A 56,823-nucleotide genomic window follows, 5' to 3' on the forward strand; every position below is an offset into this window, starting at 1 on the left:
GCGTTGACCGAGGAGTGGGGCAAGGAGACCATCCTGATGGGCTCGGGCGCCTCGATCCCGATCGTCACCGACTTCAAGAAGACGCTCGGTCTCGATTCACTGCTGGTCGGCTTCGGTCTCGACGACGACAACATCCATTCGCCGAATGAGAAATACGACCTCAAGAGCTACCACAAGGGCATCCGCTCCTGGGCCCGCATCCTCGCCGCGCTCGCGGAGATGCCACGGTAGTGCAGGCGCTCGTCCGGGCTACGACCGCGACGGCGCTGATTGTTTGCACGAGGCTGAACTCATGCCGCGCTGGCGACCGACTTCGCCGCAAGATCGCCGCCGGCGATCTTGCGCAGCGCTGCGAGATTGGCTTCGGCCGAAGCCAGTCGCCAGCAGGATTTCCCGCTCGACTTGGCTTCATACAATGCGGCGTCCGCCGCGAACAGCAGGGCTTCCGGATCGGTGCCGTGCTCGGGCGCGACGGCGATGCCGATGCTGATGCCGATCTGGACATGCGCGCCGCCCGGCAGGGCCATCGGCGAGGTCATCACCTCGATGATGCGCTCGCCGAGCGCCAGCGCGTGGTCGAGCGCAGGATCGCCGGCGAGCACCACGAACTCGTCGCCGCCGATCCGGGCGATGACGTCGCCGCGAGAGGCGGTCTGCCGCAGCGTCCGGCCGACGATCTTCAGCAACTCGTCGCCTGCGGCGTGACCGAAGGTGTCGTTGACCGGCTTGAAGCCATCGAGATCGAGATACAGGACGGCGAAGCTGCGATCGCCGCCGGCGTCGAGCCTGCTCTGCAGCGCATCGATCAGGCCGGCGCGGTTGGACAGGCCCGTGAGTGGATCGAGCCGCGCCCGCTCGTCGCTCTCGCGCTTGGCCTGCATGACCGCCACCAGCATCTTGTTGAGCCGGAACGCCGCGCCGGTCATGGCGAGGAAGTAGACCGGCATCTGCAGATACATCGCGAACAACAACGGCTCATGCGACGTCGCGACGCCGGGGATGACGGGGCCGATGCTGAACAGGATCATCGTGCCGACCAGGCGCGGCGCGCTGAAATTGCGAAAGCAGATGCCGCCCACCATGGCGGCCGAGGAGATGCAGGTCAGTGACGCGGCCACCCAGTCGCCGGACGCGAGGCTGATGCCGACGCCGAAGCCGACGCTGGCGCTCCAGGTCACCGACAGCAGGATGTGGATGTCGGTCGGCGTCGCCAGCCGCTCGCGCGCGCGGCGGTAGGCAATCATCATCACGATCAGCCGCGACAGGCAGATCGCGACTTCGAGCACGAACCAGGTGATGAAGAGCGGGCTCGGCGTACGCAGTGCGAGCGCTGCGGCGACAGCAACGGTGTTGATGGCGCCGCCGGCGAACACCGACCAGCAGCCGTAGAGCTCACGCGTCAACGCGCGGCGGATATCTGATGACACCGGATATCCCGGGTCGGCCAGCCAGCGCGTCACGCGCCAGCGTGGCAAACTGAACGCCAAACCATCACCCCGCATTTCAATACCTCCGCGGGGTTGCAATAAGCGCGATAGCACTTAACAGGCGTTTAGAGAGGTATCGGCGTCTCGCTGCATGCTTGATGCGCGGTAAAAATTTACTCCACGTGGTATGCGCAGCTAACAACGAACTGAAGTTGAATTCTCAGCCCGAGGTTCTCGCGCGCGCACGTTCTTCGGTGACCGGTGCGACCTCCACCGTCGCATTGCCGAGCGCGCGGTCGCGCTCGAACACGAGACGGACGCGCTGCCCGACCGGTGTGAGGCCGATCAGGTTACGCACCTGCGTGGCGCTGCGCACCGGCATGTCGTTCGCCTTCACGATGATGTCGCCCTTGCGCAGTCCCGCGCGTTCGGCCGGCGAGCCCACGGTGACGTCGGCGACGCGCGCGCCCTGAATCCGGCCGTCGGCCGGCGCATCCAGGTCGAGCAGGGTCACGCCGATGCGGCCGCGATCGACGCGGCCGTTGGCGACGAGCTGCTCCATCACCCGCCGCGCCATGTTGATCGGGACGGCGAAGCCGATGCCGACATTGCCGCCGCCGGGCGAGATGATCGCGGTGTTGATGCCGACCAACTCACCGCGCAGATTGATCAGCGCGCCGCCGGAATTGCCGGGATTGATCGCAGCGTCGGTCTGGATGAAATCCTCGTAGCCCTGCTTGCCGAGGCCGGTTCGCCCGAGCGCGCTCACGAGACCCGAGGTGACGGTCTGGCCAAGACCGAACGGGTTGCCGACGGCGATCACGAAGTCGCCGACCTCGAGCGCATCACTGTCGCCAAGCGCGATGGCCTTGAGGTCGATGGGGTCCCTGATCTGCAGCAGCGCGATATCAGTGGCGGGATCGCGCCCGACCAGGCGGGCGGCGAATTTGCGGCCATCCTTGGTGCGGATCTGCGCTGTCGTGACGTGCTCGACGACGTGATTGGCGGTCATGACGTAGCCGCGCTGCGCATCGACGATGACGCCCGAGCCGGTGGCGCTGATCTGCTTCTCGACCTGCTTGGGGACGTCGAAAAACTCGCGAAACAGCGGGTCCTGGTAGAGCGGATTGTCCTGGCGGACCTTGCCTTCGACCGAGATGTTGACGACGGCGGGCGTCACTTCCTTGACCAGCGGGGCCAGCGTCGGCACCCGGCCGAGCTTGAGATCGGGAATTTGGGCCAAGGCAGGCCCGGTCATCAGGCAAAGCAGAATGGCAGGCGCCAGGACGGCCCGGAGAAAAGGCGGAAGCTGCATCGTGATCCCCAACAAGCGCGATCAGGATTTTTTGGCGACGACAGAACTGGGAAAGCGGCCGGCCCGGTTCAAGAGCCGCACTGGCAATCGTTCCCCGAGAGTGCCAAAAAATTTACGTGACCCTCTTGAACGAAAAGTTCGGCTTTCCTAGGTCGTTGCTCGCTCGGGGGCCTGATGGGACCCGAGGCTTATGACATCGCTGATCTGTAAAGGAGGATGTGCATGCATTTCCGTCCATTGCACGACCGCGTGCTCGTGCGCCGTATCGATGCCGAGGAGAAGACCAAGGGCGGCATCATCATTCCCGACACCGCCAAGGAGAAGCCGCAGGAGGGCGAGATCGTTGCCGCGGGTCCTGGCGCGCGGAATGAGCAGGGGCAATTGGTGCCGCTCGACGTCAAGCCCGGCGACCGGGTGCTGTTCGGGAAATGGTCGGGCACCGAGGTCAAGATCGACGGCAAGGATCTGCTGATCATGAAGGAGAGCGATCTGCTCGGCATCATCGAAGCTCCCGTGGCGGCGAAGAAGGCCGCTTGATTCCCTCAACTGACAGTCATCGAGAGAAAGGAGACGACGAACATGGCTGCCAAGGACGTGAAGTTTTCGACCGACGCGCGCGATCGCATGCTGCGCGGCGTCGACATCCTCGCCAATGCCGTGAAGGTCACGCTCGGTCCCAAGGGCCGCAACGTCGTGATCGAGAAATCGTTCGGCGCGCCGCGCATCACCAAGGACGGCGTGACGGTCGCCAAGGAGATCGAACTGGAGGACAAGTTCGAGAACATGGGCGCGCAGATGGTGCGCGAGGTGGCCTCGAAGACCGCCGATCTCGCCGGCGACGGCACCACCACCGCCACCGTGCTCGCCCAGGCCATCGTCAAGGAAGGCGCAAAGTCGGTCGCCGCCGGCATGAACCCGATGGATCTGAAGCGCGGCATTGATCTCGCCGTCGACGCGATCGTCAAGGATCTCAAGTCGCACGCCAAGAAGATCACCAGCAATGACGAGATCGCGCAGGTCGGCACCATCTCGGCCAATGGCGACAACGAGATCGGCCGCTTCCTCGCCGAGGCCATGCAGAAGGTCGGCAATGAGGGCGTGATCACGGTCGAGGAGGCCAAGAGCCTCGACACCGAGCTCGAGGTGGTCGAAGGCATGCAGTTCGACCGCGGCTACGTCTCGCCGTACTTCGTCACCAATTCCGAGAAGATGCGGGTCGAGCTCGAGGATCCCTACATCCTGATCCACGAGAAGAAACTGTCGGGTCTGCAGACCATGCTGCCGCTGCTCGAAGCCGTGGTGCAGTCCGGCAAGCCGCTGCTGATCGTCGCCGAGGATGTCGAAGGCGAGGCGCTGGCCACCCTGGTCGTCAACAAGCTGCGCGGCGGCCTGAAGATCGCCGCCGTCAAGGCGCCGGGCTTCGGCGATCGCCGCAAGGCCATGCTGGAGGACATCGCGATCCTCACCGGCGGCACGACCATCTCCGAGGATCTCGGCATCAAGCTGGAGAACGTCACCTTGTCGATGCTCGGCCGCGCCAAGAAGGTCGTGGTCGACAAGGAGAACACCACGATCGTCGACGGCGCCGGCGCCAGGAAGGACATCGAGGCGCGCACCCAGCAGATCAGGCTGCAGATCGAGGAGACCACCTCCGACTACGACCGCGAGAAGCTGCAGGAGCGGCTCGCCAAGCTCGCGGGCGGCGTCGCGGTGATCCGGGTCGGCGGCGCCACCGAGGTCGAGGTCAAGGAGCGCAAGGACCGCGTCGACGATGCGCTGCACGCCACCCGCGCCGCGGTGGAGGAGGGCATCCTGCCCGGCGGCGGCGTCGCGCTGCTGCGCGCCACCAAGGTGCTCGACGGCGTCAAGACTGTTAACGCCGACCAGAAGGCCGGCGTCGACATCGTCCGGCGCGCCATCCAGGTGCCGGTGCGGCAGATCGTGCAGAACGCCGGCGAGGACGGCTCGCTGGTGGTCGGCAAGCTCCTGGAAAAGGATGCCTATGGCTGGGGCTTCAACGCCGCGACCGGCGAGTACCAGGATCTGGTGCAGGCCGGCGTGATCGACCCCGCCAAGGTGGTCCGTACCGCGCTGCAGGATGCGGCCTCGGTCGCCTCGCTGCTGATCACCACCGAGGCGCTGGTGGCCGACAAGCCGAAGAAGGCGGACGCCGCCGCGGCCGCGCCGTCGATGGACTTCTGATCTGATGAAGCCGGGGCTGGCCGCAGCCAGCCCCGGCTGCCTGAAGGAAATATCTACAAACAACTGATCGCTGCCCTGTGCGGTCGTGGATCGGCCACAACGGGCAGCTATCAATCAGGTTGACGATCGCAGTTCGTCCAGAACCGGCCACAATTGCGTTCAGTGAGCCGGCTGTGATCGGACCGACGGTCGACGGGAGGTGTGGTTGAGCGCTGCCGCGCCGCCCGGTCTCATCAGCAGCGCGAGCTCGCAGGCCCGATCATGCCAGCCTGGCAATACGATCATCCGCCGCCCAACCCGACCTCCGTCATGAGCATGGGCGATCCCCGCCGCTTGACGCGGTTCTTGATCGAGAGCGAGCAACGCGTGGTGGCGCACTGCCAGGCCGTGTTGTCACGTGGCGACATCGATCAGCGCGAGCGCGACCGGCTGGTCAGCGTGCTGCGGGAGGCGACGATGCGGCTGCAGCGGCTGTCCGCCGTGGCCGCCTGACGGGTGTTGCGCTGCGAAAAAGGCTGCGAAAAAAATCGATCCGTTCCTCTTGAAATGGATGCCGGCTTTTCTAATTCGTCTGCTGCCGCTTCGGCGGCGCCGGGTGCCATCAGGGCCCGGTCGAAATCTGGGCGCTGACCGGTTGTCTGGTACTCAGAAGTCTCTTGGTACTCGGACATCTCCGGGACTTTGAAGTCCGCATCGGCTCGGCGCTCCTTCGTATCCATCTTGCTCCTAGGAGGACTTGGCTATGAGGACCTACGACTTCTCTCCGCTGTGGCGTTCGACCATCGGCTTCGACCGTCTGTTCGACCTGCTCGACGAGACCCAGCGCGCGGTCGAGGACCACTATCCCCCGTACAACATCGAGCGGATCGGCGACGACCGCTACCAGATTTCGCTGGCGCTGGCGGGCTTCGCTCCGGACGAACTGTCCATCACCGCCGAGCACAACGTGCTCACGGTGGAAGGACGCAAGGGCGACAAGGAGACCCGCGAATACCTCTATCAGGGCATCTCGTCGCGGCCGTTCAAGCGGCAGTTCAATCTCGCCGACTACGTGCAGGTGACCAACGCGGCGTTCGACAACGGCCTGCTGCGGATCGAGCTCGTGCGCGAGATTCCCGAGGCGATGAAGCCGCGCCGCATCGCCATCGGCACGGCGCCGATCGAGAAGATCGCGCAGCAGAAGGCGGCCTGACGCCTTGTTTGAGCTACGGCGCGGGCGACGTGTCGCCCGCGCCGTAGCAGCATCTGTCTCTTGTGAAAGGAGTGGAAGAGGAGAGACGCCATGAGCGAGCACCGTTTTTCGATCACCGCGGGCAGGGCCGGTTTTCATCCGGTCTCGCACTACGAGTCGCCGGCGGACCTGCTGAATGACCGCAAGCTGTCACTGGCCGAGAAGCGGCTGATCCTGTCGTCCTGGGCGTCGGACATGTATGCCGTCGAGTCGCAGCCGGGCCTGCGCAAGATCCCGGGCATCGCCAGGCCGCTTTATCTGGCCGACGTGCTTGGCGCGCTGCGTCAGCTCGACCGCGAGGATCAGCCGCCGCGCCCACGCGGCGGGGCGGCCATGCGCATCGTCCCGCGCGTCGATGTCGAAGCCGATGGCGCCGCGATGGACAGCGCCGCGAGCGGCAGGATGCGGCCCGCCGCCCGCCTGCGGTTCTCGCGCGAGGCCAATGTGCGGCGCTATCGCAAGCTGCTCGCCACCCGCCTTGCCGAGCACGAGCGGCGCTTCGTCGAGCGGCGGCTGGCCGAGGAATTGCAGCAACTGCACGGCCCGTCCGAGCGGCAGGGCATGGCTCGGGCAGGATGCTGCTGACGGGGCACGTCATCGCACGAACAAAAACGCCGCCCGGAATTGGGCGGCGTTTCATTCCGAAAAGCGTAGAGGGTGATGGGTTCAGACTAACCGATCAGCGGGCGACAATCAATTGCGGTAGCCCGGATTGAGGCGATCGAGCCGGCGCAGCAGCGGCGGCCAGACCAGCTGGGTGGAGCGCAGCTCGACGCGATCCTCGTTGTCGAACAGCTTCGCATTCCTGTCGATGACCTCGTCGCGCACGGGATAGGCCGAGGGACCGAGCGTGCGCGTGCGGACCTGGATCGAGCAGGCACGCTCCAGGTGATACATGCGCTCGAAGGCAGAGGCGACCGAGCGGCCGACCGTCAGGGTGCCGTGATTGCGCAAAAGCATGTGGTTCTTGCTGCCGAGGTCGCGCTGCAGCCGCGGCCGCTCGTCATGGTCCAGCGCCACGCCCTCGTAGTCGTGATAGGCGAGGTCGTGGGTCACGTATTGCGCGATCTGGTTCAGCGGCAGCAGGCCGTCGGCGCAGCTCGACACCGCGACGCCATCGAGCGTGTGCAGATGGATCACGCAGCCGGCATCCTCGCGGACCTCATGGATCGCGGAATGGATGGTGAAGCCGGCGGGATTGATGCTGTACTCGCTCTCGGACAGCTGATTGCCGTAGAGGTCGACCTTGATCAGGCTGGAGGCGGTGATCTCCTCGAACAGCAGGCCGTAGGGGTTGATCAGGAAGTGATGCTCGGGGCCGGGGACGCGGGCCGAGATGTGAGTGTCCACCAGGTCGTCCCAGCCGAACAGCGCCACCAGGCGGTAGGCGGCGGCGAGATTGACCCGCTGCGACCATTCGGCCTCGGTCATGTTCGACGGCACTTCCTTGAGGCGCGCTTCGGCTGGCGACATGGCATTCTCCGATTTCCAAGAGTTCATCGGAGCCTAAGCGGCACGCCGCCGCGCGGCAAGGCGCGGGGCAGGGGGAGCAGTCATGTCGTTTGGCTGAGCAGGCCGCTCATGGCGCCGGGATCGACAGCAGGCTGGAGATGCTGCGGCCGCGGATGTCGTAGACCCGGGCGAACACGACGTCGTCGCGCTTGATCTCGACCATGACAGGGGCAGTCAGTCCCTTGCAGTAGAACTCGCCGAGGGTCATGGCGAAGTCGGCCGCGTGGCTGTCCCAGCCGATGGTGAAATCGGGGCCGAGCGCGACCTGGGCCGGCCGCTGCGGACCGCAGACCGCGACCTTCCATTTGTGCCCGATCGGCGGCACCTCCTGGCGCTCGTCGAGCTGCTCCTTCAGCCCGTCGGAGGCCTGCTTCAGCGCCAGCCCCCAATAGTCGAGCATGAACCGGGTGTCGGCCTCGCGCACCGTGCCGGCGATGAAGTTGAAGTGGGTGTACTGATAGGGATGCAGCCGGATCATCTCGGCCAGCGGCAGCAGCAGGCCGAAGCAGAACGCGGCGATCGCCACCGGCTGCCAGCTGCGGCGCTCGTCGGCGTTGAGCCACGACAGCAGCCAGGAGAACGCGATGCCGCCGAGCAGCGCCATCGGCGGGATCACGAACACGAAGTGGCGGATGCCGTTGTAGAGCGCCGGGCGTTTGACGATCGCGATCAGGATCGGCAGCGTCGCCGCCAGGGTCAGCATCAGCAGGATGCTCTTCTGGCGCGCCGGCACGTTGGGCCGCGACAGCGACATGATGGAGGCGACGGTGCCGGCGACGAACAGCGCGATCATCAGTTCGGGCAGCTGCAGCGCGAACAGCGTCGGCAAATACGACCAGGGCATGTCCGGCACCGAGACCAGCGCCCCGTCGAACATCTCCTTCCACGGCTTCTCGAAGAAGTGCGAGAAATAGGTCAGGGCCCGGAACGGGTTGGCCGGTTCGATGATCGACCAGGGCCAGATCAGCCCCATGATCAGGTAGCCCAGGACCAGGCCTGGGATCAGCACATAGAGCACGTGGGCGAAGCGGCGGATCGCCTCGCGCGGCCCTTGCGTGCGGTACTCCTCCAAGAACAGCGGCATGAAGCCGACCATCGCATAGACGACAGCCATGCCGCCCAGGATGCGGGAGCCGATCGAAAAGCCGGCGCCGAGGCCGAGGATCAGGATGGTGCGCGGCGAGGGGTAGGGGTACTCCTCGGCAAGGCGCACGAGACCCATCAGCAGCACCACCATGGCGACCGCGAAGGGGGCGTCCTTCGGGTTCATGAACATGTGGCCGTAGAAGATCGGGCACAGCGCCAGCAGCAGCAGTGCGGCGAGGCCGGCCACCGGACCGCCGATGCGACGCGCCAGGCGCCAGGTCACGCCAAGGCCGATCAGCCCGACGACGGCCCCGACCAGCCGGCGCGTCTCGAACAATTCCAGCGGCAGGATCTTGTGCAGCAGGGCTGCAACCATGTCGAAGCCGCCACCGTACATATACAGGTTGGCGAACGACAGCGCCGCCTGGTCCCTGAAACCGGAGCCGTACATGCGCAGCAACAGATCGGCATATTCGGCATGGGTGTAATCGTCCCAGCCGAGGCCGTAATCCCGGAAGGTCAGTCCGGCCACCACCGCGACCGCGGCAAGCACGAACAGTGCAAGATCGTCATACGTCCGCTCGAGGGACCGCCGCGTCGGGGTCTCAAGAACCGAAGTGGTTATCGTTGTCATGGCTGAGTGTGACCCGGCGTCCCCTGGCGACCCCGCTTCCGCGTTTCAGGCCTGTGTTCCCCGCCTCCGTATAGCGCGTCCCGGCTTCCGAGGTGTCGGAATTATGGGAAGGTATGCTTCTCGCAGCGCAGCGGGGACCCGAATTTCGGCTGCTGAGCGCCATATTGGCACAGTCAAATGAACGCCCGCTGAACCACAGGGGCCGGACGAACCCGGGAGGAACCTCAATGAATGCCGAGGGTTGGCCGATGTATATTGTGGCGGCATCATGACGATGGCTGCACGGCGGACGAGAACTTCAGCAGGATTGGCCGAACTTCCGCTGCAAATTGTCGCGGATTTGGACTAGAAACCGGATTCAAGGACGCGCGCAACCGCAGCTATCTAATGTGATTTCGGTCGGGACACCGTCCGGAACCGGCGCATTAGGGGATGAGTTCGATGATGAGTGCAATGTTGGCCGCCGGAGCCCTCGCCGTGTTGGCCGGGCTCGGGGCGATCGCCTGGGGAATTCCGGTCAAGGAGTTCAGCGTCGGCAATACGCTGATCCTGTCGGGGACCCTTGGGGTCTGCAGCGGGCTGATCCTGTTCGGACTGGCGGCCGTCCTCAGCGAGCTGAAGGTGATTTCGAGCCGGCTGAGGTCGGGTCCGGGCGCCGAGTCCGAGGCCAAGCCTCTGCAGCTCCCGCTCGGCGCCAGCAAGACCGACTTCGAGACCGCCCCCGTGCCGCCGACGGAGGACGTCTGGCGCGAGGGGGGCTCGCCACGTCCGCGTCCCCGCATGCCGGACCTGTCGTCTCCCCTGTCCTCGGGGTTGTCGTCGTCGCCTCTGTCCTCGTCTCCTTTGTCAGGCTCGCTGCGCGCCTCCGAGCCCTTGCCGGCGCCGGACGAGCCGCCAGCCGAACCCGCCGAGCGGCCCAAGCGCAACCTGCTGTTTGCGTCGTCGTCGCGGCGGGAACGGGAGCGCGCGGAGAAGCGCGGCGCCGAGCCGTTGCCGACGGATTTCCGGTCACCGCCCCTCAGCGCACCGCCGCCCGTGCCGCTGGACGAGCCTGCCGCGACCGAGTCGGGCCCGTCGGACGGCTGGTCTCGACCGGAGCGGACGCCGGAGCCTCTGCGCCCGCCGTTCCCGCGGCGCTTGGCGCGGGCCGCCCCGGCCTTCGTCGAACCCGAGCCAACCCCGCCGCTGCCTGAGCCGAAGGACCTGGACGCGCCGGCCGTCAGCATCGTCAAGTCGGGTGTGGTGGATGGGATGGCCTATTCGCTCTATTCCGACGGCTCGATCGAGGCGCAGATGCCCGAAGGGATGATGCGCTTTGCGTCGATCGACGAGCTGCGCACCCATCTCGAAGGCCGGACCTGACGCGGCCGGATCACACGGTCAGGTTGAATCCGGCGGGCGTACGGTACACAGTACTTGGCGGGTGACAGACTTCTCAAGAAGAAGTCCTCACTATCTTGTTATTTTGCCAGTCATTTGCCCATATTGCTTGCAGAATCGCGAGACAACGCTGCCACTCGGCGCGAGTGATACTTGCGATCGAGGGATACTTTACGATCGACGGTCGCAGGGCGGAGCGGGATGAGGGTTCGATGACCGAAGCGGTCGGCAAGAGCTTTATCGATCTGACGGCCGACATCGTGTCGGCCTATCTCAGCAACAACCCGACCCCGGCGGCGGAGATTCCCTCTCTGATCAGCCAGGTGCATGCGGCGCTGACGCGGGTCGCAGCGGGACGAAGCGAGCCCGCGCCGGAGCCGGCGCGGCCAGCGGTCCCGGTGAAGAAATCGATTCACCCGGACTATCTGGTCTGTCTCGAGGACGGCAAGCGCTTCAAGTCGCTGCGGCGACATCTGCGCACGCAGTACAACATGACGCCGGAACAATACCGCGACAAATGGAACCTGCCGCCGGACTATCCGATGGTGGCGCCGAACTACGCGGTCACCCGCTCGCAGCTCGCCAAGAAGATGGGCCTGGGTCAGCAGCGGCCCGAGCGGGAGAAGTAGCCGAACCGATCAGGACGCCGTGGCGAGCGCCTCGCGGGCGTCGGCGCGGATGCGCTCGACCATCGAGCGCAGGCCGTTGGAGCGCTGCGGCGTCAGGTGCTCGCGGAACCCGAGTTCGTCGAACACCGCGGGCGCATCGATGGTCATGATCTCCTGCGGCGTCCGCCCGGAATACAGCGTCAGCAGAATTGCGATCAGACCGCGAACGATGTGGGCGTCGCTGTCGCCGAGATAGTTCAGCACGGGCACGGCGCCGCTGTGATCGACGTGCTTCGACAGCCAGACCTGGCTGGCGCAACCCTGCACCTTGTTCGCGGCGGAGTGCTCGTCCTCGGGCATCGGCGCCAGGGTGCGGCCGAGCTCGATCACGTAGCGGTAGCGGTCGTCCCAGTCGTCGAGCAGGGCGAAATTGTCGCGGATGTCGTCGATCGTCATGATGCTCTTCGGTCCCGATGTCGGCCTTCATATAGGCGTTCGGGAGGACGAAAGCGACAGTCGGTTCCGCCGCTTCAGGGCGTCGGCGGCAGATGCCATTCGGCGGCGAGATCGTCGGCCGAGAGCGTATCGGCCGGCGCGTCACCCGGCGGAATCTCCTCGATCACGGGGGCGTCGATCGAGCCGGTGTGATCGTTGCCGCGCTTGTCGAGACTGGCCGGCTTCACCGGGCCGATGAACTTGTCGGCGCCGGCCGGCTTCTCCGCGGCGTCGGACTTGTCGGTGATGATCTGGTAGATCTTGCGCGCGCCTTCCTGGGCGCGGTGGCCGATTACGGTCGCGGCCTGGCCGCCGACCTCGCAGGCCTGCGGCTGGCGCTTGCAGAACTGGCTCATGTCGGAGACGGCCGCGGTCGCGGCCTGCACGGCTTCGTGCGCATTGATCTGCGGCAGCTTGTCGGCGTCCGGGCTCTTCTCGCGCGGCAGCAGCACCAGCACGAGTCCGAGCCAGAATGCCATCCGAAGCAGAAAGAACATCACGCAACCCCGACCGTGCTGCTGATCTCGCGTGCTCAAGTCGCGCAACGGGATCGCAGCTGATTGTTCTATGTCGCGACTGCTTGCATTGGGCTTAATTGGTTGAGATTTCGCGAAGTCGGGCGCTGGATTTTTTTCGGAGTAAATTTTTCATTGGCGCCGGGCGCACGCGCCGTGCAACCGGCTGTAGATCGCGCCGCTTTCGCAACCGCAGGCCCGGCCGGAAACGATGCATTCACCATCCCGGCCGAATGGCGGGCTCACCGCAGTCTGGCCCTTAGCGTTCGCTTAATGCGAGTCTGACACGGTGACTTCCGACGACAGGGGGCGTCCCGGCGCGTTCTCTTTGTGAGAACCACCGACAGGCCGAGGCGCGAGAGCCGTGAGTGTGTTGAGTATCATCCGCGATTGTCTCGATGCGTTATTGCATCCATCGGCTCGAACTGATGCGATGACGCGCGCGCGTCATCGCGCCTTCATCGCGCCGCGCCTGCTGGGCAGCCTCGCCGCCTTCGCCGTGTTTCCTGCCTTTCTCGCGATGCGCGGTGCGCCGAGCGCGCTCGAGGTCGGCGCGCTGTCCTGGCTGATCGCGCCCATTCTGCTGTCATGGTATCTGTCGCGCACCGGCCGCTACGAGAGCGCCTGCGCGCTGTCGTCGCTGGCACTGTCGGCGCTGATCATGGCGGTTTCGATCGAGACCGGCGGCATCGAATCCTTTGCCGCGGTGTGGCTGATCGTCGTTCCCCTGGAAGCCTCGTTCTCGGCCTCGCGCCGCGTCGTCGTGTTCTCCGCGGGGCTCGCACTGTGCTGCGCGCTGCTGCTCATCCTCATCGGTCATTTCGGCTGGCTGCCGAAGCCCGAGACCAACCCCGCCTTGCGCACCGCGCTGCTCGCGTTCGGCGTCGCCTCAGCCACGCTCTATGCGGCCGTGCTCGCGTTTGCCGCCGACACGCTCGCGCGCACCAGCGTGACACTGCTGTCGATGGAGGAGGAGCGCTATCGCCTGCTCGCGCGTAATATGAGCGACGTGATCTCCCGTCACCGCCGCAACGGCGCGGTCATGTTCATCTCGCCGGCGGCCGAGACGCTGCTCGGCGCGCCGGTTGCGCAGTTGCACGGCCACGGCCTGTTCGAACGGGTCCATGTCGCCGACCGGCCGGCCTATCTCACGGCGCTGTCGGAAGCGGCGGGCGGCAGCGAAGCCTCGAGTGTCGAGTTCCGCCTGCGCCGCGATGCGCCGGGCGAGGGCCGCGGCTTTCATCATCCGGTCGATTTCATCTGGGTCGAAATGCGTTGCCGCCCGCTCGACCGCATCGGCGTGGCGCCGGGCGGGTCGGAGCAGGAGGTGGTCGCGGTCATGCGCGACGTCACCGATCGCAAGCTGCAGGAGCAGGCGCTCGAATTGGCGCGCAGCGCCGCCGAGCGCGCCGACGCCGCGAAGACGCGATTCCTCGCCACCATGAGCCACGAGCTGCGCACGCCCTTGAACGCCATCATCGGCTTCTCCGAGATGCTGATGCAGGAGCAGGTGCTGGTGCTGAACGCGGCGCGGCGCCGCGAATATGCGCAGCTCATCAATGATTCCGGCCAGCATCTGCTGTCGGTCGTGAACGGCATCCTCGACATGTCGAAGATGGAGTCCGGAAATTTCGAGCTGACGCCGGAGCCGTTTGCGCCGCGAGTGGCGCTTATCAATTGCTGCAACCTGCTGGCGCTGCGGGCGCGCGAGAACGGTGTCGATCTGTCCGCCGACGTGCCGCAGGACCTGCCGATGGTCACCGGTGATCCGCGCGCCTTCAAGCAGATCGTGCTCAACCTCGTCTCCAATGCCATCAAGTTCACCGAGCGCGGCGGCCATGTCACAGTCTCGGCTGGCGTCGACGGCGCGCGCCTGCTGCTGCGAATCACCGACACCGGCGTCGGCATCGCCGCCGATGATCTCAAGCGCATCGGCGATCCGTTCTTCCAGGCCGGCAAGACCTACCAGCGCCGTCACGAGGGAACCGGGCTCGGGCTGTCGATCGTCAAGAGCCTCGTGACCTTGCACGGCGGCGAAATGTCGATAGAAAGCAAGATCGACGAGGGGACCACGGTCACGATCGCGCTGCCGATCAACTTCGTGGCCGAGGCCGCTGCGGGCGCCACCGTCACGCCGCTGTCACCCTCACGCTCCGCCCAGCCAGGGCAGGTCATGCAGGTGAAGAAGAGTGCCTAGACGAGCTGCAGAGGATGATCCGGCGCCGCCGCGCCGTCGCAAGCGTTCCGCTGCGGCTGCGGCCGTCGTCGACGTGGCGGAGGGGCGCGGCTGGCTGCTGCGGGCCATGCTCTACAGCCCGAAGGATCTGTTTGCGGGCCTGCTGGCCTGCGCGGCTGGTAGCGCCATCATCGTCAATGCCGTGTTCCTGCAATCAGGACCGCATCCGGCGCCGATGTTCGGCTCGATTGTGACCATTCCGCCCCATCTGACCAGCTCCAATCCGCTGCCGCGGCCCCGGCCGATGGACATCTCGCCTTTGGATCCGAAGGTGATCGAGACGCGGCCCGCTGAAACCAGGGCGGCGGAGCAGAGGGCGGTCGAGCAGCGCGCCACCGAGCCGCGTCCGGATCAGAAATATGCCGATCCTCTGGCCGATCTCGTCCGCTCGGTCAGCGGCGGTCAGGGCAACGTGCCGCGTCCGCAGCCGACGCAGCAGGGCGGCAATGTCCGTCGTGTCGCCGCGGTCCAGCGTGCGCTGACCGAATACGGCTATGGCCAGTTGAAGCCGACGGGGATGGTCGGCTCCGACACCCTGGCCGCGATCCAGAAGTTCGAGCGCGAGCGCAAGCTGCCGGTAACGGGCCAGGTGTCGGACCGCCTGGTGCGCGAGCTTGCGATTGTCATCGGTCACCCGATCGAATAGAGCAGGGGCGGCTGCGACTTGCAGCGCGCTTGCACCTGCATCGAACCATCATGCGATTGAAGAGCAGCATCTGGGTGAGCGCCTATCTGCGGCGTTGCCAGTCGGCCGGCGCGTTCAGCGCGATCCGCCACCGTGGCGCGGAGGAAGCCGGCGCGGTCTTCGTCAAGGTCGCGATGATGGATGGCACGGCCCAGCTCTATGTTCCCGCCCCGCAGACCGTCTATGACGACAGCCAGCCGATCGACCGCTTCTTCGTACCGATATCGCCGCAGCCGGTCGCGGAAGCGCAGATCGAGGAGCGGCTCGTCAAGGAGCTGCGCTTCGATCCCGACGCCTGGATCATCGAGACCGAGGACAGGCAGGGCCGTCATTTTCTCGATCTCGTGCGCGAGCGTCCCTGATCATCGCTAAGATTCGGGACCGCGATCGCGCGTCAGCGCTTGAAGCCATCGGTTCCCGTGCGCACGATCGGCCTCGTCGCGGTGCCGGCCCGCGCCGTGCTGCCACGGACGTGCTGACGTTCGTCGTCATAGAGCGCCGTGCGATGCTTGGCCCTGATCGCGGCCATCCCGGAGCCGCGCCAGGCCGCCAGCATGATCAGCGCCGCGCGCTCGCTGAGCCGCTCGTAGAAGCGTGACAGCCGAAACACGGTCTGGACGGACTGGCCCATCTCGGGCTTGAGGAACAGCAGTACGCGCTCGAACACCGGCGCCGGCATGCCGAGCGCCTTTGCGGCGCAGGCCAGCGGCTCGCCATGGGGATCGTTGACAACCTCGTGGGTCATGCGTGAGGGCAGGATCAGGCTCTCGCCGAGCTCGATCGTGAACGTCTCGACGTCGGCGTTGAACGCGGCCATCTCCAGCGCCTCGATCGCATGCACCGCGCGGTGCAACGGCGTCGGCGCGGCGGGCCTCAGCGGCGTGGTGGCGAGGTTCTGCAGGATGGCGATGCGTTCGTGCGAGGCGGCGCGCATGAACATCTCGCTGAGCTCGGCGGCATCCTTCGGCTGCATCGACAATCCGGACGCCGCGTCGTCGCGCGGCGGGATCGGAGGCGACGAGCGAAGCGATGCGGGAATGGGGCCGGCGAGCGGCGGCGCCGGCTCGCTCTGCGGCGGGCGCAAGCCCAGCTTGTTCAGGATCTCGATCGGCGTCGCCGGATAGATCGCCAGCCGCGCACGCACCGCCGCACGGGTCGCATCGTCGACGTCGTCGACCAGACGGGAGGCCAATTCGACGAACTGCCGCTCCTCGTCGGCGGAATGCGCGCTCGCCTGGACATAGAGGTCGGTCAGCACGCGCAGCAGAGTGGGCTTGATGTCGACGCCCTCGCGGCGCGAGAGCGTGAGCAACCCGTCGAAGCCGGGGAACAGCGATGATCTTGTCATGTCGGGGTACGCAACTTCGGCAATCGTTGCGCCGATTAGAGCGGAGTTGTTTTAATACGGCGTTAAGGAAAACAATCGGTGAAGATGGGCCGAAATGACCCGGTGAGACAAAGGCGCAACGCTGGCTTGCCTTCTCTCCCGCCGGTGCACGCGATCCGTGTCGGGCGGCCCGCGCATTAATATCCTCTTAACCACGTCCTGATCTTAATCGATCCGTTCGATGATCTCGCCTTGGCCTCGTCACGCGGCCAGCCTGATCTTCGCCGCGCCGAATGCCAACGTGCAGCTTCATGCGCCGGCATTCGTGATCGTCAGTTCTGCGTGCCCTCTTGCCTGCGAAGTTCGGGCGACGGGGAGTTTTCAGGGGGTAAGAACTTCGGGCACGAAAGAGAGTGGACATGGCGACCATCATTGAATTCCCGGCAGACGTTGCGCGTCGCGCGCGGCCTGCCGTGACCGGCGCGCCGCAGGAGGGCATGGGAACGATCCTGATTCTTCCCGTCGTTCGGATCGAGCGCGAGACCACGACCGACGATAGCGGGCCCCGCGAGGGCACAGCACCAAGCCGCCGTCGCCGTCGCCGCTGACAGGTCGGGGGAAACGGGAATGCCGGCCATCGTGAATCCGGTCCGGCGCGCGCCGCCGGTGTTCGCACTCGTTCTCGTCGGCGGACTGCTCGGCGCCTGCAGCGGCGGCGATTTCGGCCGCACCCGCGCCGACATGCGCAATGACGACATGCACAAATGGATCGGGGCGGAAGCCACCGCCAGCGTCGGCGTCAGGCCGTCGCAGTTCCAACTGACCGACAATGAGCGCCAGCTGCGCGATCTCGCTTATCCGCTGATCGAGCCACCGCATTCGCGCCCTGCCTGGAAGAGCGTGTTCGGCGACTATCAGCCGTCGGCCTCGCCGTGGCGCCAGAAGGTCGTGTTCGACCGCACAGCCTATGGGCGGGCCTTGATCGACGAGCCGCACCGCTCGCACGCCTCGCGCTACACCCAGCTGATCGACGACGTGCGCGACGACATCACCCGCTTCGAGCCGTTCTTCGCGTCGGCCATCCGCGTCATCGATCTCGATCGCAAGCGCGATGCCAGCATGAAATACATGACCGAGCTCTCGCCGCGCGAGCAAGCCGATGCGGTCGCGCGCATGCAGGAGAACTCGCTGATCGTGCAATGGGTGCAGATCAGCCTGGAGCAGCGCGTCTCGTCCTACCGCTGGGCCTTGGAGCGCCTGGTGTTGCAGGCGCCCGACGGCATGGCCGCCGAGGCCGATCGCCTGATCCACGAACTGGCGGCTCAGACCGCCAATCCACCGGTCGCCGCGCGGCCCCTGATCGAACGGCCGCTGACGACGCGGGGCTAGCCCGGCGCGACCTTGCTCCGGCGCCGGCCTCGCTTGGCCGGTGCTCCCTTTTGCCGCCCTGCTGTCGCACGGAGCTTCTGCGGCGCTGCCGCGCGCAGCGTCGCGATCAAGATCTTCAGCGCCTCGGATGGAGCACGCGCGGCGGAGTAGGCGAGTCCGACCTGGCGCTTCAACGTCATCTCGATCTCGCGGACCGCAACGTCGCTTCGGCCGTGCACGACGCCCTCGGGAACGATCGCGACGCCGACGCCGGCGGCGACCAGCGCCAGGGCCCAATCCTCGGTTTCGGCGATGGCGGCGATCTCGCGCGGCCCGCCGCTGCGTCGCGCCAGCGCGCTGTGCTCGCAATGGCAGCGGTCGATCATGGCGACGTCGGCGAGGTCGGCCGCGCGCAGGCGCGGCTTCAGCGTGAGCGGATGCGCAAGCGGCAAAGCCGCGACATAGCGCTCGCTCCACAGCGGCAGGAAATGCTCGCCGTCGCCGACCAGGCTTTTTGAGACGATGCGTCCGTCGGCCCGCTCGGTCGGACCGACGATGTGAAGCCTGAGATCCTCGCGCGCCGTGAGCGGCTTGAGCAGCGCGGTCACGCGCCGGCCGTCGAGGGTGCGCATGAGCCCGAGCTTGAGCGCCTGCTTCGGCGCGCCGTGCCGGAACAGGTTGCGGGCGGCATCGGCTTCGCCGACGATCCGGCGCGCGATCGGCTGCAGGCGCTCGGCCGCCTCCAGCGGCACGACACCCTTGCGGTGGCGGAGGAACAGCTCGGTGCCGAGCTCGGCCTCGAGGTTGGCGATCGCCAGCGAAATCGATGGCTGCGAGACGAAGCAGCGCGCCGCTGCCCTGGTCAGGCTGCGTTCCTCGAACACGGCGGAGAAATAGCGGAGCTCGCGGATATCCATAGGAGAAGCCTATGATGCGTATCACTGATCAATATTTTACTTATCTCAGACCGGCACGCAAGGATGCGCCCGATATCGGCAATGAAGGAGAAGATCGATGCGCGTCCACCACCTCAACACCGGCACGATGTGTCCACGCGGCGGTCGGCTGGTGAGTGGCAGCGGCGGCCTGTTCGCGCGCGCCCGCCTCGTCTGCCACTGCCTGCTGATCGAAAGCGATGACGGCCTGGTCCTGGTCGACACCGGCATCGGCACCGGTGACATCGCGGCGCCCGCACGATTGGGGGCACGCTGGGTGAGGCAGGCTGCGCCGCTTCTCGATGCGTCGGAGACGGCGCTCCAGCAGGTAAAGGCATTGGGCTTCTCGCCCGACGACGTCAGGCACATCCTGCTCACGCATCTCGACCGGGACCACGCCGGCGGCATCGGCGATTTCCCGAAGGCCAAGGTGCACGTTCATCGCGGGGAGCATGCGATGGCCGTCGAGGGGTCTCCGGCGCCGCCGCGCGGTCGCTATGTCGCCGGCCAATGGCGGCATCGTCCCGACTGGCAGTTCTACGGCGACGACGGCGAGGACTGGTTCGGCTTTCGCGGTGTCCGCGCTGCCGTGGATCGCAGCGGCGACATCCTGATCGTTCCTCTGCCGGGCCATACCCGCGGCCATTGCGGCGTCGCCGTGCGACGCGGCGACAAATGGCTGCTGCACGCCGGCGATGCCTATTTCTTCCACGGTCAGCTGGACGCCCGCCCACGCATGCCGCCGCTGCTCGGGCTGTTCCAGCGCAAGGGCGATCAGGATCGCACGATGCGGATCGCCAACCAGGAGCGGCTGCGGCGCTTGAAATGCGACCATGGCGACCGGGTCACGATCGTGAACAGCCACGATCCCGTCGCCTACGACACATGTCGCTGCGGTGATCGGGCCGCAGCGCTCATTCCGGCCTGAGCAGGCGGAACGCCTCCTCGAGCAGATGCGGCGTGTGCTTGCCGGTCGAATCGCGGCAGGCGCGTTCGAAATAATCCGCCAGCGCCGGCCGGAATTTTGGATGCGCCGCCTGGTCGATGATGGTGCGGGCGCGCTGTTTGGGCGACAGGCCGCGCAGATCGGCGAGGCCGCGCTCGGTCACCAGAACCTGCACGTCGTGCTCGGTGTGGTCGACATGGGTGACCATCGGCACGATGCAGGAGATCGTCCCATTCTTCGCCGTCGAGGGCGTCATGAAGATCGACAGATAGGCGTTGCGGGCGAAGTCCCCGGAGCCGCCGATGCCGTTCATGATGCTGCTGCCGCGCACGTGGGTCGAGTTGACGTTGCCGTAGATGTCGGCCTCGATCATGCCGTTCATGGCGATGACGCCGAGCCGGCGGATCACCTCGGGGTGGTTGGAGATCTCCTGCGGCCGCAGCACGATACGGTCGCGCAGGAACTCGATCTCGCGGTTGAATTCGATCGCAGCTTCCGAGCTCAGCGACAATGCCGTCGCGGAGGCGAGATCCATCCGCCCCGAGCGGATCAGGTTCAGCATGCCGTCCTGCAGCACCTCGGTGTAGGCGGTGAGATGCGGGAACGGCCCGTCGTCGAGCCCGGCCATCACGGCGTTCGCGACGTTGCCGACGCCCGATTGCAGCGGCAGCAGGTTGCGGGGCAGGCGGCCCTGCTTCACCTCGTGCGCGAAGAACTCCAGGATGTGCCCGGCGATCGCGCCGGAGACGTCGTCGGGGGCGGCGAAGCTCGTGTTGCGGTCGGGCGCGTGGGTCTCGACGACCGCGATGACCTTGTCCGGATTGCAGCGATAGGTGGTCTCGCCGATGCGGTCGCCGGGCGCCAGGATCGGGATCGGCTTGCGATGCGGTGGCAGGCGGGTGCCGTAATAGACGTCGTGCATGCCGAGCAGCGCCGGGTTCATCCACGAATTGACTTCGATGATGACGCGGTCAGCCAGATCGAGCCAGGTCTTGTTGTTGCCGATCGAGGTCGAGGGGATCAGCCGCCCGTCTGGCAGGATGCCGGCGCATTCGATCACGGCGACGTCGAGATGGCCGAGAAAACCGAACCACACGAACTGTGCGACATGGCTGAGATGCAGATCGATATAGTCGATGCTGCCGGCGTTGATGCGCTGTCGTGTCGCTGGATCGGACTGATAGGGCAGGCGCAGGTCGATGCCATCAGCCCGGGCGAGCGCGCCGTCGAGCTCGGGCGCGGTGCTCGCCCCGGTCCACACGCCGACGCGGAACGGCTCGCCGCGCGCATGCGCGGCTTCGATCCGGCGCGCCAGCGCGAGCGGCACCGCCTTCGGGTAGCCCGACCCGGTGAAGCCGCTCATGCCGACATGGTTGCCGGGCTCGACCAGCGCGGCCGCCTCGTCGGCCGACATGATCTTGGCGCGCAGCGCCTGTGACATCACCTGCGATGAACTCATCGTGCAAACTCCATGCGCGATCGTTCAGACCGCCAAGTCCGCGCTGTTTAAGGTGTGCCCTCGACGGGTGATTTGACAGGGGTCAAGCCGCAACGGCCCGTGCGTGCATCACAGCCCTGCAAGGCGCGCGCGCCGCAGCTCCCGGACTTTCGCCGCCCGCGAGCGCTCCGTCAGCATGTTGGCCTTGCTGTAGCGCGGGTCGCCGGTGACCTCGTCGCCGACCCAGTCGGGAAGGGTCACGATGGTCGTCTCGGTCGGCAGCTCGATCTCGGCGATGACGACGCCTTCGAGCGCGTCGTGGTAGACGTCGACTTCCCAGACGCCGCTTTCGGCCGGCACATAGTGACGCGTCTTCTCGAGGATGCGTCCGTCGCAATGCGCGAACAGCATCGCGGCGTGGTCCGCGGGAATATCGTACTCGAATTCATCTCGGGTCAGGCCGCGGCGGCCGCTCTTCACGCACAGCGTCGTCCGGTTGCCATAGCAGCGAACGCGGACCTTGAGGCCGTCCTGACGTGCGACAAGGCCGTCGCGAAGGCGTTCACTGTGCGTCGCCTGATCCCGCCAAGCATCGGACTTGACGAGAAACTTCCGTTCGATTTCGAGAGGCATGACCTGATGTTGAGCGAAGCGCCGCCGTCCTGATCCATCATAGCAGCGGCGCGCGACAACGACTATGCCACCAAGGATGAAGAGAGTGTTGTCGAATTCATCCAGGACGTCGTATTGACTTATCGTTTGCCGCGCGGCTTCTCGGCCTTGGCCGGTGCCTCGGTCTGTACGCCGCAGCTTGCCGCTGCAAGGGAGGCCTGCGCCTGCGGCATGAGACCGGGCTCGGCGGCCAGGGCCTTCAGCACGATCAACCCGGTCGTCGTCGGCGAATCGATGATCAGCCGGTCGGCGGCCGTGATCTCCTCGTCCTCGGGCAGGTCTTCGTGCTGCGCCTCGGTCATCAGGTTGAGCTCGATCACGCGCTTGCCGGCGGAGCGGTCGTTGATGGCGTAGTAGGCGATCTCGTTGCGCGTGTAGAACGACACCGACGTATAGGCCTGGCTCACCGGAACCGTGAGCTTGAGCGGTCCGTCGGACAGATCATAGCGGCAGATCGCCATGGCGAACGCCGGATCCATGAACGGCATCGGTGAATTGCCGGGATCGGCCAATGGCAACTGCGTCACGGCGTTCAGCTTGGTCATCGGCGTCAGCCGGGAGTAGGCGTCCTGGGTCGAGATCCGCGGCAGCGCCAGCACGCTGACGAGATGGACCACGCCGCCGAGCAGCACGCCGACCACGACCGTGAACAGCAGCCGGATCATGATGGGCAACCTACTGTCGTGATCGACGGCATCGGCGCGTCGCGCTGCGTGCGGGTCGCGACGCCGACCGGCGTGTCGTAGAGCCGCAGCATCAGCGCGTAGCGCTCGATGCCGCCGGTCGGCAGCCAGTTGCCGGAGCGCGAGCGCGCGGCGACACGAATCTCGAAGGAGCCATCGGCACCTCGCACCAGCTCCTGGCTGGTGAAGCCGTAGCGCTGCAGCGTGTTGGCGACGAGGTGGCCCTTGCGGTCGTAGAGCGTGAGCGTCCAGAAGCGGGCGGGTGGCGTGACGCCGCTGACCAGGATGTCGCAGCGCCCGTCGAGCGGCTTCCTCTTGTCGTCCGTGGTGGCGGTGAAGGCCACGCCGTCGCCGGTGCCGATCGGCAATTCGCCATTGCGGGTGATGGTCGCGCGCGCATAGGGGTCGACATCGGCCGTGCCGGTTTTCGGACGCGCCGTCCAGGCGCCGATCGTCAGCGTACCAAACTCGGTGCCGCGGGTCGTCGTCATCCACGTCGCGCCGATGCCGACGCCGGTGGCGATCAGGAGCGTAACCAAGGTGATGAAGAGCAGCCGCACGGGGATCGCTGACGTCAGTTCTTGCGCAGGGCAGGGATGGTCACGCCGTCGGCCGTTGCCGCGGCGTAGTTCTCAGGGAAGGCCAGCGCGCTCGACGAGACCGGCTTGCCGGGCTTGCGCGGATCGGCAGGCGCGGCCTTCTCGGCGAGGCGCGCCGCATCGTCCAGCATCTTCTCGACCTGAACCAGCACCTCGGCGCCGCGGCGGGTCAGGATCGGCGGCGGACCGGGCTTGATCTCCAGCGTCTTCGGCTGGCCGGCCTGTGCCATCGCGGCGGACGCCGACTGCGGCAGCTTTTCGCCCATGCCGACGCCGGGCAGCTCCTTGACCTCGACGCCCTGATGCGCGGCGACCATGATGTCGTGCCACGTCTGCGCCGGCAGCGAGCCGCCGGTCATACGGTTGGTCGGCGAATAGTCGTCATTGCCGTACCAGACCGCGCAGGTGAAGTTGCCGGTGTAGCCGACGAACCAGGCGTCCCGATAGGCGTTGGTGGTGCCGGTCTTGCCGGCGGTTGGAATGCCGTCGAGTGCGGCGCGGCGTGCGGTGCCTTCGCTGACCACGTGGCTCATCATGCCCGCCATGTCGGCAGCAACCGAGGCCGGGATTGCCTGCTTCGGCTTCGGCCCGTCACGGTCCCAGCGCCAGACCAGGTCGCCGGCGCCGGTGCGGACCTCCAGCACGGAATGCGGCGTCACCGCCTTGCCCTTGTTCGGGAAGGTCGCATAGGCGACCGCATGCTCCAGCACCGTGACCTCGTCGGAGCCGATCGGCATCGACGGCGTGTCGGGCAGCGGCGCCTTGAGCCCGAAGCGCCGCGCGACCTCGATGATCTTGGCGCGGCCGGCCTTCGGACCCTCCTTGCCGCCGAGCGCGATCGACAGCTTGACCGGGACGACGTTGATCGAGCGGGTGATCGCCTGCGTCAGCGTCACCGAGCCGGAATAGGAATGGCCATAATTCTGCGGGCACCAGTTGCCGATGCAGACCGGGCCGTCGACCACGATCGAGGTCGGCTTGAAGCCGTTCAGCAGCGCGGTGGTGTAGACGTAAGGCTTGAACGACGATCCCGGCTGCCGGTAGGCGTCGACTGCGCGGTTGAACTGGCTGGCACCATAGTCGCGGCCGCCGACCATGGCGCGGATGCCGCCGTCGAGGTCGGAGACGACGGTTGCCGCCTGGGTCGCGTGATAGTCGCGGCCGAACTGGCGCAACTGGTTCTCGATCGCCTCGTCGGCCGCATGCTGCACGGTCATGTCGATCGAGGTCCGCACCACGAAGACGCGCTCGGTGTAAGACTTCGGGAACGTGTCGACCAGCTTGCGCATCTCGTCGAAGGCATAGTCGAGGAAGTAGTTCGGCGAGCTTTCGTCGCGGCGGTCGACTGCGAAGGCCGGGTTGCGGCGGGCGCCGAACACTTGGCCCTCGGTCATGAACCCGGCATCGACCAGATTGTCGAGCACGACGTTGGCGCGGGCGCGGGCGGCGGGCAGGTTGATGTGGGGGGCGAACTTGGTCGGCGCCTTGAACAGCCCGGCCAGCATCGCGGCTTCGGCGAGGTTGATGTCGCGCACCGACTTGTTGAAATAGAAGTGTGCCGCGCCGTCGACGCCGAAGGTGCCGCCGCCCATATAGGCGCGGTCGAGATAGAGCTTGAGGATCTCGTTCTTGGTCAGCCGGGTTTCCAGCCAGATCGCCAGGAACGCCTCGTTGACCTTGCGCTCGATGGTGCGCTCGTTGGACAGGAACAGGTTCTTGGCGAGCTGCTGGCTGATCGAGGAGCCGCCCTGGCGGACGCCGCCGGCCTGGGCGTTGGTGACGAGGGCGCGCGCCGTGCCGGCAATGTCGATGCCGAAATGGTCGTAGAAGCGGCGGTCCTCGGTGGCGAGCGTCGCCTTGATCAGATTGTCCGGGAAGTCCTCCAGCGGAATCGAATCATTGTGCTTGATGCCGCGGCTGCCGATCGGGTTGCCATAGCGGTCGAGGAAGGTCACGGCGAGGTCGGACTTCTTCAGCCAGTCCTCATCGGCAGTTTCCCGGAAGGCGGGGATCGCGAGCGCCAGCATCAGCACCAGGCCGCCGAGCCCGATCGTGGCCGCCTCCGAGAACGGCTCGACGAACACCCAGCGCTTCCAGCCGCCGACATAGAAGCGGTCCATGAACGCCGAATAGCGCTCATACAGCTCGCGGGTGCCGCGCAGGGAGGAGAACAGCGCCGAATCGAAGCGGGCGTCGAGATCCAGGCGGAAATTGTTGATCCGCTTCTTCCAATCGTCTGGAATGATCTGCCGCACGGGAACCCTGGTCGTTTCGAAAGCGTGTCAGCTGGCTTCGAAAGCACTCAGCAAGTGGGGCTGGGGGCCATCGAAGGGTCTTGCGCGATTGTTGCGGCAAACCCATGGCACTGCACAGTCAGCCGCCCGAACCCGAGCACCTGACCCCAAGCCGCATTGCCGGCGCCGCCGCCGGAGTGACTCAATCATCTATCTAGCCGAGCGGGGGTCACAAACCAATGGTTCCGCTCATAATTTGATGCACAAAGCTAACGTGCCGCCGTAATCGGCAAAGCCCCTTGCGCGGCTCGGGGCCGGGCACCTAGATGGCGGCCACCTCACGCCCTCTTTGAGAATCGCCCGATGACCGCACCGCTCAAACGTCCCTCGGGCCAGGAGGGAATGTTCTGGAAAACCAAGATCTTGGAAGAGATGTCCGAGGTGGAATGGGAGAGCCTCTGCGATGGCTGCGGGCGCTGCTGCCTGGAGAAGCTGGAAGACGAGGATACCGGCGACATCTACTTCACCCACATTTCCTGCAAGCTCTTGGATGCCGGGCTATGTGCCTGCAAGGACTACCCGAATCGTTCCGAACAGGTGTCGGATTGCGTTCGCCTGACACCTGAGAACGTCCGCACGCTGACCTGGCTGCCACCGAGCTGCGGCTACCGCCTCGTGGCTGAGGGGCGCGATCTCTACTGGTGGCATCCCCTGATCTCGGGCGATCCTCAGACGGTCCATGAAGCCGGCGTCTCGGTGCGCGGCCGGGTCGAGGGCACCGAGGACGACGTTCCGGACGACCAGCTCGAGGACCACATCGTGCAGTGGCCGGTGCTGCTGCCGAAGCGGGCCAAGTTGAAGCGACGGCCGAAATAGCGCGATCACCTCGCACCCGCAGCAAGTCACGATGATGCGACCGTTCCCGTGCTGTCGGAATGCACCCATGCACCCGACCCGCTGCCGCACGGGAAAATTATGCCTTAAGTAGTTCGCCAGACAGCGAATCCGCGCGGCGTCGTCGCGCCCGGGCACGGCATTCATCCCATGAACAAGTTTGATCGGCAGACGCATTACCCTGCCGCGTCCCAATCCCTGCCCGAAGAGATCGCCGCCGAGCTGCCGGCCATTCCGCCGCAGGTTCAGGCGATCGAGGATGCGCCGTCGCTTGCGCCGCCGGTGCCGCTGACCCAGGCCGAGGTGCGCACCATCCTGATGAGCCTGCTGCTGACGATGTTCCTGGCCGCGCTCGACCAGACCATCGTGGCGACCGCGCTGCCGACCATCGGCCGCGAGTTTCAGGACGTCACCAATCTCTCCTGGGTGATCACCGCCTACCTGCTGGCGTCGACCGCGGTGGCGCCGGTGTTCGGCACGCTCTGCGACATCTATGGCCGCCGCTCGATGATCATCACCGCGCTCAGCCTGTTCGTGGTCGGCTCGGTGGTCTGCGCGCTGGCGCCGAACATGCCGGTGCTGATCCTCGCCCGCGGCCTGCAGGGGCTCGGCGGCGGCGGCATCATGCCGGTGGTCCAGACCGTGATCTCCGACGTCGTCAGCCCGCGCGAGCGCGGCCAGTACCAGGCCTATTTCAGCGGGGTCTGGCTGCTCGCCGGCCTGCTCGGGCCGGTGATCGGCGGCTTCTTCGCCGACCATCTGCACTGGTCGATGATCTTCTGGATCAATGTCCCGCTCGCGATCGCGGCGCTCGCATTGCTGCTGCCCAAGATGGGCCGGCTGCCGGTCTACCACCGGCTGCGCAAGGTCGACTGGGCCGGCGGCCTGCTGCTGATGGCCTCGGCCGTCGTGTTCATGCTGGTGCTGACCTGGGGTGGCCACAAGTTGGCCTGGCTGTCGCCGACCCTGCTGGCGATGATCGGCAGCGCGGTGGCGCTCGGCTTGGCCTTCGTCTGGCACGCCAAGCGGGCCGATGAGCCGTTCCTGCCGCTGTCGCTGATGGGCGGAACGGTGGTGCCCTACGGCATGCTGGCGAGCGGCTGCGCACTCGGCGCCCTGATCGGGCTCACGGTCCATCTACCGCTCTATTACGAGCTGGTCTATCATTTGACCCCGAGCCAGGCCGGTCTCGGCCTGATTCCGATCGCGGCGATCTCGACCCTCGGCGCCGCGGTTGCCGGCCGCACCATGGCCCGGGTCAAGCACTACAAGCGCGTCGCCATCGTGGGCACGATCATCGGCACCATCGCCGCCGCGGTCATGACGGTGACGACGCCCTCGCTCTGGGTGCTGATGGCGCTGCTGTCGATCTACGGCATCGGGCTCGGCACGGCGTTCCCGATCTCGGTGGTGTCGCTGCAGAACGCGGTGGACCGCTCCCAGATCGGCACCATCACCGGCGCCATGAACTTCTTCCGCTCGATGATGTCCTCGTTCACGGTCGCGGCCTTCAGCGCCATCCTGCTGATGGCGCTGGGCGCCGACATTTCGCTGGCGGAGGGCGCCCATGGCGCGGTCAGCGGCATCGCGGAAGCCGACATGATCCATGCCTTCCGCTTCGTTTATGCCGCGGCCACCGCGATGCTGGCCTGCGCCTCGGTCTGCATGATGCTGATGGAGGAGCGGCCGCTGGCCGGCCCGTCGCGCAGCGAGGCGGTCGAGCTCGCCGAGTAGGAAAGCAGGGTGGGCACGGCGCCATCACCATCGCGCGTGACGAGAGGGCAAGTCAGCGCCTTTGCATACCCGACGATTCGTTTAGATCATGATGCGATTCCACGGAAGCGCATCATGATCTCATCTCTTTGTTTGAGCATGATCTTTTCGGAAAACCGGTTTCCATTTTTCCGGATCATGCTCCAGTTGGCGCCGCTACTCGCGTGGTTGCACGATCTCGACGTTGTCCTGCCCGCGGGAGCCGTCGTCGGCGGATGACTTGACCAGACCAGCCTCGACGCGGCGGGCGAATTCCGTGGTCGCGCCGCCTGCGAGCTCCTTGGCCTGACTGATCCATTGCTCGCGCTCGATTCGTCCTGCGAACGCCAGATACGAGCCGACCCATTTGGCGTGCTCGGCGGTCCAGGCCGCGATCTGCGCGAAATGCCAGATGCCGAGGCCGTGCAGCCGCGCCTCGTTCTGCTTGCCGATGCCCTTGATCAGCTTGAGATCGTCGGCCTGGCCGCCGCGCGGCGCGACGAGCCCGAGCGGGCGGGCGCCGCCATGGACGTCCTCGTTCTCGACGGGCGGCATCAGCGCCGGCAGGTGGGCCAGGAGGTAGCTCGCCTCGTCCTCGCTCAGCGGCGCGTCGGCATGTTCGTCGATGGTGATCGCGCCGGACTTCACCGCGCTGGAATGCGCGGTGTCGAGGCCGGCCGCGAGCAGCTTGGCCTGCGCGATCCAGTGCTCGCGCTCGATCCGGCCGGGAAAGACCATGTGATGGCCGACCCAGCTCGCATGGTCAGGCGACCACGCCGCGATCTGGCTGAAATGATGCACGCCGATGTCATTGAGGACGCGCTCGTTCTTGGGTCCGATGCCCTTGATCAGCTTGAGATCGTCAGCGGCGCCCTCGGGGGCGGACAGGGCCGGCGGTCTGTCGTCGGCCGAGGCCGGGCTCTCCGGGGCCGATGATGCGGCGACCTCGGCGGCAAGCCGTTCCGCGTCGGCGTCGGCGGCAAGGCGATCGGTTTCCGCGCGTGCGGCCGCTTCGGCGGCCAGGCGATCGGCCTCGGCCTTGGCGGTCGCTTCGGCCGCGAGACGCTGGGCTTCCGCCTCGGCTTTCGCAACGGCCTCTGCCGCAAGACGGTCTGCTTCGGCTTTCGCCGCTGCTTCGGCGGCCAAGCGTTCGGCTTCGGCCTTTTCAGCCGCTTCTGCCGCAACGCGATCGGCCTCTGCTTTCGCGGCTGCTTCCGCAGCAAGGCGGTCGGCTTCGGCTTTCGCGGCGGCCTCCGCAGCAAGGCGCTCGGACTCGGCGTTCGCCGCCGCCTCGGCAGCGAGACGTTCGGCTTCGGCCTTCGCTGCGGCTTCAGCCGCCAGACGATCAGCCTCGGCCCTTGCCGTGGCTTCCGCGGCGAGCCGCTCAGCCTCGGCCTTTGCGGCCGTTTCGGCGGCTAGACGCTCGGCCTCCGCCCTTGCAGCGGCTTCGGCCGCAACACGTTCGGCTTCGGCTTTCGCGGCAGCTTCAGTGGCAAGGCGATCGGCCTCGACGCTGGCTGCGGCTTGCGCAGCCGGGGATGGGCTGTCCGCCCAAGGACGAGCCGCCGCGGTTGCGCCGGCGAACGCGACGCTGTTTCCAGGACCGCCCGGCGACATCGCACTGGTGTCACCCAGCCCGACATATTCCCTGAGCTGTCCGCCGATCAGGCAGCCGAGAACATAGGCGCCGACCATCAGCAGGCCGACCTCGAGCCACAGGCCGGCACGTCCGGGCAGCACTGTCAGCAGCGCCATCAGGATCCCGATGACGAGGGCGAGCGTCGCCGGCAGCAGCCAGCTTCTCAGCCAGTCCGGCCGCGGCTCGTCCGACCAGGTGCGCCAGCCGACAAAGCCGCCGATGCCGACGGCGAGGATGATCCAGAACGGAAATGTCGCAAGGTCGTACATCATGATGTCAGCGCCTCACTTGACGACGAATTCGATGCGGCGGTTCTGCGCGCGGCCTTCGGCCGTGTCGTTGGAGGCGACCGGCTTGGTCTGGCCGTAGCCCTCCGAGGTCATGCGCGAGGTGTCGATGCCGGCGTCGCCGATGTAGCCGACCACCGCCGCCGCCCGGCGCTTGGAGAGGTCCATGTTGTCAGCTTCGTCGCCGACATTGTCGGTGTGGCCTTCGATCGCGATCTCGGCATCCTTGCAGCGCTGCGCAACCTCGACCAGGTGATCGAGCAGCGCCAGCGAGGCGCGGCTCAGCTCGGCGCTGCCGGTGCTGAAGCGGATGCGGCCCTTGGCGAGCAGCCCGTTGAACGCCGGCTGGCACTCCGCGACCGCGAGTGGCGGGCTTTCCGGCTTGACGCCGATCTTGACGTCGTCGAGCTTGAAGCCGCTGCCGACCGCCTCGGCGAGCTCCTTGCGGACCTGCTCGGCCGACTTGTCGTAGATGGCAAGCCCGTCGACCGTGATCGCCGCGTCCTTCGCCGTCAGCGCGCCGGACCACAGCCGCGCCAGCGCCGGGAACGTCGCCTTCAGCGACTGCACGTAATCCTTTGGCGCACCGTCGCCGATCTTCAGACCGTCCTCGACCGTCTCGGTGATGAAGGTCGTTGTGGCGGCCTCGACGAGATCGCGGCGGGCGGCGTCATCAGGCACGTAGCCGCTCAGCATGACACGGCCGTCCTGCTTCTGCAGTCCGAACGCGTAAGGCGAGACCGGGCCGTCGCGGACGTCGATGGACGCGAGCGCGAACGGCGCGGGCAGGGCGCCGGCCAGTTGCTCGCGCACGGCTGCGCCGGTGACGTTGGCGAGTCCGACGCCCCTGAGCGACACCTGGGTGTCGTTGATCTCGGCGCGCCCCTGCGACAGCCTGGCGAGCTGCTGCAGCAGGCTCGCGCTCGCTTTGGCAAGGTCGCCATCCGGGGCGCCGCGGGCGATGCCGATCTGGCTCTTGATCGGCTTGCCGTCGAACTGTCCACTGGCGGAGCCCAGCATCGCATCGCGGGCCGCTCCGCTCGGCGCGAGACCTGTGAGGCTCAAGCTGGTGCCGTCGAACTCCGCCGACCAGCGATAGGGCTTGATTTCCGGCGGCAGAATCTCGGCTTTCGCCAAGCTCAGCCCGGTCGGCAGCTTGCCGATCCCGGCCATCGTTTCATCGTAGGCGGCGGCGGAGGGCGCCTCACCCGAAATCGCGTAGGTGGCGTCGGAGATGACGACGCGGCCCGTGCTCAGCCTGGTAAGCTCCGCTAGCGCATAGGACGTGTAGGCGCCAAAATCGCCAGCAGGCGCGCCACGCGCGATCTGCATGTGATGCATCACCGACGCGCCGGGCCAGGCCTTGATCGCGGCGGCCTCGAGCGCGCGCCTGATATCGTCATTCGGAACGACGCCGGACATCACCAGCGTGTTGCCCTCGCGAACCGCGCTCCAGATGAACGGCTTTGCCTCCGGCGGCAGGATCGCCACCTTGTCGAGCACGGCGCCGCCCGGCAGCTGCCGCGTCGCCGCGACGGCAGCCTCATAGACGTCCGATGAGGCGGCGGCACCCGCGATCGAATAAGCCTTGTCCGCGAGCGCGAACGTGCCGCCATTGAGCTTGGCGGCCTGGACCGATCCATGGCTCGCGATGGCCGCGAAGTCGGCCGGAGCTCCCAGCGCATAGGAGAGGCGATCGACCACTTCACCACCGGACGAACGGACGGCATTGAGCACGGCATTCCGAACGGCGGGCGTCGGCACCGCGCCTTCGAGCACGAGCTGGCCGCCGTTTCGCGTGGCGCGGAAGGCATAGGGCTTCGGTGTCGGCAGCTTGTCGTAGGTGCCCTCGACGAGCCGGACGCCGCTGACCGATGCGGCGTCCTCCAGTTTCGTCGACTGATCGGGACTGAACTCCGGCCCTGCGATGCGAACGTCGCGGCCCGCGACCGTGACCTTGAGGGCCGCGGCTGTGTCGGGGACGGCGGCCGCGACGGCGGCGCGTGCCCGCGGCGCAATGTCGTCCTCGACATCAGCCGTCTTGAAGCTCACGGCCGCGAGCCAGAGCACGGCAACAGCGATCAGTCCCGCCCACCATTTCGATGGTTGATGCATGTGAGAGCCCCTCGTTTCCCCACCTGCGCCCGGTTCACCCGGATCGTTCCGTTGTTATGAACCACGTGTCGAGCCTATCAGAACAGCTCTCGGAGACCAGCCGTCGGCACGTTGTGTGTTTCAATATGCACAAGCTGCGAGAGCGTCGCCGTCTGCGAGCTTCGCACCGCACCTGATGGTCCTCAAGGTGCGATCAAAGTGTGACCGTTCGACGACGAACATCGCAGGTGCGCAGCCTTCGCGGCTACGCCGCTCGCATCACTCTTCCAGCGCTCGGCGCAGGCGGCGGATGATGACGCCGCGGGCGCGATCGTCGGCGGCTTGCTCGATCCGCTCGTGGATGTCGAGCAGCAGGCCCGACATGTCGTTGTGCCAGTCCAGCCGGGTGACCGCCTCCGGCGCCAGCCGCCGCCGGCGCGCGACGTCGAGCAGCGTCGGCACCGCGCTCGTCAGCTCGTAGACGTCGTCGAGCAGGGGGGAGAACACTTTCGCGGTCGGCACGATGCGCTCGGCGACGCGCGCGGCCAGCGCCGCGATCGCGGCATCCTCGCCGTGGGACAGAAAAAGGCCGCGCGCGATCGGGCGGCGGGCCGCGATCCAGCGGGCGATCTCGGCGCCGTCGGCGTGGCCGGAATAGTCGTCGATCATGCGGATGCGCGCCGCGACCTTGATCTCCTCGCCCTGGATGCGCACCGCCTTGACGCCGTCCTGCAGGAAGCGCCCCAGCGTGCCGTTGGCCTGATAGCCGACCAGCAGCACGGTGGCGCGGTTGTTCCACAGCCAGCGCTTGAGATGATGGCGGATGCGACCGGCATCGCACATGCCGCTGGCGGCGATGACGATGTGAAATCCGGTCAGCTTGGCGATCGCCTTGCTTTCATCGACGGTCTCGGTGAAGCGCAGATGCGACGACGACAACAGCCGGCCGACATCGCTGCCGCCGTCGAGGCTCTCGGTGTGCGCGCGAAACACCTCGGTGGCGTGGATCGCCAGCGGCGAGTCCAGGAACACCGGCGCGGCCGGAATCTCGCCGCGCTCCATCAGGCCGACCAGATCGACGATCAGCTCCTGCGTCCGCTCGACCGCGAAGGCCGGGATCAATAGCGCGCCCTTGGCCGCCGCCGCGTCGCGCACCTCGCCGGCCAGACGGCCGCGGCGCAGCTCCGGCGTGGTCGGCTCGCGAATCCGGTCGCCATAGGTCGCCTCCGAGATCACGTAGTCGAAACCCTCCGGCGCTTTCGGGGCCGGCTGCAGCAGCTTGGCGTCGGGCCCGACATCGCCGGAGGCGAGCAGCCGCAGCGCCGCGCCATCGGCGCCTTGTCCTGCGAATTCGATCTCGATCGAGGCGGAGCCCAACAGATGGCCGGCATTCCAGTAGCGGGCGCGAACGCCTGGAATGATCTCGGTCCAGGTCTCGTAGGGGACGGCTTGGAAGTATTGCAGCGCCGCGATGGCGTCGGCCTGGGTGTAGATCGGGCTGACCTCGCCGCGGCCGCGCGCGATGTTGCGGCGGTTCAGCGCCAGCACCTCCTGCTCCTGGATGTTGCCGGCATCGGGCAGCATCCATGAGCAGAGATCGATGGTGCCGCGCGTGGCGAAGATCTTGCCGTCGAAGCCCATGCGCACCAGCTTCGGCAGCAGGCCGCTATGGTCGATATGCGCATGCGTCAGCAGCACGGCGTCGATGTCGGCGGGACGGAATGGGAAGTCGCCGTAGTTGAGCTCCTTCAGCGTCTTCTGGCCCTGGAACAGGCCGCAATCGATCAGGAACTGGCTCTTGCCGCTCCGCACCAGATAGCAGGACCCGGTTACGGTATGCGCGGCACCGCAGAAGCGAACGGTCACACTCATGCGGTGGTCTCCCGAGGACGATGGATCGATGCTCGATGACGGTTCATCACGAACGACCATTCGCGCCGTCGGCGAAGCCATAGCCGTGGTTGGCGGCAGCTGCGGCTGCGGCCAGATCATGCTCCGACGGATCGCAGGTGAACACGCGATAGAGTGGTTCACCCTGGTCGACACGATCGCCGATCTTCTTGAACAGCATGATCCCGGAGCCCTTGTTCACCGGCGCGCCGGCGGTACGCGCCAGGCGATTGAGCCGCAGGCAATCGATCGCGGACACGACACCGTCGCGCTCCGCCTTGACGTCGAAGGCGAGATCGCCGAGCTCGCTGCGGCATTCCGGCGGGCCCTGCGCATCGATGATCTTCAGCATCTGCTTGAGCGCCGCGCCGCTGTCGAGCAGCTCGCGCGCCCTGTTGTAGCCGGCGCCGCCGCGCAGCTTCGGATCATATTCGAGCAGATGCGCGGCGAGCCGCAGCGACTTCTCGCGCAGGTCCGCAGGCGCCGACGGCTCGTTGCCCAGCACCGCCATCACGTCGCGGGCCTCCAGCACCGGACCGATGCCGTTGCCGATCGGCTGGCGGCCGTCGGTCGTGATCACCTCGACCTTGAGCCCGAAACGGTCGCCGACGAATTCGAACAGCTTGCGCAGCCGCATCGCCTCCGCGCCGCTGGTGAGCTTGGCGGTCGGCCCGACCGGCAGGTCGAGCAGCAGATGCGTCGAGCCGGCGGCCAGCTTCTTCGACAGGATCGAGGCGACCATCTGCTCGCGGGTGTCGAGGCTGAGCGGGCGCTCGACCGAGATCAGGACGTCGTCGGCCGGCGACAGATTGACGTGGCCGCCCCAGATCACGCAGCCATTGCAGGCCGCAACGATCGACTTCATTTCGTCGGCGCCGACATTCACCCGCGCCAGCACCTCCATCGTATCGGCGGTGCCGGCTGGCGAGGTGATCGCGCGCGAGGAGGTTTTTGGAATGGTCAGGCCGTGGGCGGCGACGATCGGCACCACCACCATCGAGGTGCGGTTGCCGGGTATGCCGCCGATGCAGTGCTTGTCGACCACCACCGGCTCGGGCCATTTCAATTGCGTGCCGGCATTGGCCATCGCGCGCGTCAGCGCCAGCAGCTCGCCGGAGCTCATGAAGCTGGCTGAGCCGATCAGGAAAGCCGCGATCTCCATGTCGGAGTAGCGGTAGTGGGTGAGGTCCTCGATCACGGCAGCGATCGCCTGGTCGCTCAAGGTCTCGCCCCGGATCTTGGCGCGCACCGCTTCCATGCTCTCGGGCGGGGTCGCCGGCGACACCGTCGCCCGCGTGCCGGCCGGCTCGGCGAAGCGCCGCATCGCCGGTTCCGACAGGCCGATCTCGTCGGGGCCGACCAGTGCGTCGTCGTCGGTGATCAGAAGGGTCGCCAGCAGCGTCCGCGAGTTGCAGCGCAGCTCGACGCGGCTGAAGCCGCGGAACACCTCGGGCCGCAACGCCTTCGAGCGGCGGGAGATCACGACCACGTTCTCGCGGCCGGTGTCGAGCGCGACGCTGCGGATCTTGAGCTGGGGACGGGCGGAATCTGTTGTGCTCATAGCGACCAGGATAACCTTTAAGGCGGTCCACGCCATCGCCGTTGACCCAGATCATGACGTGGCATCTGGCGGATAAGCCGAATTTTTTCTGAATGTGTCGGACGAGGATTCAGCGGCTCGGCTTTGCCGCCAACCGGCCGGGGGCCGCGGACTGAGAATAAAGCGAAGCAAGTTCAGTTGCTTGCACTCCGGTTCGGATCTCGGAGGTCGGGCGAGGGCGGGCCTGCGATGGAATGCCGGCTCCGAATCTGGGCCGCGCAGGTACCTCATCGGGTTAACCGATTGTTCAAGCCGATGACGGAGGGTTTCCGGCGGGGCGTCCATCCCGGCCTCGGCGCGCCCTTCCGGCGCGTCAGATGATCGAGCCCGACCGGAGAGGTAGATGCGGCAGTTGATTGCGAGCTTCCTGAAGAATCAGGCTGGCGCGACCTCGATCGAATACGCCATCATTGCCGGCGGATTGAGCATCGTGATCCTGGCGGCCGTCAATGGCCTGGGCTCGGGACTGAGCAGCAAGTTCACCGCGATCAACACCTCGATCAAGTAGAGCCCGCCGGTCAAATTGCCGCGCGATCAAGTCGGCGCGTGATCAACTCATTGGCCGATCAAGTCACAGGCGTCGTGATTGTGCACGACGCCTGCTGCATTGTGCCCCATCCCATTCTGTTGCGTGCGACGCGCCGCCTGTCTCCACGAACGAAGCTTCCGGCGGGGGCATCGCCGGAAGCTCGTCGAGCAGTCAGAGGTTCAACAGTCCAGCTTCAAAAGTTGCGCTGGGCGCGCAGCAGCATGCTCACCGTGTCCTGGTCCTTGAGCTGGTAGATCGCGGCCGGCTTTGCCGTGCTCGTGACGGCCGGAGCAATCGCCGTGCCCGAATATTTCTGGTCGAGGTGGCTGTAGGTCACGTCGGCCGAGAAGGTGAGGCCCTTGACCGGCGTCCATCGGGTGATGAGGCCGATCTGTCCGAGATTGAAGTCGGGATTGCAGGTCGAGCCCGCGGTCAGCATCCCGGTGGCGGCGATGCCGGCACAGATGAGGCTCGATCCCGTCTGGCCATAGCGCACCTGGGCATAGGCGCCATACAGCGCCGTATTCCAGCGCGGATCCCAATTGTGGGTGAAGGCGCCGCGCATGCCCCAGGTCTGCACGGTCGACAGGCCCGTGCCGGTGCCGAACACCGCGTCGCCGACGCCGGCGAAGCCGATGCTCTGATAGGCGCCGGCTACGCCCGTGCTGCCATACATCGAATAGGTCGTGTTGGCGAGGCTCTGGAAGTTGTAGCGGCTCGCGCCGTCGGTGTAGACCGCCTGCAGGTTGACGACGTCGCCCGGACCGGTCGGGATGTTCTTGATCGACAGCGCCAGTTGCGCGGCCCAGCCCCACTTGTCGGAGGGATGACCCGAGGTCTCGGACGCGCCGTAATAGGCGGCATGATTGTCATGCGCGGCGAACGACGCCTGGAAGATGCCCCACGCCTGGTCGACGCGAACCATGCCGATGATGTCGGGAGACACCGTCCCGCCGAAGCTGCTCGAGCCATAATTGCCGCCGAGCACGCCGGCCGCGGTGATGCCCGAGGTGTTCCAGATGTTGGTGGTGAAGAACTGCGTCTGGTCTTCCAGCGAGACCGCGGCGGTGATGCCCTGGCCGAAATCGGCGGTGTAGGTGAACTGGTTGACGCCGTTGTTGGAGCCGCTGCCGCCGACCAGGCCGTCGAAATTGTTGCCAGGATAGTTGGTCCAGGGCGCGTCGAAGGTCGACACGGCCTTGCCCATCGTGAATCCGGCGAACTGGATGAAGGCGTAGTAGACGCCGACGATGCCGCCCGAGATGGCGTCGCCGGTGTAGGACGTCGCGCCGGCGCCCGCACCGCCATAGGAGCCCGAGGTCCAGTTCAGCACGGTCTCGAAATAGGTACGCACCACGCCATATTCGGTCGCGGTGCGCGTATCGATGTTCAGATCCTGGCGCGAACGGGTCTGATAGCGGTTGCTCAGGCGGTTATCGGCGCCGGCCTGGCCTGAATAGGCGCCACCATAGTTGCTGTTGGTCCACAGCGCGGTCTCGGCGCGCAGATAGCCGCCGAGCTTGATGCAGGTGTCGGTACCGGGAATGTAGTAGAAGCCCGTGCCGTACAGCGAGCACACCTTCACATATTCGACGGCTTTGGCCTTCAGTGGAAGATCCGCAGCCTGCGCCGCCGCGGCGGACAATATCACTGCTCCCGTTCCGAGTAGCAGGCCCCTCAACGTCTTCATTTCCCGTTTCTCCGGTTGATGGCGATGCACACGGCCCCCCGCGTGTCGCCCCTGGCTTCGCCAGATTGCCGCTCCCACACCTCTGATTCCGACGACGGCTCGATCAGCGCGGCCGGCGGAATGGTTGAATGAAGTGTGCATGAGCCAATTTCAATTTGATGAATGCGCTCTGCTTTGTTCGAAGCCCACTCGATCGTCGTTAACACGCTGCTCGCACGCACCAGCATCGACGCAGTCACGCCGCGGTTTTGGCCTCGCGGTGTCGATTTGTTAATGGTGATAATCGTGAATAGGTTAGATGGGAATCCCGAACAATCCCGGTGCACATCGCAAGCTGCGTACATCATGGCGCGTTCGCAGCGCCGCTGCCGACGCGCGATTGACCTCTCCAGCCTCGCAACGCGATCTCAGCGACGGTTGGGCTCGACGTGAATCGACGTTCGATGTGACGTCGCTGCTACCAACCCGCGTGCGTCGTAATCCGCCGCGCGCGACATTGCGTCCAGCGTGACGCCGCTGCGCCAGCGCTTGACGAAGTCGAGAAAGACCTGCAGCGGCATCGGCGGTTGCCGGCGGCTCGGATGGTACAGGAACAGTCCGGGCGTCGCGTAGCGCCAGCCGGGCAGCAGCCGCATTAGCCGTCCGTCGGCCAGATGCGACTCGATCATCGGCTCGACGAGATACGCGACGCCGATGCCGTCGAGCGCGGCATTCAGCGCGAGATCGAAGTCGTTGACGATAAGGGAGCCGTCCACGGCAATCTCGGTGCGCTCGCCGCCCTTTTCGAAGATCCAGGGCTGCAGCGTATCGTCGGCAGGGACCCGATGTCGGATGCAATTATGGGCCTGGAGATCCTCGGGCACGGCCGGCGCGGGATGCGCCGCGAGATAGCCGGGGGCGGCAACCGCAACGAAGCTGCACTCGTCGAAGACGCGGATGACCTTCATGTCGCGCTCCACCCGGTGGCCGGATCTGATGCCGGCATCAAAGCGATTGCGCACGATGTCACTGTTGGTGTCGTCGACAGCCAGTTCGATATGGATGTCCGGGTATTCGGCCAGGAATGACCTGATCAGGGGCCCGAGCCCTCTCACGGCGAACACACGGGATACGGTCAGGCGCAGGGTACCCATCGGCTTGTCGCGGAACGCGTTGATGCTCTCGATGGCCTGGTCGACCCGTTCGAGAATCGGCTGGATCTCCGCCAGCAGGCGCTCGCCGGCCTCGGTGAGGGCCACGCTGCGCGTCGTCCGGTTGAACAGCCTGACGTCCAGCCGCTCCTCGAGGCTCTTGATGGTCTGGCTGATGGTCGGCAAGGAGCAGCCGAGATGAGCGGCCGCCTTGGTGAAGCTCAACGAATCCGCGACGGCTGCGAAAGCGGAGAGCTCGGACAGCTGAACCCGTGCCATCGCTAGGCGTACTGCGCCCGGCGTTGGTCCGCATCGTGCTGAAACATCCACATCCCCCTGATACGCCGCGTCGTGCGGCTGGGACGACTTCGCCAGCGTCGTCCCGACCGATCAGGCACATCAATCTTCCATCAGGAAGCTTACGCCCGGATCACCATCCCGCGCCGCAGAGCTAGGTGCGACGTGATCATTCCGCAAGCATCGAAGTGATGTCGAAACGATCACAAATCCGCGCCTGATCGCCGGACCACCATCGCAGGATCGACTTACCTGACCTAGGCAGATATTTTTTCCACCAATTGGGGGGACGATCGATGCGGTGTCCTTGGTGGATGACCCGCAACACCACGCGCGATGGCGTGCCCACGGCAACAGCTGGAACTCGCGGGAGTCGCGGTCGAGCGACCGTTATGCACAGGGACCCGTGCGCCGCGCGAAGGTTCAGATGTCGTTCGCCGTATCGAAGCCTCAACTGGCCTTGCGTGAGCGTGCGGTGGTTCGTGCCGGCTTCTCCGACTTCTTCGGCTCCTCGGCCTTCTTCGGCTCGTCCTTGGCCTTCTTGCCGCTGATCGGCAGCAGCATCTCGCGCTGGCCTTCGACGCGCTTCTTCGGCTTCTTGGCCTTGGCCTTCGGCGCGGGGGCGCCAGCGGCGGGCGCCTTGTCACCCTCGCTGGCAAGGCTGCGCTTCAGGGCGTCCATCAGGTTGATGACGTTGCCGCTCGACTTCGGTGCAGCCTTGGCGGCGATGGTCACGCCGCTGCGCTTCTTGTTGATGAGCTCGATCAGCGCGGCCTCGTAGTGATCCTCGAAGTTCTCCGGCTGGAAGTCGGCAGATTTCTTCTCGACGATGTGCTTGGCGAGATCCAGCATGTCGCTGGTGATCTTCACATCCTGGATGTCGTCGAAATATTCTTCCTCGTTGCGCACCTCGTAAGGGTAGCGCAGCAGCGTTCCCATCAGGCCCTTGCCGAGCGGCTCCAGCGCGATGATGTGCTCGCGATTGGTGAGCACGACCCGGCCGATCGCGACCTTGTCCATGCTGCGGATGGTCTCGCGAATGACCGCGAAGGCGTCGTGGCCGACCTTGCCGTCGGGGACGAGATAATAGGGACGGATCAGATAGCGGCTGTCGATGTCGGTGCGCGGCACGAACTCGTCGATCTCGATCGTGTGCGTCGATTCCAGCGCGATGTCCTCGAGCTCGTCCTTGGTGACCTCGATGTAGGTGTCGGTGTCGACCTTGTAGCCCTTGACGATGTCGTCATTGGCGACTTCCTCGCCGGTCTCGGCATCGACCCTGCTGTATTTGATGCGGTGGCCGGTCTTGCGGTTGATCTGGTTGAAGGAGACCTTCTCGGACTCCGACGTCGCCGGATAGAGCGCGACCGGACAGGTCACGAGCGACAGGCGCAGAAAACCCTTCCAATTGGCGCGCGGGGCCATGACCTACTCCACTTAACTCCGAACTAACGGCTTGCTCCGAACCGGACTGCTGCGGGCGTCGTTCTCGCGGCAGCCGCGAGGATAACACCCGAGGCTGCGGATTCAACAAGCTGGCCGGCAGATTCTCGGATCGGCGTTAACCCGTCGCAGGGGGCGCCGCCCCGGAACATCATCTGGCGGCCGACGTTGCCAACGGGAGTGCGTGACAGAGCGCTTCACCGCTCGAATAACAGTGAGCTGAGGGCACCATGACAGCCAGACGACCGACGCAGATCGTCGAGACCCCCACCGAAGCGCGGCAGGGCGAGCCTGGACCGTCCGTCCTGGCGATCCTGGCCATCTCCACCGGACTGGCGCTGCTCGTCCTTGGCCTGATCTGGTTCGTGTTCTTCCGCACCTGACGCGAGGACCGTTCGATCCGCTCCATTGCGTGGCCGGGTAACGTCCGTCCGCGTCCCTCAGATCCGCGTTCGAGCCCCGCCATCCGTGCGGCGGGTCTTCTCATGCCCGTCTTTCAGAGCTTATATCCGCCCCAATTCTGTCGGCCCCTGCCGGCGGTCCCGATCGAGATGACCAAAAAGTAACCTGGTCGCTCGGGTTCCGTTCATGCACGGTTCACGGCCTTCCGGTTCATCTTGAGGGCGGAAATCGTGCAGTTCAGCTTTGGAGGCAAGCGTGCGTCTGCTCGTTGTCGAGGACGATCCGGATCTCAACCGTCAGCTCACCACGGCCCTGAGCGACGCCGGCTACGTCGTGGACCGTGCGTTCGATGGGGAGGAAGGGCACTATCTGGGCGACAGCGAGCCCTACGACGCTGTCGTGCTGGACATCGGCCTGCCCAAGATGGACGGCATTTCGGTGCTGGAGGCGTGGCGGCGCAATGGCCGGGCGATGCCGGTCTTGATTCTCACCGCGCGCGACCGCTGGAGCGACAAGGTCCAGGGCTTCGACGCCGGTGCCGACGACTACGTGGCCAAGCCCTTCCACCTGGAAGAGGTTCTGGCGCGCATCCGCGCGCTGCTGCGCCGCTCGGCCGGCCACGCCCAGAGCGAGCTGACCTGCGGGCCGGTCACCCTCGACACCCGCACTGGCAAGGTCAGCGTGTCGGGCAACCCCGTCAAGATGACCTCACACGAATACCGCCTGCTGTCCTATCTGATGCATCATTCCGGCCGCGTCGTCTCGCGCAGCGAGCTGGTCGAGCATCTCTACGACCAGGACTTCGACCGCGACTCGAACACCATCGAGGTGTTCGTCGGCCGCATCAGGAAGAAGCTCGACTGCGACGTCATCCAGACCGTGCGCGGCCTCGGCTACCTGCTGACCCCGCCGCCGGCCGCAGGCGCCTGATCCGTTTCCGGAGCCAGCCATTCGAGGTGGCCGGGCGCCGGCCGTTTCGCTAGTTTGCGGTCATGCGCCAGAGTTCACTTGCCACCCGGTTGTTCCTGTCCGCGACCGCGTGGCTCGTGGTCATCCTCGCCATCACCGGCATCGTGCTGTCCTCGGTGTATCGCAATGCGACCGAGCGCGCCTTCGATCGCCGGCTCAACCTCTATCTCCGCACCCTGATCGCCGAGGTCGCCACCCCCGACGATCCGCCGGACCGCCAATTCCAGTCCTTGGGCGAGCCGCTGTTCGAGCTGCCGCTGTCCGGCTGGTACTGGCAGATCACCCGTACCGACGCCGAGAAGCCGGAGGTACGGGCCTCGCGCTCGCTGTGGGACAAGAAGCTGCCCAAGCTGGAGGAGCAGGGGATCGAGCTGACGGCGGCCGGGATCCGGATCGGATATGTCGAAGGGCCGGAGAACCAGGACCTGCGCATGGTCGAGCGTCCGGTGGATCTCGGCTCCGACGGCAAGTTCCTGGTCAGCGTCGCCGGCGATGCCTCGGAGATCTTCGACGAGACCCGCAGCTTCGACTACTACCTCGGCGGCACCTTCACCGCGCTCGGGATCGTGCTGCTGCTCACGACCATCTTCCAGGTCCGCTATGGCCTCGCGCCGCTGAAACGCATCTCCGAATCGATCGCCGACATCCGGTCCGGGCGCGCCGAGCGGCTGGAAGGGGAGTTTCCGGTGGAGATCGCGCCGCTGGCCCGCGAGACCAATGCGCTGATCGACGCCAATCGCGAGATCGTCGAGCGGGCGCGCACGCATGTCGGCAATCTCGCCCATGCCATCAAGACGCCGCTCTCGGTCATCGTGAACGAAGCGGCGACCCATGCGGCGGACCCCTTCGCGGCCAAGGTGATGGAGCAGGCGGACGTCATGCGCGACCAGGTCGCCCACCACCTCGAGCGGGCGCGGATCGCCGCGCGCGTCACCATCGTGTCCACCGTGACGGAGGTGGCGCCGGCCATCGAGGCGCTGCGCCGCACCATGGAAAAGATCTACCGCGACCGCAGCATCGTGGTCGAGGCGACCGCCGATCCCGCCGCGCGGTTTCGCGGCGAGCGCCAGGATCTCGAGGAGATGGTCGGCAATCTGGTCGACAATGCCTGCAAATGGGCGGCTTCGCGGGTCTCGGTCGAGCTCACCGTGGAGCCGCCGGCCCAGTCCGGGGCCTCGCCGATGCTGCGGATCGTGGTCGATGACGATGGCCGCGGCCTTTCGGCGGCCGAGCGCGCCCAGGTGCTGCGGCGCGGCCAGCGGCTGGACGAATCCAAGCCGGGGTCGGGGCTCGGGCTGTCGATCGTCACCGATCTGGCTGCGCTCTATGGCGGCCGCCTGACCCTGGGCGATGCCCCGACCGGGGGACTGCGGGCGGAGCTGCGACTGCCCGGCGTTTGACGGGGCGGCGAATTTCGCCATCCTAAAGGTGTTCTTAATATCGCGGACGCTATGGTTCGGGCAGGGGTGCGCGATGTGCGCTCTCGCCGTGGAAATTTGCACGCCGGCGCATGGGTCAGACAGCTCACGAGCGGTTAAGGGAATATCTCGGGCAGCTGCCGCCGAACGCGCAGTCGCTCCTGATGCGCGAATTCGAGCGCGCCATCGAGCGCGGCCAGGACGTCGCCGTGGCGACCCTGGTGCTCGAGCAGCTGCGCAAGGTGGTGCGGCCCGTCGCGCCGCCGGCTCCCGCTCCAGCAGCCGACCCGGCGCGGCCCCAACCCGCCATCGAGGTCGCCCGTCCGCAAGGCCGCGACGAGCGCCGCCAGAGCGGCGATGGCCCGCGTCGGCTGTTCCGGCCGCTCGACCCGTTCCTCACCGATTCCACCGGTCCTCTCCGTCCCGGCCAGATCCGCCGTGCCTCGCTGCTGCCGGTCTGGCAGTGGCTCGGTCGCGAAGGCGCGCCGGAGCGCTACGCCGAATTCGAGGCCGCGATGTCGGTCTCCGGCGACAGTTCGCGCGAGGTCGAGATGGCCGCACGCAAGCTGCAGCGCGCCGCCGCCGAGGCGCTGATGAACCTCGTCGGCCCCAACGCGACCGGCGACCGCCAGCGCGCGCTGGCCCGCATCGGCGCCCCCAGCGTGATCGAGGATCTGCTGCCGATCGCGCTGGTGCTGCAGAACCGCGAGGCGCTCGACGGCCTCAACGGCCGGCTGCCCGGCATCATCCGCGTGCTCGGCGATTCGCAGATCGCCTCCGTCACCGAAGCCATCAACGTGCCGTCGCTGCAGACGCCCTCGATGCTGCCGTTCGCACTGTCGCTGGTGATGCAGCGGCTCGCCGCGCCCTGGCAGATCATCCGTCTCGCCACCAAGATCGCCGCCTCCGACGACGAGATCAGGGTCGCCGCGACCCCGTTCGGCGTCGCCGTCACCATCGCGCTCAACGATCTCGCCGGTCTCGCCTCGGTGCTGCGCGCCGACATCCGGCGCGGTCATTTCTCCGATCTCGGCGATACGCTGAAGACGCTGCATGACGGCGTTCGCGGCCTGCGCACCGAGCTCGACCTGCGCTCGGAATCGAACTGGGGCAAGCAGCTCACCGCGATCCGCGCCGACATCTCCAATGCCCTGCAATCGGAGATCGACAGCGTGCCTGGCCGCGTCCGCCGCATCCTGCGCCAGCGCGCCGACAAGGACATTCCGGCCGGCGCCGGCGTCGATGGCAGCGAGGTCGAGGAGGTGGCTGCACTGATCGAGTTCGTCGCCGTCTGCCGCAACTATGCCAGCGAGCTCGCGATCAACGAGGTGACGCTGCGGACCTATTCCGATCTGCAGCAATATGTCGAGAAGGCCACCGAAGCGCTGGTGCAGTCGCTGCGCTCGGGCGACGCGCGGGCGCGCGCCTATCGGCAGTCGCAGGTGTCGGCGGCGATCCGCTTCTGTCACGTCCTGTTCGGCAACGACTACGCCCAATTGATGAGCAGGTCGGCCGAGAACGCGATGAACGGCGAGCGAAAATCCTCGCGCGCCGGTTGAGATTTTCTGCTAGTCTGTCGACGTTTTTGATTTTGCAATTTCAGGTTGACCTCGCCCCGGGGCCACGCATAGGTTCCGCCAAGTTCCATCCATTTTCATCAAGACCATGATTTCCGTCATCAACTTCGTCGAGGTCGAGAACCGCGTCGTCCGCGCGACCTATCGCAACCTCATGATCAAGGCCAAGGTCGTGCTCGTCGACAAGACGAGCGGGGCGCCACTTCCCGATCCCGTCACCACCATCGCCTCTCCGGTCCCGGTCGGGTCGCTGCGGATCAGGCTCACCGACCATGTCCGGCCGGGCACCTATTTCCTTATGGCCCTGAACGGGCACGGCAGCTATCTCGCCAAGAGCGCTGAGTTCGAGGTCCCCTAATTACGTAATCCTCCTGAGTTTTTTGGCGCGGACGGCTGCGCTACCACGGCGGCAAATGTGAATTGCCGCCGGGAACGGTGCTGGTTAAAAGCGGCGCGAGGCGCGCCTGCCGGTGGGCGCTGACTGGAACTCTGTCTGATGACTCTCTGGTTCGTGTTCGCCGTGATGACGGCCGCGGCGATCTTCGCCGTCCTGCTGCCGCTCGGCCTGGGCGCGCGGGCCGCGTCTGGCGGTCGCGAGGTCGTCGTCTACAAGGATCAGCTGGCCGAGATCGAGCGCGATGTCGAAACCGGGCTGATCGGCAAGGTCGAGGCGGAAGCCGCGCGGGTCGAGATCGGCCGCCGCCTGCTGGCTGCCGCCGACCAGGAGGGCGAGGCTGCGGGGAAGCCGAGCCTCGGCCTGCGCCGCGCGGCGGCCGTGCTGGCGCTGATCGGGGTGCCGATCGTGGCGCTCGCGGTCTACCTGCCGCTCGGCTCGCCGCAACTGCCGGATTTCCCGCTCACCGCACGCGCGGCGCCGCCCAACGGGACGCAGCCGCTGGAAACGCTGGTGGCGCAGGTCGAGCAGCACCTGCAGAAGAACCCGACCGACGGCCGCGGCTGGACCGTGCTCGCCCCGGTGCTGGCGCGGCTCGGCCGCACCGATGACGCGATTCGGGCCTATCGCAACATGATCACCTATGCCGGCGACGGCGCGGCCAAGCGCGCCGATCTCGGCGAGATGATCACGGCCGCCGCTGGCGGCGTCGTCACCGCCGAGGCCAAGGCGGAGTTCGAGCGCGCCCATGCGCTCGAGGCCGACGAGCCGAAGTCGAACTACTACCTCGGTCTCGCCGCCGAGCAGGACGGCCGCAAGGACGATGCGGCCAACATCTGGCGGGCGATGCTGGGCAAGGCGCCGGCGGATGCGCCGTGGCGGCCGCTGGTGACGGCGGCGCTCGGCCGGGTCGGCGGCGGCGAGGTGCCGGCGCTGCCGAGCGAGGCGATGGCCGCGGCCAAGAGCATGAGCGACGGTGACCGCGAGACGATGATCCGCGGCATGGTCGACCGGCTGGCGGCGCGGCTGAAGCAGAATGGCGACGACGTCGAGGGCTGGCTGCGCCTGGTGCGCGCCTATGTCGTGATGGGCGATCTCGACAAGGCCAAGGGGGCGTTGTCGGATGCGCGGCAGGCGGTGTCCGGCGATGCCGAGCGGTTGCGGCAGCTCAACGAGGGCGTGAAGACTTTCGGCTTGGATGGATGAGCGGCGCTTCCGCCGCCAACGGGATCAAGGGATGACACGCAAGCAGAGGCGTTTGACGATCATCGGCGGGGCGCTGTTCGTGCTCGCGGTCGCCGCAGGGCTGGTGCTCAACGCGCTGCGCGACTCCATCGTGTTCTTCTCGACCCCGACCATGGTCGCGGAGAAGCATATCGGCCCGGGCAAGCGCTTCCGGCTCGGCGGCCTGGTGCAGCCGGGCTCGCTGAAGCGCGGCGACGATCTCGCCGTCAGCTTCGAGGTCGCCGATGGCGGCGCCAAGCTGCCGGTCGCCTACAAGGGCATCCTGCCGGATCTGTTCCGCGAAGGGCAGGGCGTCGTCGCCGAGGGCGCGCTCGATGCCGACGGCGTGTTCAAGGCCGACACCGTGCTCGCCAAGCACGACGAGACCTACATGCCGAAGGAAGTCGCCGATGCCCTGAAGAAGCAGGGCCATTGGAAGGACGATTACGGCAAGCCGAAAGGCGGCGCCAAACCGGGCCCGGTGTCGATGCGCGAGGGCGCTGACAAGAGCGCGGCAGGAGCGACGCAGTGATTGCAGAGAGCGGACATTACGCCCTGGTGCTGGCGCTTGCGCTGGCGCTGATCCAGTCCACCGTGCCGATGCTCGGCGCGCATCAACGTGACGTCGCCCTGATGAATGTCGGCCGCTCGGCCGCGCTGGCGCAATTGCTGTTCGCCGGTCTCTCCTTCATCGCGCTGATCACGTTGCACGTGACCTCGGATTTCTCCGTCGCCAACGTGTTCGAGAACTCGCACTCGATGAAGCCGCTGCTCTACAAGATAACCGGCGTGTGGGGCAACCACGAAGGCTCGATGCTGCTGTGGGTGTCGATCCTGGCGCTGTTCGGCGCCATGGTCGCGGCCTTCGGCAACAACCTGCCGCTGTCCTTGCGCGCCCGCGTGCTCGCGGTGCAGGCCTGGGTGGCGACCGCGTTCTATCTGTTCATCCTGACCACATCGAATCCGTTCGCGCGGCTCGCCAACCCGCCGATCGAGGGCCGCGATCTCAATCCGGTGCTGCAGGACATCGGCCTCGCCGTGCATCCGCCGATGCTCTATCTCGGCTATGTCGGCTTCTCGATCTCGTTCTCGTTCGCAATCGCAGCCCTGCTCGAAGGCCGCATCGATGCCGCCTGGGCGCGCTGGGTGCGGCCGTGGACCCTGATGGCCTGGATCTTCCTGACGCTCGGCATCGCCATGGGCTCGTACTGGGCCTATTACGAGCTCGGCTGGGGCGGCTGGTGGTTCTGGGACCCGGTCGAGAACGCCTCGCTGATGCCCTGGCTCGCCGGCACCGCGCTGTTGCACTCCGCTGTCGTCATGGAGAAGCGCAACGCGCTCAAGGTCTGGACCATCCTGCTGTCGATCCTGACCTTCTCGCTGTCCCTGCTCGGCACCTTCCTGGTGCGCTCCGGCGTCATCACCTCGGTGCACGCCTTCGCCAGCGATCCGACGCGCGGCGTGTTCATCCTCGGCATCCTCGTGCTGTTCATCGGCGGCAGCCTGACGCTGTTCGCCGGCCGCGCCACCGCGCTGAAGCAGGGCGGGCTGTTCGCGCCGATCTCGCGCGAAGGCGCGCTGGTCTTGAACAATCTGCTGCTCACCGTGTCCTGCGCCACCGTGCTGTTCGGCACGCTATACCCGGTGATCATGGAGGCGCTCGACTTCAAGCTCTCGGTCGGCGCGCCGTTCTACAACATCACCTTCGGCCCCTTGTTCGCGCTGTTGCTGCTGATGGTGCCGTTCGGTCCGATGCTGGCGTGGAAGCGCGGCGACCTCGTCGCGGCGACCCAACGGCTGCTCGCGGCCGGCGTCACGGCGCTGGTGGCGATCGCGATCGTCTGGGCCTGGGCGCGCGGCGGCAGCGCGTTGGCGCCGCTCGGTATCGGTCTCGGCGTGTTCGTCATCACCGGCTCGGTCGTCGATCTGGTCGAGCGCAGCGGCGTGGCCCGCGTGCCGTTCAAGACGGCGCTGCACCGGACCCGCGGCCTGCCGCGCTCGGTGTGGGGCACGGCGTTCGCGCATGCCGGCCTCGGCGTCGCGCTGCTCGGCATCGTCTGCGAGACCACCTGGAACAGCGAGCTGATCAGCACCTTGCGTCCGGGCGACGTGCGCAATCTCGCCGGCTACCAGATCAAGTTCGACGGCATGAGCCAGCGCCAGGGCCCGAACTTCAGCGAGGTCGTCAGCACCTTCGTCATCAGCGAGGACGGCAGGCAGCTCAGCGTCCTGACGCCGAGCAAGCGCAGCTTCGCCACCCGCGGCATGTCGACGACGGAAGCCGCGCTGATGACGCGCGGCGTCAGCCAGCTCTACGTCTCGCTCGGCGATGCCACCGCCGACGGCGGGCTGGCCGTGCGCATCTATCACAAGCCGCTGGTGCTCTTGATCTGGTTCGGTCCGGTGCTGATGGCGTTCGGCGGCCTGCTGTCGCTGTCCGACCGGCGCCTGCGCGTCGGCGCGCCGCGGCCGGCGCGCGCCGCGCGCGCGCTGCAGCCGGCGGAGTAGGGCGGATGCGACGCAGTCTCGGCTTCCTCGCGCTCGCGCTGCTGCTGTTGAGCTCGCCAGTGGCGCATGCCGTGCAGCCCGACGAGGTGATGTCGGACACCGCCAAGGAGCAGCGCGCCCGCGCGCTGTCGCGCGAGCTGCGCTGCATGGTCTGCCAGAATCAGTCGATCGACGATTCCGATGCGCCGCTGGCGCGCGACCTGCGCCTGCTGGTGCGCGAGCGTCTTGCCGCCGGTGATAGTGATAATCAAGTGCTGGACTTCCTGGTCGCGCGCTACGGCCAGTTCGTGCTGCTGAAGCCGCGCTTCGAGCGCCAGACCCTCCTGCTGTGGCTGCTGCCGCCGATGCTGCTGCTCGGCGGTGGCCTGGCGCTGTGGTGGCAGGTCCGCCGCCGCGGCCAGCGCGGCCCGGAGGGCACGCCGAAGCTGACGGCCGAGGAGGAGGCGCGCCTCGCCGCTCTGATGGCGGCCGAGCAGCCGCCGGCGACGTGATGATCCGCTAACGCCACGATCACCTGCCAGTTAGTTACTCCGTCATGCCCGGGCTTGACCCGGGCATCCACGTGGATCCCAGAGTGCCGGACGACGTGGATGGCCGGGTCAAGCCCGGCCATGACGACGGAGAGAGGCGGGCTGAAAGCGCGCGTGGTGCGAAGGCCGGCTGTCGCGAGTAAGAAGCGTGCGCAGCAAATGAGAACGCGCCGTCGATCCGCAAAACCCCCGTGCTTTCCCGTGCTCCGCACCTACCCGCGCTTTCAGCTTATTTTACCTTTGTCTGGAAGTGTGCGTTGACATTCCGTCTGACGTACCCGGGCAAAGCCGATGTTCTCCAACAGCAATCTGACGATCCGCTTCCTCGTGGGAGGCGTCGTCGCCTCTCTCCTCATGCTGTTGGCGATCGGCGGCGGCACCGGCTTCATCGCGGTGCTCTATCTCAACAACCAGATCACCAGCCTGTCGTCGGACTTCGCCAATCTCAGCGGTCCCGCCCGTGATCATGCGATGCTGATCTATCAGCAGGCGCAGTCGGCGTTCTCCTACTTCCTGATGGCCTGCGCGGCCATCGCCGTGTTCGCCAGCGCCGTCTGCCTGATGACCTATGCCGCCGTGCAGAACGGCATCCTGCGCCCGCTCGCCGCGATGGTCTCGGCCATGCGCGACGTCGCCGACCAGAAATACGACACGTCGATTCCCGGCCTCGGCCTCAGCAACGAGATCGGCCAGCTCGCCGGCGCGCTCGAGGTGTTCAAGACCAACGGCATCGAGCGCCAGCGCCTTACCGCGCGCGAGCTGCAGGAGGCGCAGCGCCAGGGCGAGCGCTCGCGCTTTCTCGACGGCCGCATCCATTCCTTCAACGACCTCGTCGCCAGCGTCGTCAGCAGCGTGGCGTCCTCGGCCATCCGGCTGAAGAGCAATGCCGAGACCCTGTCGCGCGCCGCCAACGACACCTCGGCCAAGGCGAATGCGGTCGAGGCCGCCGCCAACCACGCCAATCGCAGCGTCCAGACCGTGGCCGGCTCGACCGAGGAGATGACGAGCTCGATCGGCACCATCAGCCGCCGCGTCTCCGACGCCACCCAGCGCGCCGAGGGCGCGGCCTCGCAGGCCGAGAAGAGCAAGAACACCATCCACGCGCTGTCGGACGCCGCCGAGAAGATCGGGGCCGTGGTCCAGCTCGTGCAGGCGATCGCCTCGCAGACCAATTTGCTGGCGCTGAACGCCACCATCGAGGCCGCCCGCGCCGGCGAGGCCGGCCGAGGCTTTTCGGTCGTCGCCTCGGAGGTGAAGAACCTCGCCAACCAGACCAGCAAGGCGACCGACGAGATCTCGGCGCACGTCGCCAGCATCCAGGGCATCACCGCCGAGACCCGCGGCGCCATCGACGGCATCTCGACCACGCTCAGCGAGATCAGCGCCATCATGTCCGGCATCGAGGTCGACACCTCGCAGCAGCGCAACGCCACCCAGGACATCTCCCGGAGCGTCCAGGAAGCCGCCCGCGGCACCCTCGACGTCTCCAACCACATCGCCCAGATCAGCTCCACGTCAGCCGAAACCGGTCGCCTCGCCTCTGAGGCCCGCGACGCCGCCGGCGAGCTGTCGCAACAGGCCGAGACGCTGAAGCGCGAGGTGGATGCGTTCATCGTGAGCGTGAAGGCGAGCTGATCGGGCGGCTAGCGCCGCACGACAACAGCCAGCCATCATCTCCGCCGTCATTCCGGGGCATTCGCGGCACGCGAATGAGCCCGGAATCCATAACCACGAGCGGTTGTGGTGGCGACGGGCCGTTTCGGCGTATTGCTCCACCAACTGCGAGTCGTGGCTATGGATTCCGGGCTCGCGCTCACGCGCGCCCCGGAATGACGGCGGCGAGAGCGTCGTCCCCGCCATGACGCGAAGCCGTCGCCCAGCCCTCCGCTGTCGTCCCTGCGAACGCAGGGACCCATAGCCACAGGGAGATGCTGTTGTGCGGGATGTCGGACCAGTCTTGTTTCACGACAACCGCCGCGGAGTGCGTTCATCGTGAGCGTCAAGGCGAGCTGATCAGCCGGCCAGCGCCGCACGACAACAGCCAGCCATCGTCTCCGCCGTCATTCCGGGGCATTCGCGGCACGCGAATGAGCCCGGAATCCATAACCACGAGCGGTTGTGGTGGCGACGGGCCGTTTCGGCGTATTGCTCCACCAACTGCGAGTCGTGGCTATGGATTCCGGGCTCGCGCTCACGCGCGCCCCGGAATGACGGCGGAGAGAGCGTCGTCTCCCACCATCACGCGAAGCCGTCACCCAGTCCTCCGCTGTCGTCCCTGCGAACGCAGGGACCCATAGCCACAGGGAGATGCTGTTGTGCGGGATGTCGGACCAGTCTTGTTTCACGACAACCGCCGCGGAGTATGGGTCCCTGCGTTCGCAGGGACGACATCGGAGTTGGTGGAGGCCGCTCGCGTCACACCGGCAGCTGCGAGCCGCGGCCGTCTAACCCGCTATTAGTAAATATCCCCCATCGTGCATACAGCATAGCTGTGAGTCGCCAGCCAGGCGGCCGATGCTGCGGGGCAGGCGCCTGGCGACGTCAGTTCGCCCGCCTGCCGCTCTTGGGGGAGCGGACGAGGACATGATGAGCTTGAAGATCAGGGGGCGTCTCTACGCCGGCTTTGCGGCGCTCATCGTCGCCGGTGCCGTGATGGCGGCCGTGGCGGTGTGGAACCTGTGGGCCGTGCGCGACCAGGTCGCGAGCATGTCGGCGCTGTCGGACGCGACCGCGCGCATCCTGCAGATCTCCAACCATTTGCAGGCGATCCAGCGCGCCAACCTGCGCTACATCCACGACGCCAACGAGCCGGCGCTCAAGGAGGCGGCCGAGCGCGAGGCGGCGGCGACGGCGCTGCTGGAGGCGGCCACCGCCGGCCCGCTGTCCGCGGAGCGGCGCAGGCTCTATGGCGATCTCACCGGCGAGATCGCGCAGATGCAGACCCAGCGCGCCGCGCTCAGCGAGGCCGTCAAGCAGGTGAAGAGCGGCCGCGCCGCGCTGCTGCCGGGCGGCGAGGACCTCGCCGCCAAGGCCGCCAAGCTGTCGATCGCGGCGCGCATCTCGAAAGAACCGGAGGTCATGACTGCGGTCGCCGACATCGACGCCCGCCTGCAGCTCGTCCGCATCGCGACCTGGCGCTTCCTGGCGCTGCGCGACACCAAGTCCGCCTCCGCCTTCCGCGCCGGCGTCGACAATGTCGAGCAGCGGCTCGCCACGCTGGAGGGCGCGTCGCCGCCGGCGGGCGTGCTGGCCGCGATCGCGCCGGTGAAGGCCTCGCTGGAGCTCAACAAGACCGCGTTCGAGGCCACCGCCGCCGCGGCGCTGAAGTCCGAGGACATCTACGCCAACGCGATCGAGCCGCTGATCGCCCGGAGCATCGACACGCTCAAGGCCGCCGAAACGGGCGTGAATGCCGACTATCACGCTTCTCGCGCGCGCGCCGAGGGCGCCATCGACAGCACCATCTCGCTGCAGATGCTGGTCGGCGCCGCCGCCATCCTGTTCGGCTGCCTCGTCGCGGTCCTGATCGCGCGCAGCATCGTCGGCCCGCTGGCGTCGATGACGCGGGCGATGGGGCGGCTCGCGAGCGGCGACGTCGCCGTCGAAATTCCCGGCCGCGGCGCCCGCGACGAGATCGGCGCCATGGCGACGGCGATCCAGGTGTTCAAGGACAACATGGCCGAGACCGAGCGTCTGCGCGCCGAGCATGCCGACGCCGAAGCGCGGCAGGAGCAGCAGCGCCGGGACGACATGGCGAAGCTCGCCCGCCAGTTCGAGCAGGCCGTCGGCGAGATCGTCGATGCGGTGTCGCACGCCTCGAGCGAGCTCGAAGCCTCCGCCGGGACGCTCACCAGCACCGCCGCGCGCGGCCAGGATTTGTCGACCGAGGTCGCCGCCGCCTCGCAGGAGGCCTCGTCCAACGTGCAGACGGTGGCCTCCGCCGCCGAGGAGCTGTCGTCCTCGGTCAGCGAGATCTCCCGCCAGGTGCAGGAATCCGCCCGCATCGCCGGCGAGGCGGTGGCGCAGGCCAACCGCACCAATGAGCGCGTCGGCACCCTGTCGAAGGCCGCCACCCGCATCGGCGACGTGCTCGAGCTGATCTCGAGCATCGCCGGCCAGACCAACCTCTTGGCGCTCAACGCCACCATCGAGGCGGCGCGCGCCGGCGAGGCCGGCCGCGGCTTCGCGGTGGTCGCCGCCGAGGTCAAGGCGCTGGCCGAGCAGACGGCGAAAGCCACCGGCGAGATCGCCCAGCAGGTCTCCGGCATCCAGGCCGCCACCGAGGAGTCGGTCGGCTCGATCAAGGAGATCGGCAGCACCATCGGCCGCCTGTCGGAGATCGCAGCGGCCGTCTCCGCCGCCGTCGAAGAGCAGGGCGCCGCGACGCAAGAGATCTCCCGCAACGTCCAGCACGCCGCCAACGGCACCCAGCGCGTCTCCCGCAACATCGACGACGTGCAGCGCGGCGCCTCGGAGACAGGCTCGGCATCGTCGCAGGTGCTGACGGCAGCACGGTCGCTGTCGGCGGAGAGCGGACGGTTGAAGCGGGAGGTGAGTAGGTTCCTGGGGTCGTTGCAGGCCGCGTGATGGGAGCACGGTGTTTAGCTCCGGCGTCGGACGAGTAGGGCGGATTAGCGCAGCGTAATCCGCCATCGCCACCCGACCACTAACGCGGCGGCTTACGCCTTCGGCTAAGCCGCCCTTCGGATCGTCGATGGGCGAGCCGTCACCAAGCGCTCCGCTGTCGTCCCGGACAAGCGTGCGCAGCACGCGCCGATCCGGGACCCATAACCACAGGAAGATGTCGTTGGCGAGATGTGGGACCAGTCGTTCTAAGCAAGGACCGCCGCGGATTATGGGTCCCCGCGTTCGCGGGGACGACGGTGGAGTTTGTGGCGGCTGCTCGCGTCACACCTGCGGCTGAAAATACATGGCGCGATCCGGGAACACACGAGCTTCAGAGATAAACCTTGGTGTCGCAACGTTCGTCCGGCTGTGCTTGCTCCTGATCATGCTGGCCAAGCCGATCGGAGAAGCGACAAAATAAACCGGACGTCGATGAAGTAAACGTGCTGATTTCCACCGCGTATCATTATTCCAGCAAGTCCTACGAAGTAGGAATTCCTGTCTCGTGCGATATGATAGATGGGACCGCCACTCAAGCCGTCCTGAGAAAAAGGCGTCTTGCCTGTGATCTTTATACGATGCACATGCCGGGCATGGCTCGCTCCGATGTAGTTTCCGGTGGTGACTACCTGTTTTAGATGTACATGCGGGATCTCGTAGTCAACGCTTCGGCACTCCGTAGGATAACCAAACAGGTAGAATTGAGTGTCGGAATTTCCGTTCCACGCATCGCTCTCCTGGATTGGAAAGAATGCCGATTCAAGATTTGGAGATTGATAGTTTTCAGGCGCGAACTCCATTGCCTGTAGATCGTTGAAATCTTCGTCAATACTGCTGCTATCGGTGCTTACGAAAAGAAGGCGCGATCCCGACACAAGTATCTTTCCGTCCTCGATTGGGATCGTGACATCATCAGGTGCGTAATCTTTCGTTTGGTGGCGACACCATAAAAGAAAGTACTTGTCGTGCCATCGAACTGCCGTTGCGGAGCCTAGAAAACAATATGGGAACTGCTCGTGGCCAGTGAGACAGAAAGTTTGCTTGGTGTACCTCGCCAGCACCGTTTCAGTGTTGCGAGTAGGCACCCATAGTCTTCCCACACGTACAGCAGAAGCTCCGACCCATAATGTGAGATTGCGTATCACTGTTGGGGCGCTCGCTTCGCGGCGTCGTCAAGCTGATTGGAGATGCCTGACAGCAATGCAATGACTGGCGAATTGAATCGCAAGCTAGAGTATCAGAGTTCATTCGGAGCGGGGTGTTGCCTGAAGTTGCAATCCCAAAAATTTATAGGGATTACGGCTGATCGTTTCCCGAGTTTCGTTGTGGCCCTTCCTATTAGCCAAATCGTGGGGTCGTAAAATGGGCGGCCTTATTCCGAAAATCAAAAATCCTCTTGCCTCTCACCCCAAATCACCCTTATCCTCCACCCGTTCCGTTCCACCGAGGGGGCGTATCGCGATCGTCACGGACGTCGGATGCGGAATGCGATGGACGCGGGCTGCCGCAGCGGGGTTTTGGCCTCGCCGACGAACGGCGGATCGCGGACGTGAAATCGTGTGGTCCTGGTCGCCCGATGCTGCGGCCAAGCCGGTGGTGATGATCCGCCGGTGACGGGGTCAAGAAGCCGGTCCCCGGGGAGATCACGTATAAGCGTTAACACCATCGCACAGGGAGGGCCGGGCGTGTTCGGCCAGACCTGTGGTACCTGCCGCCTGCATTTTTTCCGCAGGCGGGCCACGGGCGCGGCCAGCGCCCGGCCTTCCCTGTGCCCTCGCTGTGAGGGTGCGAGTTCAAGGGCATGACTCGGGCGCGGGATGCGTCGCGAGGATGTGGAGGCTCGACTCGCGGTTAGTTTTCTCCACATGCTGTTTGATAGTGGGGATCAGGATAGTTGCTCCGGGCGTCATTGCGAGCGCACCGGACGGGTAGGGCGGATCAGCGCAAGCGTCATCCGCCGGGGCTGGCTCCGGTGCGGGCGGATGTGCGGCGGCTGGATCGGGGGCTGTTGGAAAGGCGGCGGGTTACGCCTGCGGCTAACCCGCCCTACGGGGGTTACGACTTTGGTCGGATCGGCCAAAATGATGGCCGCTACGGGGCGGCCGGGACGCTGGCAAACTCCTGGTCTCGCAAGGCTTTTCCGCCTCGCTCCACCATCTGCGCCATTCCGCCGCAGTGTTCGTGTCCATCCATTACAGAAGTTTAACGCCGCAGCCAGCACGCCGTAAGGCGGCAGCCCCCATCTTCACTGGCGAACGGGGCGCACAGCCCGGGACCCAAGTTTTAGACCTTGACCAAAATCGCTTGCGGAGAAAACCGTATGACTGACCGTCCGACCGACCTGTCCTCCCTTCCGTCCTATCGCCAGCCCCGGCGCGGCCTGTTCTCGGCGCGCAAGTTCG

General features: G+C 66.4%; 51 protein-coding genes (2 of these 51 running past the window's edge). 29 read left to right on the forward strand and 22 right to left on the reverse strand.

What is annotated here, in order from left to right:
* Positions 1–231 carry the 3' portion of a M20/M25/M40 family metallo-hydrolase gene (locus ACQR03_RS27750; protein WP_316187280.1) on the forward strand. It extends 1,173 nt beyond the left edge of the window, so the window shows 231 of its 1,404 coding nt (coding positions 1,174–1,404); its start codon lies beyond the left edge, outside the window; it ends in the stop codon at positions 229–231.
* Between the two features lie 59 nt (positions 232–290).
* Here the strand turns inward: ACQR03_RS27750 and ACQR03_RS27755 are convergent, their stop codons facing one another.
* Both ACQR03_RS27755 and ACQR03_RS27760 read right to left on the reverse strand, forming a co-directional pair.
* On the reverse strand, positions 291–1,502 hold the full coding sequence (locus tag ACQR03_RS27755) for a diguanylate cyclase domain-containing protein (protein ID WP_434842019.1): 1,212 nt from the start codon (positions 1,500–1,502) through the stop codon (positions 291–293).
* Between the two features lie 145 nt (positions 1,503–1,647).
* On the reverse strand, positions 1,648–2,742 hold the full coding sequence (locus ACQR03_RS27760; RefSeq protein WP_315753079.1) for a trypsin-like peptidase domain-containing protein: 1,095 nt from the start codon (positions 2,740–2,742) through the stop codon (positions 1,648–1,650).
* A 222-nt stretch (positions 2,743–2,964) separates the two neighbouring features.
* On the opposite strand from ACQR03_RS27760, the gene groES reads away from it, so the two are divergent.
* The 5 genes from groES (at position 2,965) to ACQR03_RS27785 (ending at position 6,760) form a co-directional block, all read left to right on the forward strand.
* Positions 2,965–3,279, forward strand: coding sequence for a co-chaperone GroES (gene groES, locus ACQR03_RS27765; protein WP_315828253.1), 315 nt, complete (start codon positions 2,965–2,967; stop codon positions 3,277–3,279).
* A gap of 42 nt (positions 3,280–3,321) precedes the next feature.
* Positions 3,322–4,944 (forward strand): chaperonin GroEL, encoded by a 1,623-nt coding sequence (groL, locus tag ACQR03_RS27770; protein WP_315716107.1) that lies wholly within the window; start codon positions 3,322–3,324, stop codon positions 4,942–4,944.
* Positions 4,945–5,205: 261 nt separating this feature from the next.
* Positions 5,206–5,436 carry a hypothetical protein gene (locus ACQR03_RS27775; protein ID WP_315716108.1) on the forward strand — a complete coding sequence of 77 codons (231 nt, stop codon included), beginning with the start codon at positions 5,206–5,208 and terminating at the stop codon, positions 5,434–5,436.
* A gap of 250 nt (positions 5,437–5,686) precedes the next feature.
* Positions 5,687–6,136, forward strand: coding sequence for an Hsp20 family protein (locus ACQR03_RS27780; RefSeq protein ID WP_434842020.1), 450 nt, complete (start codon positions 5,687–5,689; stop codon positions 6,134–6,136).
* A 90-nt stretch (positions 6,137–6,226) separates the two neighbouring features.
* The gene (locus ACQR03_RS27785; protein ID WP_434842021.1) at positions 6,227–6,760 is read left to right on the forward strand and encodes a hypothetical protein; all 534 of its coding nucleotides are present in this window, start codon (positions 6,227–6,229) and stop codon (positions 6,758–6,760) included.
* 108 nt (positions 6,761–6,868) lie between these two features.
* Here ACQR03_RS27785 and ACQR03_RS27790 read toward each other — a convergent pair whose 3' ends face one another.
* A complete protein-coding gene (locus ACQR03_RS27790; RefSeq protein WP_315716111.1) occupies positions 6,869–7,648 on the reverse strand; it encodes a class II aldolase/adducin family protein in 780 nt (259 codons plus the stop codon).
* 106 nt (positions 7,649–7,754) lie between these two features.
* Entirely contained in the window at positions 7,755–9,407 is a 1,653-nt protein-coding gene (locus ACQR03_RS27795; RefSeq protein ID WP_434842022.1) for a glycosyltransferase family 39 protein, read from the reverse strand.
* A 441-nt stretch (positions 9,408–9,848) separates the two neighbouring features.
* Between ACQR03_RS27795 and ACQR03_RS27800 the strand changes: the two genes are divergently transcribed.
* Both ACQR03_RS27800 and ACQR03_RS27805 read left to right on the forward strand, forming a co-directional pair.
* Entirely contained in the window at positions 9,849–10,769 is a 921-nt protein-coding gene (locus ACQR03_RS27800) for a hypothetical protein (RefSeq protein WP_434842023.1), read from the forward strand.
* Positions 10,770–10,999: 230 nt separating this feature from the next.
* Positions 11,000–11,416 (forward strand): MucR family transcriptional regulator, encoded by a 417-nt coding sequence (locus ACQR03_RS27805; RefSeq protein WP_315716114.1) that lies wholly within the window; start codon positions 11,000–11,002, stop codon positions 11,414–11,416.
* Between the two features lie 9 nt (positions 11,417–11,425).
* Here ACQR03_RS27805 and ACQR03_RS27810 read toward each other — a convergent pair whose 3' ends face one another.
* Complete coding sequence (locus tag ACQR03_RS27810) at positions 11,426–11,851, reverse strand: SufE family protein (protein WP_315753075.1); 426 nt, start codon at positions 11,849–11,851, stop codon at positions 11,426–11,428.
* A 74-nt stretch (positions 11,852–11,925) separates the two neighbouring features.
* Positions 11,926–12,387: a DUF5330 domain-containing protein gene (locus tag ACQR03_RS27815; RefSeq protein WP_434842024.1), complete on the reverse strand. Its 462-nt coding sequence runs from the start codon at positions 12,385–12,387 to the stop codon at positions 11,926–11,928.
* Positions 12,388–12,838: 451 nt separating this feature from the next.
* Between ACQR03_RS27815 and ACQR03_RS27820 the strand changes: the two genes are divergently transcribed.
* Genes ACQR03_RS27820 through ACQR03_RS27830 form a run of 3 tightly spaced genes read left to right on the forward strand, consistent with a single transcriptional unit; the run spans position 12,839 to position 15,688 of the window.
* The gene (locus tag ACQR03_RS27820) at positions 12,839–14,602 is read left to right on the forward strand and encodes a PAS domain-containing sensor histidine kinase (protein ID WP_434842025.1); all 1,764 of its coding nucleotides are present in this window, start codon (positions 12,839–12,841) and stop codon (positions 14,600–14,602) included.
* Positions 14,595–15,287 carry a peptidoglycan-binding domain-containing protein gene (locus ACQR03_RS27825; protein ID WP_316194721.1) on the forward strand — a complete coding sequence of 231 codons (693 nt, stop codon included), beginning with the start codon at positions 14,595–14,597 and terminating at the stop codon, positions 15,285–15,287. Before ACQR03_RS27820 ends, ACQR03_RS27825 begins: the two co-directional genes overlap by 8 nt.
* Positions 15,288–15,337: 50 nt before the next feature.
* Entirely contained in the window at positions 15,338–15,688 is a 351-nt protein-coding gene (locus tag ACQR03_RS27830) for a DUF1491 family protein (protein ID WP_316194722.1), read from the forward strand.
* Between the two features lie 32 nt (positions 15,689–15,720).
* Here ACQR03_RS27830 and ACQR03_RS27835 read toward each other — a convergent pair whose 3' ends face one another.
* Positions 15,721–16,674: a DUF2336 domain-containing protein gene (locus tag ACQR03_RS27835; RefSeq protein ID WP_434842026.1), complete on the reverse strand. Its 954-nt coding sequence runs from the start codon at positions 16,672–16,674 to the stop codon at positions 15,721–15,723.
* A 398-nt stretch (positions 16,675–17,072) separates the two neighbouring features.
* Here ACQR03_RS27835 and ACQR03_RS27840 point away from each other — a divergent pair, with 398 nt between their 5' ends.
* Both ACQR03_RS27840 and ACQR03_RS27845 read left to right on the forward strand, forming a co-directional pair.
* Entirely contained in the window at positions 17,073–17,261 is a 189-nt protein-coding gene (locus ACQR03_RS27840; protein ID WP_315716121.1) for a hypothetical protein, read from the forward strand.
* 19 nt (positions 17,262–17,280) lie between these two features.
* Entirely contained in the window at positions 17,281–18,042 is a 762-nt protein-coding gene (locus ACQR03_RS27845; protein WP_315768130.1) for a hypothetical protein, read from the forward strand.
* On the opposite strand, the gene ACQR03_RS27850 is transcribed toward ACQR03_RS27845, so the two are convergent.
* Positions 18,039–18,938, reverse strand: coding sequence for a LysR family transcriptional regulator (locus ACQR03_RS27850; protein ID WP_315716123.1), 900 nt, complete (start codon positions 18,936–18,938; stop codon positions 18,039–18,041). The genes ACQR03_RS27845 and ACQR03_RS27850 overlap by 4 nt on opposite strands.
* Before the next feature lie 97 nt (positions 18,939–19,035).
* On the opposite strand from ACQR03_RS27850, the gene ACQR03_RS27855 reads away from it, so the two are divergent.
* Positions 19,036–19,884 carry an MBL fold metallo-hydrolase gene (locus ACQR03_RS27855; protein WP_434842027.1) on the forward strand — a complete coding sequence of 283 codons (849 nt, stop codon included), beginning with the start codon at positions 19,036–19,038 and terminating at the stop codon, positions 19,882–19,884.
* On the opposite strand, the gene ACQR03_RS27860 is transcribed toward ACQR03_RS27855, so the two are convergent.
* The 5 genes from ACQR03_RS27860 to ACQR03_RS27880 form a co-directional block, all read right to left on the reverse strand.
* Positions 19,871–21,361 carry an acetyl-CoA hydrolase/transferase family protein gene (locus ACQR03_RS27860; protein ID WP_315753069.1) on the reverse strand — a complete coding sequence of 497 codons (1,491 nt, stop codon included), beginning with the start codon at positions 21,359–21,361 and terminating at the stop codon, positions 19,871–19,873. The genes ACQR03_RS27855 and ACQR03_RS27860 overlap by 14 nt on opposite strands.
* Before the next feature lie 108 nt (positions 21,362–21,469).
* Positions 21,470–21,973: a CYTH domain-containing protein gene (locus ACQR03_RS27865; RefSeq protein ID WP_315753068.1), complete on the reverse strand. Its 504-nt coding sequence runs from the start codon at positions 21,971–21,973 to the stop codon at positions 21,470–21,472.
* A gap of 119 nt (positions 21,974–22,092) precedes the next feature.
* Positions 22,093–22,677, reverse strand: coding sequence for a DUF1254 domain-containing protein (locus tag ACQR03_RS27870; RefSeq protein ID WP_315716127.1), 585 nt, complete (start codon positions 22,675–22,677; stop codon positions 22,093–22,095).
* The gene (locus ACQR03_RS27875) at positions 22,674–23,255 is read right to left on the reverse strand and encodes a DUF1214 domain-containing protein (protein ID WP_315716128.1); all 582 of its coding nucleotides are present in this window, start codon (positions 23,253–23,255) and stop codon (positions 22,674–22,676) included. The genes ACQR03_RS27870 and ACQR03_RS27875 overlap by 4 nt, the downstream gene beginning before the upstream one ends.
* A 14-nt stretch (positions 23,256–23,269) precedes the next feature.
* A complete protein-coding gene (locus ACQR03_RS27880; protein ID WP_315753067.1) occupies positions 23,270–25,549 on the reverse strand; it encodes a transglycosylase domain-containing protein in 2,280 nt (759 codons plus the stop codon).
* A gap of 342 nt (positions 25,550–25,891) precedes the next feature.
* On the opposite strand from ACQR03_RS27880, the gene ACQR03_RS27885 reads away from it, so the two are divergent.
* Together ACQR03_RS27885 and ACQR03_RS27890 are read left to right on the forward strand one after the other, a co-directional pair.
* Positions 25,892–26,404: a YcgN family cysteine cluster protein gene (locus ACQR03_RS27885; protein WP_315753066.1), complete on the forward strand. Its 513-nt coding sequence runs from the start codon at positions 25,892–25,894 to the stop codon at positions 26,402–26,404.
* Positions 26,405–26,572: 168 nt separating this feature from the next.
* A complete protein-coding gene (locus ACQR03_RS27890; protein WP_315753065.1) occupies positions 26,573–28,156 on the forward strand; it encodes an MDR family MFS transporter in 1,584 nt (527 codons plus the stop codon).
* A 195-nt stretch (positions 28,157–28,351) separates the two neighbouring features.
* Here ACQR03_RS27890 and ACQR03_RS27895 read toward each other — a convergent pair whose 3' ends face one another.
* From ACQR03_RS27895 to ACQR03_RS27910, 4 genes are all read right to left on the reverse strand, one after another.
* Positions 28,352–30,085, reverse strand: a complete 1,734-nt coding sequence (locus ACQR03_RS27895; protein ID WP_315753064.1) for a cell envelope biogenesis protein TolA — start codon at positions 30,083–30,085, stop codon at positions 28,352–28,354.
* 12 nt (positions 30,086–30,097) lie between these two features.
* Positions 30,098–32,215: an OmpA family protein gene (locus tag ACQR03_RS27900; RefSeq protein ID WP_315753063.1), complete on the reverse strand. Its 2,118-nt coding sequence runs from the start codon at positions 32,213–32,215 to the stop codon at positions 30,098–30,100.
* Between the two features lie 258 nt (positions 32,216–32,473).
* Positions 32,474–34,066: an MBL fold metallo-hydrolase gene (locus ACQR03_RS27905; protein ID WP_315753062.1), complete on the reverse strand. Its 1,593-nt coding sequence runs from the start codon at positions 34,064–34,066 to the stop codon at positions 32,474–32,476.
* Positions 34,067–34,112: 46 nt separating this feature from the next.
* Complete coding sequence (locus tag ACQR03_RS27910; protein WP_315753061.1) at positions 34,113–35,645, reverse strand: thymidine phosphorylase family protein; 1,533 nt, start codon at positions 35,643–35,645, stop codon at positions 34,113–34,115.
* Positions 35,646–36,027: 382 nt separating this feature from the next.
* Here ACQR03_RS27910 and ACQR03_RS27915 point away from each other — a divergent pair, with 382 nt between their 5' ends.
* Positions 36,028–36,192, forward strand: a complete 165-nt coding sequence (locus ACQR03_RS27915; RefSeq protein WP_315716136.1) for a Flp family type IVb pilin — start codon at positions 36,028–36,030, stop codon at positions 36,190–36,192.
* Between the two features lie 214 nt (positions 36,193–36,406).
* Here ACQR03_RS27915 and ACQR03_RS27920 read toward each other — a convergent pair whose 3' ends face one another.
* The 4 genes from ACQR03_RS27920 to ACQR03_RS27935 all read right to left on the reverse strand — a co-directional run bounded on the left by ACQR03_RS27920 (position 36,407) and on the right by ACQR03_RS27935 (position 40,755).
* Positions 36,407–37,903 carry a porin gene (locus tag ACQR03_RS27920; protein ID WP_315753059.1) on the reverse strand — a complete coding sequence of 499 codons (1,497 nt, stop codon included), beginning with the start codon at positions 37,901–37,903 and terminating at the stop codon, positions 36,407–36,409.
* Complete coding sequence (locus ACQR03_RS27925) at positions 37,900–38,250, reverse strand: hypothetical protein (RefSeq protein ID WP_315753058.1); 351 nt, start codon at positions 38,248–38,250, stop codon at positions 37,900–37,902. The genes ACQR03_RS27920 and ACQR03_RS27925 overlap by 4 nt, the downstream gene beginning before the upstream one ends.
* 60 nt (positions 38,251–38,310) lie before the next feature.
* Positions 38,311–39,312, reverse strand: a complete 1,002-nt coding sequence (locus ACQR03_RS27930; RefSeq protein ID WP_315753057.1) for a LysR family transcriptional regulator — start codon at positions 39,310–39,312, stop codon at positions 38,311–38,313.
* A 468-nt stretch (positions 39,313–39,780) separates the two neighbouring features.
* On the reverse strand, positions 39,781–40,755 hold the full coding sequence (locus tag ACQR03_RS27935) for a Ku protein (RefSeq protein ID WP_315753055.1): 975 nt from the start codon (positions 40,753–40,755) through the stop codon (positions 39,781–39,783).
* A 248-nt stretch (positions 40,756–41,003) separates the two neighbouring features.
* On the opposite strand from ACQR03_RS27935, the gene ACQR03_RS27940 reads away from it, so the two are divergent.
* The 11 genes from ACQR03_RS27940 (at position 41,004) to ACQR03_RS27990 (ending at position 54,382) form a co-directional block, all read left to right on the forward strand.
* Positions 41,004–41,156, forward strand: a complete 153-nt coding sequence (locus ACQR03_RS27940) for a hypothetical protein (protein ID WP_315753054.1) — start codon at positions 41,004–41,006, stop codon at positions 41,154–41,156.
* 274 nt (positions 41,157–41,430) lie between these two features.
* The gene (locus ACQR03_RS27945; RefSeq protein ID WP_006614547.1) at positions 41,431–42,105 is read left to right on the forward strand and encodes a response regulator transcription factor; all 675 of its coding nucleotides are present in this window, start codon (positions 41,431–41,433) and stop codon (positions 42,103–42,105) included.
* Positions 42,106–42,167: 62 nt separating this feature from the next.
* Positions 42,168–43,544, forward strand: a complete 1,377-nt coding sequence (locus tag ACQR03_RS27950; protein WP_315716143.1) for a sensor histidine kinase — start codon at positions 42,168–42,170, stop codon at positions 43,542–43,544.
* A gap of 110 nt (positions 43,545–43,654) precedes the next feature.
* Positions 43,655–45,121 carry a hypothetical protein gene (locus tag ACQR03_RS27955; protein WP_315716144.1) on the forward strand — a complete coding sequence of 489 codons (1,467 nt, stop codon included), beginning with the start codon at positions 43,655–43,657 and terminating at the stop codon, positions 45,119–45,121.
* 106 nt (positions 45,122–45,227) lie between these two features.
* Positions 45,228–45,497 (forward strand): hypothetical protein, encoded by a 270-nt coding sequence (locus ACQR03_RS27960; protein ID WP_315716145.1) that lies wholly within the window; start codon positions 45,228–45,230, stop codon positions 45,495–45,497.
* A 138-nt stretch (positions 45,498–45,635) separates the two neighbouring features.
* On the forward strand, positions 45,636–46,739 hold the full coding sequence (gene ccmI / locus ACQR03_RS27965) for a c-type cytochrome biogenesis protein CcmI (RefSeq protein WP_315828272.1): 1,104 nt from the start codon (positions 45,636–45,638) through the stop codon (positions 46,737–46,739).
* A gap of 31 nt (positions 46,740–46,770) precedes the next feature.
* Positions 46,771–47,289 carry a cytochrome c maturation protein CcmE gene (gene ccmE, locus ACQR03_RS27970; protein ID WP_434842028.1) on the forward strand — a complete coding sequence of 173 codons (519 nt, stop codon included), beginning with the start codon at positions 46,771–46,773 and terminating at the stop codon, positions 47,287–47,289.
* Positions 47,286–49,265, forward strand: coding sequence for a heme lyase CcmF/NrfE family subunit (locus ACQR03_RS27975; protein WP_434842029.1), 1,980 nt, complete (start codon positions 47,286–47,288; stop codon positions 49,263–49,265). Before ccmE ends, ACQR03_RS27975 begins: the two co-directional genes overlap by 4 nt.
* A gap of 5 nt (positions 49,266–49,270) precedes the next feature.
* On the forward strand, positions 49,271–49,756 hold the full coding sequence (locus tag ACQR03_RS27980; RefSeq protein ID WP_316202802.1) for a cytochrome c-type biogenesis protein: 486 nt from the start codon (positions 49,271–49,273) through the stop codon (positions 49,754–49,756).
* 330 nt (positions 49,757–50,086) lie between these two features.
* Complete coding sequence (locus ACQR03_RS27985) at positions 50,087–51,430, forward strand: methyl-accepting chemotaxis protein (RefSeq protein ID WP_316171134.1); 1,344 nt, start codon at positions 50,087–50,089, stop codon at positions 51,428–51,430.
* Positions 51,431–52,378: 948 nt separating this feature from the next.
* Positions 52,379–54,382: a methyl-accepting chemotaxis protein gene (locus ACQR03_RS27990; protein ID WP_316171133.1), complete on the forward strand. Its 2,004-nt coding sequence runs from the start codon at positions 52,379–52,381 to the stop codon at positions 54,380–54,382.
* Positions 54,383–54,804: 422 nt separating this feature from the next.
* Here ACQR03_RS27990 and ACQR03_RS27995 read toward each other — a convergent pair whose 3' ends face one another.
* Positions 54,805–55,506, reverse strand: a complete 702-nt coding sequence (locus ACQR03_RS27995) for a hypothetical protein (protein WP_315753047.1) — start codon at positions 55,504–55,506, stop codon at positions 54,805–54,807.
* A 1,235-nt stretch (positions 55,507–56,741) separates the two neighbouring features.
* On the opposite strand from ACQR03_RS27995, the gene ACQR03_RS28000 reads away from it, so the two are divergent.
* A protein-coding gene (locus ACQR03_RS28000; protein WP_434842030.1) for a Do family serine endopeptidase crosses the window boundary here: on the forward strand, positions 56,742–56,823 show its start. 1,502 nt of this gene lie beyond the right edge of the window; the window shows 82 of its 1,584 coding nt (coding positions 1–82); it begins with the start codon at positions 56,742–56,744; the stop codon falls past the right edge of the window.

Origin of the sequence: Bradyrhizobium sp. HKCCYLS3070, from assembly GCF_051167575.1 — a bacterium.
GTDB lineage: Bacteria > Pseudomonadota > Alphaproteobacteria > Rhizobiales > Xanthobacteraceae > Bradyrhizobium.

Bases quoted from the DNA above. Each gene is read 5' to 3' on its own strand.
- ACQR03_RS27990 (WP_316171133.1), top strand. From the start codon at position 52,379: ATGATGAGCTTGAAGATCAGGGGGCGTCTCTACGCCGGCTTTGCGGCG.
- ACQR03_RS27950 (WP_315716143.1), top strand. From the start codon at position 42,168: ATGCGCCAGAGTTCACTTGCCACCCGGTTGTTCCTGTCCGCGACCGCG.
- ACQR03_RS27895 (WP_315753064.1), bottom strand. From the start codon at position 30,085: ATGATGTACGACCTTGCGACATTTCCGTTCTGGATCATCCTCGCCGTC.
- ACQR03_RS27850 (WP_315716123.1), bottom strand. From the start codon at position 18,938: ATGGATATCCGCGAGCTCCGCTATTTCTCCGCCGTGTTCGAGGAACGC.
- ACQR03_RS27870 (WP_315716127.1), bottom strand. From the start codon at position 22,677: ATGATCCGGCTGCTGTTCACGGTCGTGGTCGGCGTGCTGCTCGGCGGC.
- ACQR03_RS27780 (WP_434842020.1), top strand. From the start codon at position 5,687: ATGAGGACCTACGACTTCTCTCCGCTGTGGCGTTCGACCATCGGCTTC.
- ccmI (WP_315828272.1), top strand. From the start codon at position 45,636: ATGACTCTCTGGTTCGTGTTCGCCGTGATGACGGCCGCGGCGATCTTC.
- ACQR03_RS27890 (WP_315753065.1), top strand. From the start codon at position 26,573: ATGAACAAGTTTGATCGGCAGACGCATTACCCTGCCGCGTCCCAATCC.
- ACQR03_RS27940 (WP_315753054.1), top strand. From the start codon at position 41,004: ATGACAGCCAGACGACCGACGCAGATCGTCGAGACCCCCACCGAAGCG.
- ACQR03_RS27855 (WP_434842027.1), top strand. From the start codon at position 19,036: ATGCGCGTCCACCACCTCAACACCGGCACGATGTGTCCACGCGGCGGT.
- ACQR03_RS27805 (WP_315716114.1), top strand. From the start codon at position 11,000: ATGACCGAAGCGGTCGGCAAGAGCTTTATCGATCTGACGGCCGACATC.
- ACQR03_RS27930 (WP_315753057.1), bottom strand. From the start codon at position 39,312: ATGGCACGGGTTCAGCTGTCCGAGCTCTCCGCTTTCGCAGCCGTCGCG.
- ACQR03_RS27865 (WP_315753068.1), bottom strand. From the start codon at position 21,973: ATGCCTCTCGAAATCGAACGGAAGTTTCTCGTCAAGTCCGATGCTTGG.
- ACQR03_RS27885 (WP_315753066.1), top strand. From the start codon at position 25,892: ATGACCGCACCGCTCAAACGTCCCTCGGGCCAGGAGGGAATGTTCTGG.
- ACQR03_RS27795 (WP_434842022.1), bottom strand. From the start codon at position 9,407: ATGACAACGATAACCACTTCGGTTCTTGAGACCCCGACGCGGCGGTCC.
- groES (WP_315828253.1), top strand. From the start codon at position 2,965: ATGCATTTCCGTCCATTGCACGACCGCGTGCTCGTGCGCCGTATCGAT.
- ACQR03_RS27755 (WP_434842019.1), bottom strand. From the start codon at position 1,502: ATGCGGGGTGATGGTTTGGCGTTCAGTTTGCCACGCTGGCGCGTGACG.
- ACQR03_RS27905 (WP_315753062.1), bottom strand. From the start codon at position 34,066: ATGAGTGTGACCGTTCGCTTCTGCGGTGCCGCGCATACCGTAACCGGG.
- ACQR03_RS27845 (WP_315768130.1), top strand. From the start codon at position 17,281: ATGCCGGCCATCGTGAATCCGGTCCGGCGCGCGCCGCCGGTGTTCGCA.
- ACQR03_RS27830 (WP_316194722.1), top strand. From the start codon at position 15,338: ATGCGATTGAAGAGCAGCATCTGGGTGAGCGCCTATCTGCGGCGTTGC.
- ACQR03_RS27935 (WP_315753055.1), bottom strand. From the start codon at position 40,755: ATGGCCCCGCGCGCCAATTGGAAGGGTTTTCTGCGCCTGTCGCTCGTG.
- ACQR03_RS27920 (WP_315753059.1), bottom strand. From the start codon at position 37,903: ATGAAGACGTTGAGGGGCCTGCTACTCGGAACGGGAGCAGTGATATTG.
- ACQR03_RS27910 (WP_315753061.1), bottom strand. From the start codon at position 35,645: ATGAGCACAACAGATTCCGCCCGTCCCCAGCTCAAGATCCGCAGCGTC.
- ACQR03_RS27760 (WP_315753079.1), bottom strand. From the start codon at position 2,742: ATGCAGCTTCCGCCTTTTCTCCGGGCCGTCCTGGCGCCTGCCATTCTG.
- ACQR03_RS27840 (WP_315716121.1), top strand. From the start codon at position 17,073: ATGGCGACCATCATTGAATTCCCGGCAGACGTTGCGCGTCGCGCGCGG.
- ACQR03_RS27960 (WP_315716145.1), top strand. From the start codon at position 45,228: ATGATTTCCGTCATCAACTTCGTCGAGGTCGAGAACCGCGTCGTCCGC.
- ACQR03_RS27955 (WP_315716144.1), top strand. From the start codon at position 43,655: ATGGGTCAGACAGCTCACGAGCGGTTAAGGGAATATCTCGGGCAGCTG.
- ACQR03_RS27835 (WP_434842026.1), bottom strand. From the start codon at position 16,674: ATGACAAGATCATCGCTGTTCCCCGGCTTCGACGGGTTGCTCACGCTC.
- groL (WP_315716107.1), top strand. From the start codon at position 3,322: ATGGCTGCCAAGGACGTGAAGTTTTCGACCGACGCGCGCGATCGCATG.
- ACQR03_RS27800 (WP_434842023.1), top strand. From the start codon at position 9,849: ATGATGAGTGCAATGTTGGCCGCCGGAGCCCTCGCCGTGTTGGCCGGG.
- ACQR03_RS27985 (WP_316171134.1), top strand. From the start codon at position 50,087: ATGTTCTCCAACAGCAATCTGACGATCCGCTTCCTCGTGGGAGGCGTC.
- ACQR03_RS27860 (WP_315753069.1), bottom strand. From the start codon at position 21,361: ATGAGTTCATCGCAGGTGATGTCACAGGCGCTGCGCGCCAAGATCATG.
- ACQR03_RS27915 (WP_315716136.1), top strand. From the start codon at position 36,028: ATGCGGCAGTTGATTGCGAGCTTCCTGAAGAATCAGGCTGGCGCGACC.
- ACQR03_RS27820 (WP_434842025.1), top strand. From the start codon at position 12,839: ATGACGCGCGCGCGTCATCGCGCCTTCATCGCGCCGCGCCTGCTGGGC.
- ACQR03_RS27900 (WP_315753063.1), bottom strand. From the start codon at position 32,215: ATGCATCAACCATCGAAATGGTGGGCGGGACTGATCGCTGTTGCCGTG.
- ACQR03_RS27785 (WP_434842021.1), top strand. From the start codon at position 6,227: ATGAGCGAGCACCGTTTTTCGATCACCGCGGGCAGGGCCGGTTTTCAT.
- ACQR03_RS27815 (WP_434842024.1), bottom strand. From the start codon at position 12,387: ATGTTCTTTCTGCTTCGGATGGCATTCTGGCTCGGACTCGTGCTGGTG.
- ACQR03_RS27925 (WP_315753058.1), bottom strand. From the start codon at position 38,250: ATGATGTACGCAGCTTGCGATGTGCACCGGGATTGTTCGGGATTCCCA.
- ACQR03_RS27810 (WP_315753075.1), bottom strand. From the start codon at position 11,851: ATGACGATCGACGACATCCGCGACAATTTCGCCCTGCTCGACGACTGG.
- ACQR03_RS27980 (WP_316202802.1), top strand. From the start codon at position 49,271: ATGCGACGCAGTCTCGGCTTCCTCGCGCTCGCGCTGCTGCTGTTGAGC.
- ACQR03_RS27775 (WP_315716108.1), top strand. From the start codon at position 5,206: ATGCCAGCCTGGCAATACGATCATCCGCCGCCCAACCCGACCTCCGTC.
- ACQR03_RS27790 (WP_315716111.1), bottom strand. From the start codon at position 7,648: ATGTCGCCAGCCGAAGCGCGCCTCAAGGAAGTGCCGTCGAACATGACC.
- ccmE (WP_434842028.1), top strand. From the start codon at position 46,771: ATGACACGCAAGCAGAGGCGTTTGACGATCATCGGCGGGGCGCTGTTC.